Annotated in this window: 59 protein-coding genes (2 of these 59 cut by a window edge); 31 read left to right on the top strand and 28 right to left on the bottom strand. The window is 63.1% G+C overall.

Annotation, left to right across the window (positions count from 1 at the left end; genetic code table 11):
• Positions 1-391, bottom strand: the 5' portion of a protein-coding gene (locus AC0L2X_RS03575; protein ID WP_473554507.1) for a hypothetical protein. The gene continues 23 nt to the left of window position 1, outside the view; 391 of the gene's 414 nt are visible here — the first part of the coding sequence; its start codon is at positions 389-391; the stop codon falls past the left edge of the window.
• A 236-nt stretch (positions 392-627) separates the two neighbouring features.
• On the opposite strand from AC0L2X_RS03575, the gene AC0L2X_RS03570 reads away from it, so the two are divergent.
• From AC0L2X_RS03570 to AC0L2X_RS03540, 7 genes are all read left to right on the top strand, one after another.
• Positions 628-2,235, top strand: coding sequence for a carboxyl transferase domain-containing protein (locus AC0L2X_RS03570; protein ID WP_473554505.1), 1,608 nt, complete (start codon positions 628-630; stop codon positions 2,233-2,235).
• Between the two features lies 1 nt (position 2,236).
• Positions 2,237-2,767 (top strand): O-acetyl-ADP-ribose deacetylase, encoded by a 531-nt coding sequence (locus AC0L2X_RS03565; protein ID WP_473554503.1) that lies wholly within the window; start codon positions 2,237-2,239, stop codon positions 2,765-2,767.
• 80 nt (positions 2,768-2,847) lie between these two features.
• Positions 2,848-3,258: a hypothetical protein gene (locus AC0L2X_RS03560; protein WP_473554500.1), complete on the top strand. Its 411-nt coding sequence runs from the start codon at positions 2,848-2,850 to the stop codon at positions 3,256-3,258.
• Between the two features lie 45 nt (positions 3,259-3,303).
• Entirely contained in the window at positions 3,304-3,678 is a 375-nt protein-coding gene (locus tag AC0L2X_RS03555; protein ID WP_352490877.1) for a hypothetical protein, read from the top strand.
• Positions 3,679-3,708: 30 nt separating this feature from the next.
• On the top strand, positions 3,709-4,089 hold the full coding sequence (locus AC0L2X_RS03550; protein WP_352490876.1) for a hypothetical protein: 381 nt from the start codon (positions 3,709-3,711) through the stop codon (positions 4,087-4,089).
• A gap of 44 nt (positions 4,090-4,133) precedes the next feature.
• Entirely contained in the window at positions 4,134-4,508 is a 375-nt protein-coding gene (locus tag AC0L2X_RS03545; RefSeq protein WP_352709429.1) for a hypothetical protein, read from the top strand.
• 112 nt (positions 4,509-4,620) lie between these two features.
• Complete coding sequence (locus AC0L2X_RS03540; protein WP_473599279.1) at positions 4,621-6,609, top strand: acetyl/propionyl/methylcrotonyl-CoA carboxylase subunit alpha; 1,989 nt, start codon at positions 4,621-4,623, stop codon at positions 6,607-6,609.
• A gap of 98 nt (positions 6,610-6,707) precedes the next feature.
• Here AC0L2X_RS03540 and AC0L2X_RS03535 read toward each other — a convergent pair whose 3' ends face one another.
• Both AC0L2X_RS03535 and AC0L2X_RS03530 read right to left on the bottom strand, forming a co-directional pair.
• Positions 6,708-7,829 (bottom strand): branched-chain amino acid ABC transporter substrate-binding protein, encoded by a 1,122-nt coding sequence (locus AC0L2X_RS03535; RefSeq protein WP_473554496.1) that lies wholly within the window; start codon positions 7,827-7,829, stop codon positions 6,708-6,710.
• A 387-nt stretch (positions 7,830-8,216) separates the two neighbouring features.
• Positions 8,217-8,483 carry an SEL1-like repeat protein gene (locus tag AC0L2X_RS03530; protein ID WP_010915070.1) on the bottom strand — a complete coding sequence of 89 codons (267 nt, stop codon included), beginning with the start codon at positions 8,481-8,483 and terminating at the stop codon, positions 8,217-8,219.
• Between the two features lie 459 nt (positions 8,484-8,942).
• Here AC0L2X_RS03530 and AC0L2X_RS03525 point away from each other — a divergent pair, with 459 nt between their 5' ends.
• The 5 genes from AC0L2X_RS03525 (at position 8,943) to AC0L2X_RS03505 (ending at position 12,685) form a co-directional block, all read left to right on the top strand.
• A complete protein-coding gene (locus tag AC0L2X_RS03525; RefSeq protein WP_473554494.1) occupies positions 8,943-9,287 on the top strand; it encodes a DUF2147 domain-containing protein in 345 nt (114 codons plus the stop codon).
• A 209-nt stretch (positions 9,288-9,496) separates the two neighbouring features.
• Positions 9,497-9,649, top strand: coding sequence for a hypothetical protein (locus AC0L2X_RS03520; RefSeq protein ID WP_353025481.1), 153 nt, complete (start codon positions 9,497-9,499; stop codon positions 9,647-9,649).
• Positions 9,650-9,680: 31 nt separating this feature from the next.
• Entirely contained in the window at positions 9,681-9,875 is a 195-nt protein-coding gene (locus AC0L2X_RS03515; protein WP_352665914.1) for a hypothetical protein, read from the top strand.
• Between the two features lie 190 nt (positions 9,876-10,065).
• Positions 10,066-11,568: an AMP nucleosidase gene (locus AC0L2X_RS03510; protein ID WP_352490870.1), complete on the top strand. Its 1,503-nt coding sequence runs from the start codon at positions 10,066-10,068 to the stop codon at positions 11,566-11,568.
• Positions 11,569-11,647: 79 nt separating this feature from the next.
• Positions 11,648-12,685: an endonuclease/exonuclease/phosphatase family protein gene (locus AC0L2X_RS03505; RefSeq protein WP_473554492.1), complete on the top strand. Its 1,038-nt coding sequence runs from the start codon at positions 11,648-11,650 to the stop codon at positions 12,683-12,685.
• Positions 12,686-12,715: 30 nt separating this feature from the next.
• Here the strand turns inward: AC0L2X_RS03505 and AC0L2X_RS03500 are convergent, their stop codons facing one another.
• The 3 genes from AC0L2X_RS03500 to AC0L2X_RS03490 all read right to left on the bottom strand — a co-directional run bounded on the left by AC0L2X_RS03500 (position 12,716) and on the right by AC0L2X_RS03490 (position 15,392).
• Positions 12,716-13,312, bottom strand: coding sequence for a DUF922 domain-containing protein (locus tag AC0L2X_RS03500; protein ID WP_473554490.1), 597 nt, complete (start codon positions 13,310-13,312; stop codon positions 12,716-12,718).
• Between the two features lie 111 nt (positions 13,313-13,423).
• Entirely contained in the window at positions 13,424-15,103 is a 1,680-nt protein-coding gene (locus tag AC0L2X_RS03495; RefSeq protein WP_352490867.1) for an electron transfer flavoprotein-ubiquinone oxidoreductase, read from the bottom strand.
• Positions 15,104-15,209: 106 nt separating this feature from the next.
• The gene (locus AC0L2X_RS03490; RefSeq protein WP_352490949.1) at positions 15,210-15,392 is read right to left on the bottom strand and encodes a hypothetical protein; all 183 of its coding nucleotides are present in this window, start codon (positions 15,390-15,392) and stop codon (positions 15,210-15,212) included.
• On the opposite strand from AC0L2X_RS03490, the gene AC0L2X_RS03485 reads away from it, so the two are divergent.
• The 3 genes from AC0L2X_RS03485 (at position 15,343) to AC0L2X_RS03475 (ending at position 17,831) form a co-directional block, all read left to right on the top strand.
• Positions 15,343-15,987, top strand: coding sequence for a hypothetical protein (locus tag AC0L2X_RS03485; RefSeq protein ID WP_473554487.1), 645 nt, complete (start codon positions 15,343-15,345; stop codon positions 15,985-15,987). The two genes, AC0L2X_RS03490 and AC0L2X_RS03485, sit on opposite strands and share 50 nt — an antisense overlap.
• 38 nt (positions 15,988-16,025) lie before the next feature.
• Entirely contained in the window at positions 16,026-16,907 is an 882-nt protein-coding gene (locus tag AC0L2X_RS03480) for a uracil-DNA glycosylase (RefSeq protein WP_473554486.1), read from the top strand.
• Positions 16,908-17,012: 105 nt separating this feature from the next.
• Positions 17,013-17,831 (top strand): helix-turn-helix domain-containing protein, encoded by an 819-nt coding sequence (locus tag AC0L2X_RS03475; protein WP_473554484.1) that lies wholly within the window; start codon positions 17,013-17,015, stop codon positions 17,829-17,831.
• Here the strand turns inward: AC0L2X_RS03475 and AC0L2X_RS03470 are convergent, their stop codons facing one another.
• Positions 17,832-18,809: a DMT family transporter gene (locus AC0L2X_RS03470; RefSeq protein WP_473554483.1), complete on the bottom strand. Its 978-nt coding sequence runs from the start codon at positions 18,807-18,809 to the stop codon at positions 17,832-17,834. It abuts the gene before it with no gap.
• Positions 18,806-19,030: a hypothetical protein gene (locus tag AC0L2X_RS03465; RefSeq protein ID WP_473554834.1), complete on the bottom strand. Its 225-nt coding sequence runs from the start codon at positions 19,028-19,030 to the stop codon at positions 18,806-18,808. The genes AC0L2X_RS03470 and AC0L2X_RS03465 overlap by 4 nt, the downstream gene beginning before the upstream one ends.
• A gap of 154 nt (positions 19,031-19,184) precedes the next feature.
• Here AC0L2X_RS03465 and pepN point away from each other — a divergent pair, with 154 nt between their 5' ends.
• Positions 19,185-21,830 carry an aminopeptidase N gene (gene pepN, locus AC0L2X_RS03460; protein WP_473554480.1) on the top strand — a complete coding sequence of 882 codons (2,646 nt, stop codon included), beginning with the start codon at positions 19,185-19,187 and terminating at the stop codon, positions 21,828-21,830.
• A 23-nt stretch (positions 21,831-21,853) separates the two neighbouring features.
• Here pepN and AC0L2X_RS03455 read toward each other — a convergent pair whose 3' ends face one another.
• Complete coding sequence (locus tag AC0L2X_RS03455) at positions 21,854-22,273, bottom strand: MerR family transcriptional regulator (protein ID WP_473554479.1); 420 nt, start codon at positions 22,271-22,273, stop codon at positions 21,854-21,856.
• A gap of 85 nt (positions 22,274-22,358) precedes the next feature.
• Here AC0L2X_RS03455 and AC0L2X_RS03450 point away from each other — a divergent pair, with 85 nt between their 5' ends.
• The 4 genes from AC0L2X_RS03450 to AC0L2X_RS03435 all read left to right on the top strand — a co-directional run bounded on the left by AC0L2X_RS03450 (position 22,359) and on the right by AC0L2X_RS03435 (position 27,991).
• Positions 22,359-22,769 carry a mercuric transporter MerT family protein gene (locus AC0L2X_RS03450; protein ID WP_473554476.1) on the top strand — a complete coding sequence of 137 codons (411 nt, stop codon included), beginning with the start codon at positions 22,359-22,361 and terminating at the stop codon, positions 22,767-22,769.
• 21 nt (positions 22,770-22,790) lie between these two features.
• On the top strand, positions 22,791-23,087 hold the full coding sequence (locus tag AC0L2X_RS03445) for a heavy-metal-associated domain-containing protein (protein WP_352490860.1): 297 nt from the start codon (positions 22,791-22,793) through the stop codon (positions 23,085-23,087).
• A 409-nt stretch (positions 23,088-23,496) separates the two neighbouring features.
• Positions 23,497-25,482: a mercury(II) reductase gene (merA, locus tag AC0L2X_RS03440; protein WP_473554474.1), complete on the top strand. Its 1,986-nt coding sequence runs from the start codon at positions 23,497-23,499 to the stop codon at positions 25,480-25,482.
• Positions 25,483-25,663: 181 nt separating this feature from the next.
• Complete coding sequence (locus AC0L2X_RS03435) at positions 25,664-27,991, top strand: PAS domain-containing sensor histidine kinase (RefSeq protein WP_473599278.1); 2,328 nt, start codon at positions 25,664-25,666, stop codon at positions 27,989-27,991.
• Positions 27,992-28,041: 50 nt separating this feature from the next.
• Here the strand turns inward: AC0L2X_RS03435 and AC0L2X_RS03430 are convergent, their stop codons facing one another.
• The 5 genes from AC0L2X_RS03430 to AC0L2X_RS03410 form a co-directional block, all read right to left on the bottom strand.
• Positions 28,042-28,521, bottom strand: a complete 480-nt coding sequence (locus AC0L2X_RS03430; RefSeq protein ID WP_473554470.1) for an EF-hand domain-containing protein — start codon at positions 28,519-28,521, stop codon at positions 28,042-28,044.
• Positions 28,522-28,666: 145 nt separating this feature from the next.
• Positions 28,667-31,633, bottom strand: coding sequence for a bifunctional [glutamine synthetase] adenylyltransferase/[glutamine synthetase]-adenylyl-L-tyrosine phosphorylase (locus AC0L2X_RS03425; RefSeq protein ID WP_473554467.1), 2,967 nt, complete (start codon positions 31,631-31,633; stop codon positions 28,667-28,669).
• The gene (locus AC0L2X_RS03420; protein WP_473554466.1) at positions 31,633-33,102 is read right to left on the bottom strand and encodes an ATP-binding protein; all 1,470 of its coding nucleotides are present in this window, start codon (positions 33,100-33,102) and stop codon (positions 31,633-31,635) included. Before AC0L2X_RS03420 ends, AC0L2X_RS03425 begins: the two co-directional genes overlap by 1 nt.
• Before the next feature lie 6 nt (positions 33,103-33,108).
• Positions 33,109-33,783, bottom strand: a complete 675-nt coding sequence (locus tag AC0L2X_RS03415) for a response regulator transcription factor (protein ID WP_352469008.1) — start codon at positions 33,781-33,783, stop codon at positions 33,109-33,111.
• Positions 33,784-34,084: 301 nt separating this feature from the next.
• Positions 34,085-35,641, bottom strand: coding sequence for a Do family serine endopeptidase (locus AC0L2X_RS03410; protein WP_352469002.1), 1,557 nt, complete (start codon positions 35,639-35,641; stop codon positions 34,085-34,087).
• Between the two features lie 203 nt (positions 35,642-35,844).
• On the opposite strand from AC0L2X_RS03410, the gene AC0L2X_RS03405 reads away from it, so the two are divergent.
• Positions 35,845-36,096 (top strand): CopG family ribbon-helix-helix protein, encoded by a 252-nt coding sequence (locus AC0L2X_RS03405; protein WP_473554807.1) that lies wholly within the window; start codon positions 35,845-35,847, stop codon positions 36,094-36,096.
• Between the two features lie 129 nt (positions 36,097-36,225).
• On the opposite strand, the gene AC0L2X_RS03400 is transcribed toward AC0L2X_RS03405, so the two are convergent.
• The 9 genes from AC0L2X_RS03400 to AC0L2X_RS03360 form a co-directional block, all read right to left on the bottom strand.
• Positions 36,226-36,687, bottom strand: coding sequence for a cytochrome c-type biogenesis protein (locus AC0L2X_RS03400; RefSeq protein ID WP_473554465.1), 462 nt, complete (start codon positions 36,685-36,687; stop codon positions 36,226-36,228).
• Entirely contained in the window at positions 36,684-38,672 is a 1,989-nt protein-coding gene (locus AC0L2X_RS03395) for a heme lyase CcmF/NrfE family subunit (RefSeq protein WP_473554462.1), read from the bottom strand. The genes AC0L2X_RS03400 and AC0L2X_RS03395 overlap by 4 nt, the downstream gene beginning before the upstream one ends.
• 95 nt (positions 38,673-38,767) lie before the next feature.
• Positions 38,768-39,211 (bottom strand): cytochrome c maturation protein CcmE, encoded by a 444-nt coding sequence (ccmE, locus tag AC0L2X_RS03390; RefSeq protein WP_473554460.1) that lies wholly within the window; start codon positions 39,209-39,211, stop codon positions 38,768-38,770.
• A gap of 3 nt (positions 39,212-39,214) precedes the next feature.
• The gene (gene ccmI, locus AC0L2X_RS03385; RefSeq protein ID WP_473554458.1) at positions 39,215-40,351 is read right to left on the bottom strand and encodes a c-type cytochrome biogenesis protein CcmI; all 1,137 of its coding nucleotides are present in this window, start codon (positions 40,349-40,351) and stop codon (positions 39,215-39,217) included.
• 221 nt (positions 40,352-40,572) lie between these two features.
• Positions 40,573-41,010 (bottom strand): hypothetical protein, encoded by a 438-nt coding sequence (locus tag AC0L2X_RS03380; protein ID WP_473554457.1) that lies wholly within the window; start codon positions 41,008-41,010, stop codon positions 40,573-40,575.
• A 122-nt stretch (positions 41,011-41,132) separates the two neighbouring features.
• Positions 41,133-42,560, bottom strand: a complete 1,428-nt coding sequence (locus AC0L2X_RS03375) for an ATP-binding protein (RefSeq protein WP_352490940.1) — start codon at positions 42,558-42,560, stop codon at positions 41,133-41,135.
• A 10-nt stretch (positions 42,561-42,570) separates the two neighbouring features.
• Positions 42,571-43,236 (bottom strand): response regulator transcription factor, encoded by a 666-nt coding sequence (locus AC0L2X_RS03370; protein ID WP_023718390.1) that lies wholly within the window; start codon positions 43,234-43,236, stop codon positions 42,571-42,573.
• A gap of 64 nt (positions 43,237-43,300) precedes the next feature.
• Complete coding sequence (locus tag AC0L2X_RS03365; RefSeq protein WP_473554454.1) at positions 43,301-43,600, bottom strand: hypothetical protein; 300 nt, start codon at positions 43,598-43,600, stop codon at positions 43,301-43,303.
• Between the two features lie 372 nt (positions 43,601-43,972).
• Complete coding sequence (locus AC0L2X_RS03360) at positions 43,973-44,383, bottom strand: DUF3168 domain-containing protein (protein ID WP_352665893.1); 411 nt, start codon at positions 44,381-44,383, stop codon at positions 43,973-43,975.
• A gap of 48 nt (positions 44,384-44,431) precedes the next feature.
• Here AC0L2X_RS03360 and AC0L2X_RS03355 point away from each other — a divergent pair, with 48 nt between their 5' ends.
• Both AC0L2X_RS03355 and AC0L2X_RS03350 read left to right on the top strand, forming a co-directional pair.
• Positions 44,432-44,854 carry a hypothetical protein gene (locus tag AC0L2X_RS03355; protein ID WP_473554452.1) on the top strand — a complete coding sequence of 141 codons (423 nt, stop codon included), beginning with the start codon at positions 44,432-44,434 and terminating at the stop codon, positions 44,852-44,854.
• Positions 44,855-44,898: 44 nt separating this feature from the next.
• Complete coding sequence (locus tag AC0L2X_RS03350) at positions 44,899-45,123, top strand: hypothetical protein (RefSeq protein WP_473554449.1); 225 nt, start codon at positions 44,899-44,901, stop codon at positions 45,121-45,123.
• Here the strand turns inward: AC0L2X_RS03350 and AC0L2X_RS03345 are convergent.
• Together AC0L2X_RS03345 and AC0L2X_RS03340 are read right to left on the bottom strand one after the other, a co-directional pair.
• Positions 45,120-45,386: a DUF1488 family protein gene (locus AC0L2X_RS03345; RefSeq protein WP_023718394.1), complete on the bottom strand. Its 267-nt coding sequence runs from the start codon at positions 45,384-45,386 to the stop codon at positions 45,120-45,122. The two genes, AC0L2X_RS03350 and AC0L2X_RS03345, sit on opposite strands and share 4 nt — an antisense overlap.
• Complete coding sequence (locus tag AC0L2X_RS03340; RefSeq protein ID WP_292658482.1) at positions 45,383-45,655, bottom strand: hypothetical protein; 273 nt, start codon at positions 45,653-45,655, stop codon at positions 45,383-45,385. The genes AC0L2X_RS03345 and AC0L2X_RS03340 overlap by 4 nt, the downstream gene beginning before the upstream one ends.
• Positions 45,656-45,898: 243 nt before the next feature.
• Between AC0L2X_RS03340 and AC0L2X_RS03335 the strand changes: the two genes are divergently transcribed.
• The 3 genes from AC0L2X_RS03335 to AC0L2X_RS03325 all read left to right on the top strand — a co-directional run bounded on the left by AC0L2X_RS03335 (position 45,899) and on the right by AC0L2X_RS03325 (position 48,227).
• Positions 45,899-46,261, top strand: a complete 363-nt coding sequence (locus AC0L2X_RS03335; protein ID WP_473554445.1) for a co-chaperone GroES — start codon at positions 45,899-45,901, stop codon at positions 46,259-46,261.
• Positions 46,262-46,363: 102 nt separating this feature from the next.
• Entirely contained in the window at positions 46,364-47,983 is a 1,620-nt protein-coding gene (groL, locus tag AC0L2X_RS03330) for a chaperonin GroEL (protein ID WP_473554443.1), read from the top strand.
• A gap of 82 nt (positions 47,984-48,065) precedes the next feature.
• Positions 48,066-48,227 (top strand): hypothetical protein, encoded by a 162-nt coding sequence (locus AC0L2X_RS03325; RefSeq protein ID WP_352490842.1) that lies wholly within the window; start codon positions 48,066-48,068, stop codon positions 48,225-48,227.
• Positions 48,228-48,307: 80 nt separating this feature from the next.
• Here the strand turns inward: AC0L2X_RS03325 and AC0L2X_RS03320 are convergent, their stop codons facing one another.
• Complete coding sequence (locus AC0L2X_RS03320; RefSeq protein ID WP_352490841.1) at positions 48,308-49,012, bottom strand: TetR/AcrR family transcriptional regulator; 705 nt, start codon at positions 49,010-49,012, stop codon at positions 48,308-48,310.
• Positions 49,013-49,031: 19 nt separating this feature from the next.
• Between AC0L2X_RS03320 and AC0L2X_RS03315 the strand changes: the two genes are divergently transcribed.
• The 4 genes from AC0L2X_RS03315 (at position 49,032) to AC0L2X_RS03300 (ending at position 53,121) form a co-directional block, all read left to right on the top strand.
• Positions 49,032-49,640: a cupin domain-containing protein gene (locus tag AC0L2X_RS03315; RefSeq protein ID WP_473554440.1), complete on the top strand. Its 609-nt coding sequence runs from the start codon at positions 49,032-49,034 to the stop codon at positions 49,638-49,640.
• 99 nt (positions 49,641-49,739) lie between these two features.
• Positions 49,740-51,899: a transglycosylase domain-containing protein gene (locus AC0L2X_RS03310; protein WP_473554438.1), complete on the top strand. Its 2,160-nt coding sequence runs from the start codon at positions 49,740-49,742 to the stop codon at positions 51,897-51,899.
• A gap of 96 nt (positions 51,900-51,995) precedes the next feature.
• Positions 51,996-52,580 carry a DUF1214 domain-containing protein gene (locus AC0L2X_RS03305; protein ID WP_473554435.1) on the top strand — a complete coding sequence of 195 codons (585 nt, stop codon included), beginning with the start codon at positions 51,996-51,998 and terminating at the stop codon, positions 52,578-52,580.
• Positions 52,573-53,121, top strand: a complete 549-nt coding sequence (locus tag AC0L2X_RS03300) for a DUF1254 domain-containing protein (RefSeq protein WP_254819944.1) — start codon at positions 52,573-52,575, stop codon at positions 53,119-53,121. Before AC0L2X_RS03305 ends, AC0L2X_RS03300 begins: the two co-directional genes overlap by 8 nt.
• Before the next feature lie 15 nt (positions 53,122-53,136).
• Here AC0L2X_RS03300 and AC0L2X_RS03295 read toward each other — a convergent pair whose 3' ends face one another.
• Positions 53,137-53,322 carry a hypothetical protein gene (locus tag AC0L2X_RS03295; protein WP_292658434.1) on the bottom strand — a complete coding sequence of 62 codons (186 nt, stop codon included), beginning with the start codon at positions 53,320-53,322 and terminating at the stop codon, positions 53,137-53,139.
• A 187-nt stretch (positions 53,323-53,509) separates the two neighbouring features.
• On the opposite strand from AC0L2X_RS03295, the gene AC0L2X_RS03290 reads away from it, so the two are divergent.
• Positions 53,510-54,520: a hypothetical protein gene (locus AC0L2X_RS03290; RefSeq protein WP_473554431.1), complete on the top strand. Its 1,011-nt coding sequence runs from the start codon at positions 53,510-53,512 to the stop codon at positions 54,518-54,520.
• 10 nt (positions 54,521-54,530) lie between these two features.
• On the opposite strand, the gene AC0L2X_RS03285 is transcribed toward AC0L2X_RS03290, so the two are convergent.
• Positions 54,531-54,871 carry the 3' portion of a DUF1491 family protein gene (locus AC0L2X_RS03285; protein WP_473554430.1) on the bottom strand. Its footprint extends 7 nt past the window's final position, so 341 of the gene's 348 nt are visible here — the last part of the coding sequence; its start codon lies beyond the right edge, outside the window; it ends in the stop codon at positions 54,531-54,533.

The following is a 54,871-nucleotide window of genomic DNA, read 5'->3' as shown; positions in this document are numbered from 1 at the left end:
CGGCGGTCGGCTTGGCAACAATCTGGTGCGCGTCGCGCCACAGAACCTCGCGCTGGTGCGAAGACGTAATCGACCGCACCGGCAAGCCGCCTTCTTCGATCAACCAGGCGCAATAGCGCGCCCGGCTGATCGCCTCTCTGGCGTCCGGATTGAACCAGCAGACGCCCCAGATGGAGTTGCGGCGCTTGAAATGCCGGCCAACTCTTCCCGGACTGGGCAGGTGGTGGTTGAACCAGTCGAACTGATCTTCCAGTTCACTTTGAATCCAGTTCGGGCAGCCGTTCCGGTACAGATACCAGGACGCCCGGAAGAAGCCGGTCTCCACACGGCTCGCCGGATGGATCAGCGGCGTGACAAACCGCACATACATGATGACACCCGCGGTGCTCACGCGAACCGCGTTCCTCTTGCTCAAATTCGGGATGTGGAAGGCCGCCCTTCGGCGGCGTCAGGCCATGGCCGAAGGGAGACATCTTGCGAAATGCATGTACATGCCTTTCATCGCTGCCTCCTGAGAGTGTCATTGACGCCGGACCGAACTATGCGGAGCTTGGCACGCGACGGTAGGGGCCGGCTGATATACTGATTGCCTAGCGGCATCAAGGATTTTTAGGAAACGATAGAGCAATGGCCCCGCTGCAAACCCAGATCTCGCCCGCCTCCGACGCCTTCCACGCCAATGCCGAGCGCATGCGGGCGCTGGTCGCCGACATCGCTGAAAAAGCTGCCGCCATCGAGCGCGGTGGCTCGGAGGAAGCGCGTGAACGGCACGTCTCGCGCGGCAAGCTCCTGCCGCGGCAACGCCTCGCCCAATTGCTCGATACCGGCTCGCCCTTCCTCGAGATCGGCCAGTTCACCGCTTGGTCGATGTATGGCGAGGACGTCCCTTCGGCCGGCCTCATCGCCGGCATCGGGCGCGTCGAAGGCACCGAAGTGATGGTCGTCGTAAACGACGCCACGGTGAAGGGCGGCACCTATTATCCGCTGACGGTGAAGAAGCATCTGCGTGCACAGGAGATCGCGCTACAGAACAATCTGCCTTGCGTCTATCTGGTCGACAGCGGCGGCGCCAATCTGCCCAACCAGGACGAGGTGTTTCCCGACCGCGATCATTTCGGCCGTATCTTCTACAACCAGGCCAACATGTCGGCTGCCGGCATTCCGCAGATCGCCTGCGTCATGGGTTCGTGCACGGCCGGCGGCGCCTATGTGCCTGCGATGTCGGACGAGACAATCATGGTGCGCAACCAGGCAACCATCTTTCTCGGCGGGCCGCCGCTGGTGAAGGCGGCCACCGGCGAGGACGTCACCGCCGAGGACCTCGGTGGCGCCGACGTGCACACAAGGCTTTCCGGCGTTGCCGACCATTATGCGCTCGATGACGAGCATGCGCTGGCCATATGCCGGCGTATCGTCAAAAACCTGAATCGGAACAAGAATGTAAGCCTGGCCTTGCAGAAATCGATTCCGCCGCTTCACGATCCACATGAACTCTACGGCATCGTGCCTACGGATCTGCGCCAGCCTTACGACGTGCGCGAGGTGATCGCCCGCATCGTCGACGGCTCCGAGTTCGATGAGTTCAAGCAGAATTACGGCGCCACGCTGGTCACCGGCTTCGCTCACCTCAGCGGCATGCCGGTCGGCATCGTCGCCAACAACGGCGTGCTGTTTTCGGAAAGCGCGCTGAAGGGCGCGCACTTCATCGAGTTGTGCTGCCAGCGCAGGGTGCCGCTGATTTTCCTGCAGAACATCACCGGCTTCATGGTCGGGCGAAAATACGAGGCCGGCGGCATCGCCAAGGACGGCGCCAAGCTGGTGATGGCGGTCGCCACCGCCAAGGTGCCGAAAGTAACGATGATCATCGGCGGCTCCTTCGGCGCCGGCAATTACGGCATGTGCGGACGCGCCTATTCACCACGCTTCCTGTGGATGTGGCCGAATGCCCGCATTTCGGTGATGGGCGGCGAGCAGGCGGCAACGGTGCTGGCCGTCGTCAAGCGCGAAGGCATCGAGCGCAAGGGCGGCGAATGGAGCGCCGAGGAGGAAGCGAAATTCAAGAAGCCGATCCTGATGAAGTACGAGCACGAAGGCCACCCGCTCTATTCGTCGGCAAGGCTCTGGGACGACGGCATCATCGACCCGGCCAAGACCCGCGAGGTGCTGGCGCTCAGCCTTTCGGCCGCGCTCAACGCCGAGATCGAGGAGACACGCTTCGGCGTGTTCAGGATGTGAGATGAGCGAAATCGGCCGAAGGATTCGCATTCAAACCGGCGACATCACGAAGCTGGCGGTCGATGCCATCGTCAACGCCGCCAATACTTCGCTCCTGGGAGGTGGCGGTGTGGATGGCGCCATTCACCGCGCGGCCGGTCCCGAGCTTGAATTCGAATGCCGGATGCTAAATGGCTGCAAGGTCGGAGACGCAAAGATCACCAAGGGCTACAAGCTGCCCGCGCGCTACATCATCCATACGGTCGGGCCGGTCTGGCAAGGCGGCAGCAAAGGAGAAGCCGAACTGCTCGCCTCCTGCTATCGCAGGTCGCTCGAAATCGCCGCCGCAAAGGACTGCCGGACGATGGCGTTTCCAGCGATCTCGACCGGGGCCTACCGTTATCCGAAGGATCAGGCGACGCAAATTGCTGTCGGTACCGTGAGCGCCTTCATCGGCCAGAACATCGTTCCGGAAACCGTCATTTTCTGCTGCTTCGACGAGCCGACGGCCGAATTGTATCAGCGGGTCGTTGCTGCACTCGGCAGGGTGTGACCCTGCGCCGGCGGCACCCGTCCACATCTCCATAACTATTTTTTGCTTCTTGATCTGGCCAGACGAAAGAATCGCGGCTATTGATCATCGCAAATACCAATGGGGATTGGGCGAAGATGAGACGGCGGGTTTCTCAGAGAACAACTGTGCAGATACTTGCGGGGTTGCTTATATTAGCGACGCCTGGCGTCGGTGCAGCGGAGTCGCTCGCTGGGAAAGTCGGCGATAAGCGTTCCTTCGTGTATCTCCCTCAGCAAGGCTCGGAAGGCAATTGCAGGCAGGCCTACAATGCCTATGTGGCTGCGGCCGGACATTCCGCCTACGCATCAACCATCACTGGAGCAAGGGTCCTGTATTTCGTCTGCGGCGTGCACATTAACGCACCGTCCCAGATGGCTGCCGAAGCGCTCGCGCTTAAGTCATGCGAAGTCGGTCGCAAGAAGTTCAAAGTGGACATGGTCGGCGGCTGCGGCGTAGTCGCTTCCAAGTAGCTTTCGGCAGCAATGGGCCGGATAGAAATGGGGAATAGGGCGAAGATGAGACTTCAGCTTTTTCAGAAAACAACTTTATCCATATTTGCAGGATTGCTCGTGTTAACGGCGCCCGGCATCGCAGCAGCGGAGTCGTTGGCGGGAAGCAAGGGCGAGACCCGTTTCTATCCCTATTTGCCGCAGAACCCGAAGGATGAATGTACCAGGGCCTACAAGGCCTATGTAGCGGCCGGCGGCCATTCAGCCTATGCAACCACCCCGTATTCCCGGGTGCGTTCGCTGTACATCATCTGCGGCTCGCGCTTGAATGCACCGTCACAGCAAGCTGCCGAAGAGTTGGCGTTGAAATCCTGTCAGGCCACCCGCAACAGTTACAGGGTTACAACAGGTGGGGGCTGCGAAATCGCTGCCTCTAAATAAGCGAATATCTACAGTATTGGGGTTTCTCAAATGGGCTGGGCAATGAAATCTTTATCCATCAGGCGAACAACCATATCGGTACTTGCACTGCTTATGGCCTCTGCACCGAATGTCGGCGCCGCCGAATCGCTGGCGGGAAGCAAGGGCGACAGCCGTTTTCCGGTCTATTTTGCACCGGGTACAATCGGAGGCTGCGGCAAAAATTACAAGGACTACGTGGCGGCTGGCGGTCACTCGGCTTATGCGATGACGCCATTCAACTGGGCAACCGAATTCACTATTTGCGGTGCTTATCTGAATGCACCATCCCAGAAGGCTGCTGAAGCACTGGCGTTGAAGTCCTGCCAGTCCGCGCGCAGCAAGTACAAGGTCACGACTGCAGGGGCCTGCGCCGTAGCTGCCTCCAAATAGGCCGACACTCGGCCGGCCTTCAACGTTTCCAATGGGTGGGAAAAATGAAATCTATAAGCGTCAAACAAGCAGTCTTCTCGCTAATAGCCGGGTTGCTTTTAGTCTCGAGCCCCAATGTCGGCGCGGCGGAATCGCTGGCTGGAAGCAAGGGCGACGTCCGCTTCTACCCGTATTTTCCGGCAACCGCGGATCGGCCATGCACCAAGGCATATAAGGCCTATGTGGCGGCCAGCGGCCATTCAGCTTATGCGACCACTCCGTATTCCCGGGTGCGTTCGTTGTACATCATGTGCGGCTCGCGCTTGAATGCGCCCTCGCAAAAGGCTGCCGAGGATATGGCGATGAAATCCTGCCAGGCCACCCGCAACCGTTACAAGGTCACGACCGGGGGAGCTTGCGAAATCGCGGCCTCGAAGTAGGCAGGCCTCGCTTGCCTACCCTTTGACCGCCAGACTACAAAGCGGGGCATCGCCGCAGCTCGCGTGACGAGAATTCGCACCGTTGGCGGCAAGCTCTGCCTGTGGAGGCCCGATGTTCGCCAAGATCCTGATCGCCAACCGTGGCGAGATCGCCTGCCGGGTGATCCGCACGGCACGCAGGATGGGTGTGCGCTGCGTCGCCGTCTATTCCGACGCCGATGCTCACGCCTTGCATGTCGAAATGGCCAACGAAGCGGTGCATATCGGCGCCTCTCCGGCCAACGAAAGCTATCTGCGCGGCGACAAGATCATCGCGGCGGCCTTGGCCACAGGTGCCGAGGCCATCCATCCGGGCTACGGCTTTCTTTCGGAAAACCCCGACTTCGTCGACCAGGTCGCGGCCGCTGGGCTGATCTTCATTGGGCCGTCGGCGGCCTCGATCCGTGCCATGGGACTGAAGGACGCGGCCAAGCGGCTGATGGAAAAGGCCGGCGTGCCTGTCGTTCCGGGCTACCATGGTGAAGCGCAGGAGATCGTGTTGCTCGCCTCCAAGGCGCGCGAGATAGGCTACCCCGTATTGATCAAGGCGCGCGCCGGCGGCGGCGGCAAGGGCATGCGGCGCGTCGAGCATCCTGATGATTTTTCTGAAGCACTGTCGGGCGCGCGGCGCGAGGCGAAAGCCGCGTTCGGTGACGACCGCGTCTTGGTTGAAAAATATGTCGACAAGCCGCGCCACATCGAAGTGCAGGTGTTTGGTGACAATTTCGGCAACGCCGTACATCTTCACGAACGTGACTGCTCGGCGCAGCGCCGCCACCAGAAGGTGATCGAGGAGGCGCCTGCCCCGGGCATGACGCAGGCACTGCGCAAGGCGATGACCGAGGCGGCGGTGAAAGCCGCCAAGGCAATCCGCTATTCCGGCGCCGGTACCATCGAGTTCATCGTCGATGCCTCGCAAGGTCTGAAGGCCGACCGTTTCTGGTTCATGGAAATGAACACCCGCCTGCAGGTCGAGCACCCCGTCACCGAAATGGTCACCGGCATCGACCTGGTCGAGTGGCAGTTGCGGGTAGCCTCCGGCGAAAAACTGCCGAAGGCGCAGAGCGAGATCGCGCTCTCCGGCCACGCCTTCGAGGCGCGCATCTATGCCGAGGACGCGGCAAGAGGGTTTTTGCCGGCGACCGGCACCTTGCACCATTTGAAATTTCCGCAGCCGGCACCGGAGGGTGCGACCATGCGCATCGAAAGCGGTGTGCGCGCCGGTGATGCGATTTCGCCGTTTTACGACCCGATGATCGCTAAGCTGATCGTTCATGGCAAGGATAGACGGGCGGCGCTCACGGCACTTGGCGCAGCGCTGTCGCAGACCGAAATCGCCGGCTCGACGGTCAACACTGCCTTTCTTGCCGCGCTGGCCGCTGATGCGGATTTTGCGGCGGGCGATGTCGATACCGGCCTGATCGCCAGGCATCAGCAGGCGTTGACGGCGGTTCCGTCGCCGAGCGGCGAGACGATTGCCGCCGCGGCACTTGCCGCGTCCGGTGCGGGCGACTTGTCATCCTCGGACGATCCTTGGTCGTCGCTGGCCGGCTATGCGCATTTCCACGCTGTAGCGCGGCGCACGCTGCTGAAGTTTGGCGAGCAGGAGATCGTCGCGCGTGTGTCGGTGCGGCCGGACGGACGGTTCGAGGTGGCGCTGGATGCGCCCTATGAGAGCGTCAATTCGCATGATCTTCGCGCGGCGCCTCGCCTCGCCCGCTGGCCGGGCCACGTCACGGTCTTCGATGGCGCCATCGGCTACGGTTTCGCCATGCCGGATCCGCTGGCGCGAGCCGACGAAGCCGCGGTCGCTTCCGGCAGCCTGCGCGCGCCAATGCCCGGCCTGGTCAAATTGGTGCGTGCAGCCAGAGGCGAGTCCGTGATCAAGGGCCAGCCGCTGCTGATCCTGGAGGCGATGAAGATGGAGCACACCATTGCCGCGCCGCATGACGGGGTTATCGCCGAGATCGCTGCCGAAGGCGCGCAGGTCACCGACGGGACCGTGCTGGTTCGCTTTGCCGAGGAACCTCAGCTGGCTGCTGTTTCCCTATCCACGAAGTGATCTCGAACGCGTCACAAAGGCGTCGCCAAAAACAACCTGGCCGGGTTTGACCCCGGCCATGTTCGACTACAGCAGCGCGTCTTGCGGCGCCGCGGCCATCACGGCTGGATCGGCGCGTATTTGCCGTCGTGCCACTGGTTGATGTCGTAGCTGACGTTCTTGAGGTCGCCCTTCTCGTCGAAGGTGACTGAGCCGACAACCGTGCTGATCGGCTGGCCGTTCTTTAACGCTTCGGCGACTTTTGCCGGATCGTCGCTGCCGGCGCGTTTGATGCCTTCGGCGAAGGCCTGGATCACCGCATAGGAAAACAGCGTGAAGCCCTCCGGCACGAAGCCGCCGGCCTTGATCTTGGCGATGGCTTCCTTGGCTTCGGGCTTCGCCTGCGGATCCGACGGGAAGACGAACATGGTGCCTTCGCCGGCCGGGCCGGAAACCTGCCAAAATTCCGGCGTGGCAATCGAGTCCGGCATGATCAGCTGGAATTTCAGGTTCTGTTCCGCCGACTGGCGCAGGATGAGGCCGGCTTCGGGGTGGTAGCCGCCGAAATAGACGACGTCAGCCTTCAGGTCCTTGAGCTTGGTGACAAGCGCCGCGTAGTCCTTTTCACCGGCGTTGATTCCCTCATAGAGGATCTCGTTGAGACCGTTCTGGTTCATCGTTGCCTTGACGACATCGGCGACGCCCTGCCCATAGGCGCTCTTGTCGTGCAGGATGACGACGTTCTTGCCGGCATATTTCTTGGCGATCCATGGACCGATGAAAGCGCCCTGCGCGTCGTCGCGCGTATAGAGACGCATGATTGTCGGCCAGCCGGCTTTCGCCGCTGCGTCGGTCAGCACCGGGTTCGAGGAAGCTGGACTCATCATCAGCGCACCGGCTTCGGCATAGACGGCAGAGGCCGGGATGCTGGAGCCCGAACAGGCATGGCCGTCGATGAACTTGACACCATTGGCGACGATGCGGTTGGCGACCGAAACCGCCTGCTTCGGATCGCACTGGTCGTCCTCGATGTCGAGTTTGACCTGGCGGCCGTCGACGCCGCCGGCCGCGTTGATCGCGTCGGCAGCGGCTTGCGCTCCGTGTTTGAACTGATCGCCGATGGTGGCAAGCTGACCGGTCATCGGTCCGACCACCGAAAAGGTGATGTCATCGGCGAAGGCGACCGGCGCGCTCATCATCAGGCCAAATATGGCTGCGCTGAAAATACTGAATTTCTTCATGGCGACATAACTCCTCCACTCTCGCGCGGCCATCCCGGCCGCGCCTCTTCCAGAGTGGCGGGAGAATTTCATCCTTCACCGGAGCTGTCTAGACGCATCGTCGGCGCTCGATTGGGCCTGCAACACGCGGTCCCAAAGACAAAGCCGCGCCAGCCTTGTTCCGGCCGGTCGCGGCTTTTGTCATCGAGCTTACCGAGGTATCAGCACCGGGATCCGCTCGCCTTCCCTGTTTGTACGGTTTATTGCACGGCTCGTCCGCCTGCCGTGTCCTTGTTGGCCCAGCCGTCTTGCGCGGCCTTGATTTTCGGGTCCAGCCCTCTGCGCGGCCTTGACCCGAAGCGTCCCTGTTGTGAGGTCAGTACCCCTGTGAAGTCGATGCCGGCGAATTCAGTGCATCGTCATCCATTCGCGGGCTTCGCGCAGCGCCTTGGCGATCTCGACCTTCGACATGGCGGCCGACAATTCAGAGCGCAGTTCCGCGGCGCGGGCCGAGCCCTTGATCGCGGCGATGTTGAACCATTTGTGGGCGGCGACGACATCGGTCTCGCAATCGCGGCCGGTCGCATACATCATGCCCAACTCGAAAAGAATATCGGCCTGGGCAGTTGCCCCCATGGCGCCGAAGCCGGCTTCAAGCATTTCAAAACGTGCCATTTCAAATCCCCTGTTCTGGCTCCCGAGAGCTGTCTCCGTCTGTCCCTCGGTGTCCTTGATTACCTTCGGGGGCGGCCGCTCTTTCGATGCTTTCGAGAATGCCGCGGAGGCTTGAATCCGTCGTTAAATGGCGTGCTTAATTTGAAGAAAACAAAGCTAAAACAAGAGGTAAACGCGAAAATTCGTTAAGGATACAAAGCCAGCAATCGCGCCGGTTTGCACAAAATTTGAAGAAAACTTGCGAGGCGCGGATCAAGACTCCGCTAACCACAGAAGACAAAGACGTGTGCGGCCCGTTTCATTTTTCGCCGGCGCGGCCGTTCGGGAGCGGGCAAAAACCCGCGACCCTTCCGTCGCGGCACCGCTTTTGTTTTTCCGGGAGCTGGACTAGCTTACGTTTGCGTAAGGGGCAGACAGCTTGGAGGGAGCCCGATTGGACTTGCCTGAGGGAGGAAAGACATGTTTCGACAAGTGAGCCTGGCCCTCGCGGCCGCAATAATGATGACCGGCGCGGCGTGGGCCGATCCGATCGAAGGCAATTGGAAAACGCAAGCCGGATCGACTGCCGCCATTTCTGGTGGCGGCGGAGCATTTTCGATTACGCTCAAATCCGGCAAATTTGCCGGCAAGCATATCGGTTCACTGAAGGTGGCCGGCGACAACAAATATGCCGGCACCATAACCGACCCGGAAACCGATAAGACCTATTCGGGCAAGGCTTCGCTTTCCGGCAGTTCGCTCAAGATGAGCGGCTGCGTGCTCGGCGGGCTGATCTGCAAGAGCCAGACCTGGCACAAGCTCTGATCGTGCCCTTCCTGCCGGGGTGAGCGGGGCCAGTCGGCCCCGTTTTCATGTTATCGGTCTCGCAGCAATGGCGTCGCCATAGGTAGCTGCACTCAAGGCGGGCCCTCTCAGAGATCATCAACCATTTTGAACCCCAGATGAACGCCGGGATCAGAGCCGGTTCAGCCAGGGCAAGGCATTGTCATGCGTGTTGAAGGAGACACCGCGCAATGCTTGCCCGCCGCTTCACCATTGTCTGCCTGCTGATGAGCCTGTTCGGCATGTTGTTCGCCGTCCTTGTCGCCCAAGCCGGCCGGCCGGCCCGCGCCTGGGACGTCGCCATTTCCTGCCGGCTCGGTTGCCCGAACCAGCTTCGCCACTGAACCCGTCCAGCGAGACATAGAAAACCACGCCATGACCCGCCTCACCGCCAATGTCGTCAAGACCCTTCGGCTTCTGCCGCGGACGGCGCTCATCCTGATGCTCCTGGCGGCCCCGGTCCTGGCCGTGCCGACGATGCGCGCCGATGCAGGTTCGACCATCGAGGCGCCTGCGCTGAGGAAGTCCGGCGTCGGCTTTGTGCTGCTGGTCAGCTTGCGGCGCGGCTGATGCATGTCGCGCAAAAAGTGTGCAGCGGTTTTGCGACGACGGCATGCATGATAGCAGGAACCTGAAGCGTGTCACATGAGGCCGGACGGGCGCGACGCGCTTTAGGCCACTGGGAAGAAAAACGCCCACAGCGCGTCCTGAAACCGCCTTACCCCCTCCCAACGGCGCACCCAACTCTCTATATTGGGTCATGGAAAAGCGAATCTATCCCCGAGCCATTGAATCTGTCGTTACGCCGGAGCCGTTTAGCCGACAGAGCTTCGACGATGCCAAGAAGGCGGTTGCCGCCTTGCAGGTGCTTTACGACCGCAATACCAAGTTCCTGCGCGATTCATTTACCGCGCTCGCCGCGGGCGGTGACAACAACAAGCGCTACCGGGCCTTCTACCCGGAGATCGGCGTCACCACGAGTTCATTCACACAGATCGACTCGCGGCAGGCCTATGGCCACATGCCGACGCCGGGGCATTTCTCAACCACCATCACCCAGCCTGCTCTTTTCGAAAGCTACCTCACCGAACAGCTTCGCCTGATCATGCGCAACCACGGCGTTCCGGTCACGGTCTCGGAATCGACCACTCCCATCCCGCTGCATTTCGCTTTCCTCGAAGGCACCCATGTCGACGGCACTGCTGCCGAACGCATCAAACGGCCGATCCGTGACCTGTTCGACGTGCCGGACCTCGACGGCACTGATGACCAGATCGCCAACGGCACGTTCGAAGTGGGATTGGGCGAGGCACGGCCGCTGGCACCGTTCACCGCGCAACGCATCGATTATTCGCTGCACCGGATGTCGCACTATACGGCGACCAGCCCCCAGCATTTCCAGAACTTCGTGCTGTTCACCAACTACCAATTCTATATCGACGAATTCGTCGCCCGTGCACGCGAATTGATGGCCAATGGCGGTGACGGATATGTCGAGTTCGTCGAGCCGGGCAACATCGTAACCAAAGTGGGAGGCGGCGCGCCCGGTGAGAGTGCTGCGCCATCTCGCCTGCCGCAGATGCCGGCCTATCATCTGAAGAAGCCGAACCATGGCGGCATCACCATGGTCAATATCGGCGTTGGTCCTTCCAACGCCAAGACGATCACCGACCATATTGCGGTGCTCCGGCCGCATGCCTGGGTGATGCTCGGCCATTGCGCCGGCCTGCGCAACACGCAGGCGCTGGGCGATTATGTGCTGGCGCATGCCTATGTACGGGAAGACCATGTCCTCGACGACGATCTTCCGGTCTGGGTGCCGATCCCGCCGCTAGCCGAAATCCAGGTGGCGCTGCAGGAAGCGGTCGCCGAGGTCACCGGGCTTTCCGGATATGATCTCAAGCGCATCATGCGCACCGGCACCGTCGCCACTATCGACAACCGCAATTGGGAGCTGCGCGACCAGCGCGGGCCGGTGCAGAGGCTGTCGCAGTCGCGCGCGATCGCGCTCGATATGGAATCGGCGACGATCGCCGCCAATGGCTTCCGCTTCCGGGTGCCCTATGGCACGCTGCTTTGCGTATCCGACAAGCCGCTGCATGGCGAATTGAAGTTGCCGGGCATGGCGACCGAGTTCTACAAGCGGCAAGTAGCGCAGCACCTGACCATCGGCATCAGGGCGATGGAGAAGCTGGCTGAAATGCCGATGGAGCGACTGCATTCGCGCAAGCTCAGGAGCTTTTCGGAAACTGCCTTCCAGTAATGCCGAATCGCATGTGTCGGTCCAGGTCAGGACATTTCGTCATCTTGATTGAGCCGCACTTCTGCCGATAGACAAAGCGATGGCACGTGTTCTGGACATGACGGTTGCGCTGGCATTCGTCGCAATGCTTGCACTTTCGGCCGCGCTGGTGGCCGGGTTTCTCGGATCGCTGCATCCGGCCCTCGATTCCTTTGCTCATTTCCGCGTCCATTTTTCCGTGCTGATGGCACTTTGCGCGCTGCCGCTGCTCGCCACCTCGTTTCGCCTGCAGGCCGCGGCCGCATTGCTGTTTGCGGTGGCCGCGTTTGCCACCACGTCGAATGCCTTGCCGCTTTCGCGGCTATGGCAGGTGCTGGCCGCCTACGAAGCCAAACCCGGTGACGAGCCAGTCTACCGCCTGCTGCAGATGAACCTCAGGTTCAACAATCCAACGCCTGAGAAGGTGCTGTCGCTGATCGGCCGGACGCAGCCTGATGTGATCACCCTCGATGAGGTGTCTGAGATGTGGAAGGCAAAGCTTGCGCTGCTGTCCGGCGCCTATCCCTACCGGATCCTGTGCCCGTATCCCAATGGCGTATTCGGCGTTGCGCTGCTGTCCAGACGACCGTTTGCCATAGGCACGGAGCCGCACTGCGACAGCCGCGGCGCGATGGCGATCGCCACGGTCGATTTCGGCGGAACCGACGTTGATGTCGCCGCCATCCACCTCACCTGGCCATGGCCCCACAACCAATCACGGCAGATTGGAGGGTTGTCTGACGAAATCGCTTCGCTTGGTGAGACGTCGATCCTCGCAGGCGACTGCAACGCAGCGCCATGGAGCGCCGCCGTCCGGCGCGTCGCATCGCTTGGCAAGCTGACTGTAATGCCGTCGGTCGGGCCGACCTGGCTCTACAGAAGGCTGCCGGATTTCCTGCGCTTCGCCGGACTGCCGATCGACCAGGTTTTCAGCAAGGGCGCCATCGTTATCCGTTCGGCGTCGACCCTTGAGGACACCGGCTCAGACCATCTGCCGGTGCTGGTGGAGTTTTCGCTACGGTCGGATGAACAAAAGCCGCTCGACGAGCACCAGACGGCGACCGCGCTTGCGGCGCTGCCTGGCGGGACGCGAAGCTGAAAATCCGCAGTCCAATCTCGACCTGGCTTATTACTGGCCCACAAAAGCGCGGATGAGGTGCTCGACAGGGCCGCCGTCGCGATGCTCGTGCGCATCAAAGGCGATCTGCTTTGCCTCGTATTCGGCATAGATGGCATTGATCCGGCGCTTTGCCTCGCGACGTGCCGCGAAACAGTGCGGGTCATCACCGACTGTCAGCCCTCGAACCGACTTTTCGGTGGCCCGCATCATCTGTCTGGCGATGCGGCCATGGGTCTCTTCATGGGCGCGGACGCCAGCGAAGAACCGCTTCCACCGCTTCTGCAGCGCCGGCGACGTGGCTGAGGCTAGTTTGGGATAGGTATAGAAGAGATTGAGCGTCCCGTTGGCCTGGCGCAGGCGGCAGACGCCGTTTTCCGTGTAGGCTTCGAAGGTCCAATCATCGACGCTGTAGCCGGTCTGCGCGATGGCGTGGGTCATGAAGCCGTGCTTCGGCCCACCGCGATCCATGGCCTCGATCAGGGCCGCGCCGGTGGTTCCGGCAATGTTATAAGTTCGTGTCTTGACCAATACTTTAGTGTCGGCCAAGGCTGAAGGGGTGCACAACGCCCCGATCGCCACAGCGCTCGTCAGAACTGCCAGACGCATTTTTCCTTCCTCCCTGTCGCCACAGAAAGGAAACACAGGCAGGCGGTCTATTCAACAATCCTACGGTTGCGCTGCTCCTCATCTTGTTTGGTCCGGAGCAAACCTTGTGACTTACATGTTCTGGTAGACCGGGCCCTCGCCGCCCTGTGGCGGCACCCAATTTATGTTCTGGTTCGGGTCCTTGATATCGCAAGTCTTGCAGTGCACGCAGTTCTGCGCGTTGATGACGAAGCGCACATCCTTAGCCGTAGGATCGGCGGCGGCATTGCCGTCCTTGTCGACCCATTCGTAGACGCTGGCCGGGCAGTAACGCGTCGAGGGCCCGGCATAGACGTCATGCTCGGAGCGCTTCTGCAGGTCCATGTCGGCGACAAGCAGATGCACCGGCTCGTTCTCCTCGTGGTTGGTGTTGGACAGGAACACCGACGACAGCCGGTCGAAGGTCAGCACCCCGTCCGGCTTCGGGTAGGCGATCTTCTGGTGCGCGGCGGCCGGTTCCAGCGTGGCGTGGTCGGCCTTGCCGTGCTTCATCGTGCCGAAGGGCGAAAAGCCGAACAGCGTGTTCAGCCACATGTCGAGGCCGCCAAGGCCGACGCCGACAATGGTGCCGAAGCGCGACCATAGCGGCTTGACGTTGCGCACCTTCTTCAGGTCCTTGCCGATATCGGTGGCGCGCCAGGCGGCCTCGTAGGAGGCCAGCTCGTCATTGGTGCGGCCGGCGGCTATCGCATCACAGACATGCTCGGCCGCCAGCATTCCCGAGAGCACGGCATTGTGCGAGCCCTTGATGCGCGGCACGTTGACGAAGCCGGCCGCGCAGCCGATCAGCGCACCGCCGGGGAAGGACAGTTTCGGCACCGACTGCCAGCCGCCTTCGGTGATGGCGCGGGCACCATAGCCCAGACGCTTGGCACCTTCGAAGGTGCCGCGGATCGCCGGATGGGTCTTGAAGCGCTGGAACTCGTCAAACGGCGACAGATAGGGGTTCTTGTAGTTCAGGTGAACGACGAAGCCGACTGCCACCTGATTGTCCTCGAGATGGTAGAGGAAGGAGCCGCCGCCGGTCTTCATATCGAGCGGCCAGCCGAAGGAATGCTGGACAAGGCCCGGCCGGTGGTTTTCCGGTTTGACCTGCCAGAGTTCCTTGAGGCCGATGCCGTATTTTCCGGGCTCACGGCCGTCGGAAAGGTGGTATTTGGCGATCAGCTGCTTGGCCAGCGAGCCGCGCGCGCCCTCGCCGATCAAGACATATTTGCCCATCAGCGCCATGCCCGGCGCAAAGCCCGGACCGTGCGTGCCGTCCTTCTCGACACCCATGTCGCCGGTGACGACGCCGGTGACCGCACCGGCCTCGTTGTAGAGCAGGCCGACCGCGGCAAAGCCCGGATAGATCTCGACGCCCAGCGCCTCGGCCTTTGTCGCCAGCCAGCGGCAGACATTGCCGAGCGAGACGATATAGTTGCCATGATTGTTCATCAGCGGCGGCATCAGGATATTGGGCAGACGGAACGAACCGGCGGGGCCGAGAACCAGGAAATGGTCATCGGTGACCGGTGTCCTGAAGGGATGACCCTCCTCTTCGCGCCAGCCGGGCAGCAGCCGGTCGATGCCGATCGGATCGACGACGGCGCCGGACAGGATGTGCGCGCCGACTTCGCCGCCCTTTTCCAGCACGACGACGGAAAGCTCGGGGTTGACCTGCTTGAGTCGGATCGCGGCGGCAAGGCCGGCCGGGCCGGCGCCGACGATGACCACGTCGAATTCCATGCTTTCGCGTTCGATATCGCTCATCGACCCCTCACTGGCTCGCCATTTCCGGCATTTTGCTGGCTCACGCGCTGCATAGCGCATCAAATAGCGACGGGAAACCGGCGCGGACGTGACAATACCGATTTCGTCAAAAAGTCGCGTCCTGCCGCACAGACTCGCCGTGGCGAGCATCAATCTTCAATCCTATTCCGTTTGCACAGATATGTCGCACCGATGTTTTTAATTGTTCGACGGCTTGCTTATCGGCCATACTTCCCGCCATGCGCATATTCGGGCCGGCTGGCTTTTCATCGACGCGCTTTTTTTTCACGCCCGGCCGGATTTGCCGTGCGGCGCTCTTGGCGCTTCTGCCGCTGACGGCCCTCGATGCCCATGCCGAGCGGCAACTGGTCTGGGCGACCGGCGCCTATTCCTTTTCCGACGAGCGCGGCGGCTTCCGCATCACCGGGGCTTCCGGCATCGGCACGAAAGAGGATCCGCTGGTCATCACCGAAGAGCTGAATTCAGCGACACCGGTAACGCTGGCCATTCGCACGACCAAGCCGATCCAGCCGTTCGGCAAGGCTGGAGACTTCGCCAACGGTCTGATGTATATGCGCATCGACGTGCTCAACAATAGCGGCCAGGCCTGGGTCGAGTTCCAGTTCGAACTCCAGGAGATCCTCGACCAGCCGAGCGTGTTCGGCGACGGGCTGTCGTTTGACCAGCGCAACAAGACGCCTGAAAATATCTGGTCGACCAGCTACGCCGATTTCGACCGCAATTTCGAACCCTATGACCGCCTGCTGTTCAAGAACGGCAAGATCGACCCGCTGAAGACCGCCAGCTTCTATTTCCTGATCACCGACTATACGCCGCGCTGGACGTTCTATCTGGTGCAGGATCCGCGCATACCGTCGAGCTGAACTTGCAAATTCAAGCGCCGCGGTCGAATGTGAAAACCATGACTGCCGCCCCCCACAATAGCCGAGCCGATCTCGCCGAGCTGCTGGCCTTCTACGCCAGCGCCGGCGTCGACGAAGCACTTGAAGAACAGCCGGTAAACAGGTTTGCAGAAGCCAGGCCACCGGCGCGGGTTCCTGCGGCGGCCGCTATGCCGGCCGGTGAAAATGCGACGCCACAACGCTCGACGAGCGTGTCGCGCGCCGAAATGGGCGAGAGACCCAATACGGCACCGGCAGTGCGAACGTCCCCGGCCATGTCAACGGTGCCCGACGAGGCGCAGGCGGCATTGGCGCGGCAACTGGCGAGATCGGCGGCAAGCCTCGACGAGCTTCGCCAGCACATGGCGGCATTCGACGGCTGCAATCTCAAATTCACCGCCAAGAACCTTGTGTTCGCCGACGGCAATCCGACTGCCGAGGTGATGCTGATCGGCGAAGCGCCGGGGCGCGACGAGGACATAGAGGGCTTACCGTTCGTCGGCCGCTCGGGCCGGCTGCTCGACCGCATGCTGGCCGCGATCGGTCTTGACCGGACATCTGCCTACATCGCCAACGTGATTCCCTGGCGGCCGCCGGGCAACCGCACGCCTACCCCGCACGAGACCGAGATCTGCCGGCCGTTCATCGAGCGGCAGATCGAGCTGGTCAATCCGAAGGTGCTGGTTAATCTCGGCGGCCCGTCGGCAAAGACCCTGCTCAACACCTCCGAAGGCATATTGCGGCTGCGCGGCAACTGGCGCGTCCACACGACCCCGTCTGGCGTCGCCATTCCCGCCATGCCGACCCTGCATCCGGCCTATTTGTTGAGAACGCCGGCGCACAAGAAGCTGGCATGGCGGGATTTCCTCGAAGTGAAGGCGAAGTTGCGGGCGCTTGGGTAATGGTGCAGAGCGCGTCTTCCGTTCTCCCCTTGCGTGGAAGGAAGAGCGGCATCATGACCTCGCAGGTAATTGAAATGCGCCCACTGCCGGCCTAGTCATCCCGTCATGACAGCAGCCCAGATTTCCGCCGGCAGTCTCATTCGCGAATGGCGTACACGCCGGCGCATGAGCCAGCTCGACCTTGCTATGGAGGCCGAGATCTCGCAGCGGCATCTGAGTTTCGTGGAAAGCGGCCGCGCCGCACCCTCGCGTGATATGGTGCTGCATCTGTCGGAGCAGCTCTCGATCCCGCTCAGGCAGCGCAACCAGCTGCTGCTGGCCGCCGGCTTTGCCCCGAGCTTCAGCGAACGACCACTTGACGATGCCTCGATGGCACCGGCGATGGCGGCGGTCGAGACCGTGCTCAAGGCGCACGAGCCGTTCCCGGCGCTTGCCGTTGACCGGCATTGGAACCTGGTGTCGGCGAATGCCGCCATCGGCCCGTTCCTCGCCAATGTCGCCGATGCCTCCCTGCTGAAGCCGCCGGTCAACGTGTTGCGCCTCAGCCTGCATCCCGGCGGCGTCGCGCCGCGCATCGTCAACCTTGCGGAGTGGCGGACGCATCTTCTGGAGCGGCTGAAGCGGCAGAACGACGCTACCGCCGATCCGGTTCTGGTCGAGCTCGAGCGCGAGCTTCGGGCCTATCCGTCCGGCCTTAAAGGCAGCCGGCCGGCGCCGGTCGAACCGAACGCGATTGTCCATCCGCTCAAGCTTTCCCATGGCGACGCGGTGCTGTCGTTCATCAGCACCATCACCGTGTTCGGCACGCCGCTCGACGTGACGCTGTCGGAGCTGGCGATCGAATCTTTTTTCCCCGCCGACGAGCAGACGCGGGCGGTACTGATGCGGCTGGCGAAACAGCGGACCGACGCAGCGAAGGGCTGATCACCCTTCCGGCGCGACGGCCTTGCGGGTGCGGGTGCGTTCGAGACCCAGCTGGCGCTCGCGCCAGATGATGAAAATCCCCGCCGCAACCACGATCATGCCGCCGACCAGCATGTTGATCGTGGCGACGTCGCCAAAGACCAGATAGCCGACGACGACGCCGAGGATCATCGAAGTGTATTCGAAGGGTGCCACGACGGAAGCCTCAGCATGGCGATAGGCCGAGGTCATCAGGATCTGGCCAAGCCCGCCGCAAAAACCGGCGGCAATCAGAAGCCCCGCCTGCACTGGCGTCAGCGCCTGCCAGCCGAACGGCAGCGAAAGCAGCGCCATGACACTCGCGGTCACCGAAAACCACAGCACGATGGTCGCCGTCCGCTCGCTCTGGACGAGGTTACGAACCAGGAGCATGGCGATGGCCGAGATCGCCGCGGCTATGAGGGCGGCGATCACGCCGAGCACCTCCTGATCGCCAAGGGCAGCGCCCGAACTGAGCAGCGTCAGTTCCGGCCATGAGATGATCAGCACCCCGACCAGGCCGACGGCAACCGCACTCCAGCGATAGATGCGGATGGCTTCGCCGAGGAAGATCGAACTGAACACCACGACCAGCAGCGGCTGCGCGTAGTTCAGCGTGATCGCCTCCGGCAGCGGCAGCCGCGTCAGCGCGAAGAAGCCGAGCCCCATGGCACAGACACCGACAACGCCGCGCGCAATGTGGTTGAGAGGGCGCTTTGTCGAAAAGGCGGTGCCGAGTTTTCCCTGGAAGGCGAGGAAGGCGATGATCGGAAAGATGGCAAAGAAGGAGCGGAAGAAGACGATCTGGCCCGCCGGCACGGTGCCTGCCGCCTTGATGCAGGACGACATGCCGACGAAGACCGCCACCGATACGACCTTGAGCACGATCCCGGTCAGCGTGCTGTGCTCGCCGGCAAGGTCGCCAGCAGCAAGCACTGGCAAATCCGGTCTGGCTGTCACGCCCCTTTTGCTTCCTTGATCGCTGCCCAGATGCACGCCCGCGTTGCAGGCATGTCGATATGCCTGATGCCGTAGGTGCGGTAGAGCGCGTCGGTCACCGCATCGAGCGCGGCAGGCGTCGACCCGATCGTACCCGCCTCCCGCGCGCCCTTGATGAAGGCCCTATGCTCGCGACGCAACACAGAGGCGCTCATTCCGAATTTCGGCGTGACGACGGTCATGGAAGCCTCGCGATGATGCTTGGGAAATGATCGCCTGAAATAGACGTCGCTGCAGTTTTGTCGAGGGAGTGTTTCGTGTAAAGAGCGCAGACTTCAAATTATTTGGACCAGCGGACCCACCCACCGCTCCCGGATCGACAGGAAAAATCAAGGAATGCGCACAGATACCGGCCAGGTCTTCAAGCTCGAAGACTATCGCCCCAGTGATTATCTCATTCCGGAAACCAGCCTGACTTTCCGCCTTTCGCCTGAAGCAACGCATGTCACCGCCGTGCTGACGGTCGAACGTCGCGACGGGATTGCGGCGTCGGTGCCACTGGTGCTGGATGGCGACGGGCTGACGCTCCGCAGCATCGCCATCGACGGCCAGGAACCGAGCCCTGCGGATTTTCTCGCCACGCCCGATCAACTGACAATCATCAGCCCCCCTGCGACAAGGCGCTTCCAGCTGAGAACTGAAACCGTGTTGGCGCCGGCGCAGAACGAAGCGCTGATGGGCCTCTATCGCTCCAGCGACGTCTATTGCACGCAATGCGAGGCCGAAGGCTTTCGCCGCATCACTTATTTCCTCGACCGTCCCGACATCCTGTCGGTCTATACGGTACGTATCGAAGCTCAGCGCCGTGAGGCGCCGCTGCTTTTGTCCAACGGCAACCCGGCCGGCAGCGGCGAGCTTGCCGGCGGCTGGCACTATGCGGTCTGGCACGACCCCTTCCCCAAGCCGTCCTATTTGTTTGCGCTGGTGGCGGGCGACCTCGGCAAGATCTCGGACAGTTTCGTTACCCTGTCTGGTCGCAAGGTCGAGCTCGGAATCTATGTCGAACCGGGCAAAGAGAGGCTCGCCGGCTACGCCATGGACGCTTTGAAACGGTCGATGAAATGGGACGAGGAGGCATTCGGCCGCGAATACGACCTCGATGTCTTCAACATCGTCGCCGTGTCCGACTTCAATATGGGCGCAATGGAGAACAAGGGTCTCAACATCTTCAACGACAAATACGTTCTGGCCGACCAGGAAACCGCGACCGACGCCGATTTCGCCAATATCGAGGCCATCATCGCGCATGAGTATTTCCACAATTGGACAGGCAATAGAATCACTTGCCGCGACTGGTTCCAGCTTTGCCTGAAGGAAGGGCTGACGGTTTTCCGCGACCACGAATTCTCGGCCGATCAGCGCTCGCGCGCCGTCAAGCGCATCGCCGAGGTGCGTACGCTGCGCGCCCATCAGTTTCCCGAGGACCAGGGGCCGCTGGCGCATCCGGTGCGGCCGCGCCGCTACCGCGAGATCAACAATTTCTACACGGCGACGGTCTACGAAAAGGGCTCGGAAGTCGTGCGCATGATCCATACCATCCTCGGCGCCGAGACGTTCCGCGCCGGCATGGACCTCTACTTCGAACGTCACGACGGCCAGGCGGCGACGATCGAAGACTTCATCAAGGTGTTCGAAGACGTCTCCGGTCGCGACCTGTCGCAGTTTTCGCTCTGGTATCATCAGGCCGGTACGCCGAACCTGACCGTCAGCTCGGCGTATAATCCTGCGGCGCAGGAATTCACGCTCGAAATCGAGCAGTCGGTGCCGCCAACACCGGCGGAAAGCCGCAAACGGCTGATGCACATTCCGCTCGCATTTGGCCTGGTCGGCGCCGGCGGAGAGGCGACAGCCTATAGCGGCGTCGAAGGGGCGAATGTCGAGGACGGTGTCATCCATATCCGCAAACGCCGCCATGTCGTCAGGTTTTCCGGGATTGCCGCGCGGCCGGCCATGTCGCTCAACCGCGGCTTTTCGGCGCCGGTGACGCTTTCGGTCGAGCAGCGGCCCGACGACCAGTTTTTTCTGGCTGGCCACGACAGCGACGCCTTCTCGCGCTGGCAGGCGTTCAACACGCTTTTGACCGATGCGCTGATTGCAGCCTTTCGCCAGATCCTGGACCACAGGCAACCCGAGTTCGGCGCCCGGCTGACCGGGCTTGCCGGCAAGATAGCCGGCGACGAAGCGCTCGAACCCGCCTATCGGGCACTGGCGCTGGCGTTGCCCGGCGAGACCGATATCGCCCGCGACATCGGCAAGAACATCGACCCCGATGCCATTTTCGCGGCGCGCGAGGCGCTCGCGGTGGCGATCGCCGAGGCCAACAGCGAGATATTCTCCAACCTTTACGATCGGCTCGCCGACAATGGTCCGTTCAGCCCTGACGCGGCCAATGCCGGGCGGCGGGCGCTGCGCAATGTCCTGCTGGACTATCTCTCCTTGCTGCCGGGAGGCGCGGAGCTCGCCGCCCGGCACTTCCAATCGGCGATCAACATGACGGATCGTGCCGCGGCGTTGACCGTGCTTGCGCACCGTCACCACGGCTCACCTGAGGCGACTAAGGCGCTGGCCGATTTCGAGGCGAAATATGCAACCGATCCGCTGGTCATGGACAAATGGTTCCAGATCCAGGCCAGCGTGCCCGGCCCGCAAACCGTCGACGCAGTGCGCACCTTGACCAGCCACCCGGCGTTCTCGATGGCCAACCCGAACCGGGTACGCGCGCTCGTCGGAACGTTTTCCAGCGCCAACCAGACCGGCTTCCATCGCGCCGACGGCGAGGGCTACCGGCTTTTCGTCGAAACGGTGCTGCAGGTCGAAAAACGCAACCCGCAGGTGGCCGCCAGGCTGGCGACGGCGCTCAGGTCGTGGCGCTCGCTCGAACCGGTGCGGCAGGCCAAGGCAAGGGAGGCGTTACTTTCAATCGCCAATACCGAGAAGCTGTCGGCCGATTTGCGAGACATCGTCGAGCGCACACTGGCGTAAGGTGCGTTGATAGACGACGGGTGTCAGCCGGCTTCGCTGAACAATGTCTCGATCAGAGGGCATTCTGGCAGCGTGCCCTCGGCACATTGCGCGACCACGTCCTTCAACACCCGCTCCATCCGCTTCAAATCGGCGATCTTCGCTCGCACGTCGTCGAGGTGGGCGGCGGCGACGGTGCGTGCCTCAGCGCACGGCCGGTCGCGTTCGTCGACGAGAAGCAGCTCACGAATTTCATCGAGGGAGAAGCCGAGCGCGCGCGCCCGCAGCACGAAGCGGAGGCGCCGCTCATGCATGGTGTCGTAGCTGCGGTAGCCGCTCGTCGTACGGGGCGGCTCGGGCAGAAGGCCGACCTTCTCATAGTAACGCACGGTCTCCAGGTTGCAGCCCGTCCGCCGGGCAAGCTCGGCCCGCTGCAGACCCTTCACCACGGCTTGATCGCGCATCGTAAAAACCCTCTTGACCCTGTAGCGACTACAGACAGCATGCTACGTCGCGTTAGGGATTTCGGCAAGCAAAGAGAGGCCGGAGATGGTTGCATCGCAAACAGCAGTCACGCGGCCTGCCACGACCGTGCTCGAGCGGAGCGAGACCGTACGACAGCGCCTGGTCGCGATCGGCGGCATTCTCGGCGCGCTCGCCGCCTCGTCCTGCTGCATCATTCCGCTCGTGCTGTTCAGCCTCGGCGTCGGCGGCGCGTGGATCGGCAATCTGACGGTGCTCGCGCCATACAAGCCGCTCTTCGTCGCCGGAACGGCAGGCCTTCTCGGATATGGCTTCTATCTCGTCTACTGGAAGCCACGGCGGGCCTGCGCCAATGATGCTGCCTGCGCACGTCCGATCCCCAGCCGTCTCGTACAACTCGGGCTCTGGATCGCGACCGTGCTCGTGATCGCCGCCTTCGCCTTCGATTACGTCGCCCCGCTGCTGCTCCGCGTCTGACACCAAGAGGAGACCTGTCCCATGAAGAAGAGCTTGGGCGCTTTCGCCCTGTTCGCGTCGATGCTGATAGCGCCGGCTGCCGTTGCCGCCGAACGCGCCATCACCTTCGCTGTCGACAACATGACCTGCGCCTCCTGTCCCTATATCGTGAAGACGTCGATGGCGGCGGTCCCGGGCGTCACGGCGGTGGCCGTCTCCTTCGAAGCCAAGACCGCGACCGTGACCTTCGACGACGCGAAGACGACACCGGATGCCATCGCGGCCGCCAGTATGAATGCCGGCTATCCCGCCCGCCCGATGCCGCAGCGAGGCAGTTGACATGAATGACCTGATACGCACAGGCGCTGCCGGCGCCGTGATTGCCGCGATCTGCTGCGCCGTGAGACGACGATCCACAAGGAAGGCGTAAAAGCCGTGAACGATTGCTGCGTATCCTCCTCGCCCCTGCACAAAGGCGTCTGCTTCCGCATGCGCGACACTGCCGAGCTATGCCGTGCGGCCGGGCGTGACGTTTCCGGACTGGTCGGTGGTCACGTCGCCGGCGGCCCAGGACGCCCTGCTGGCTATGGTCGGGTCCGACCATGTGCTCAATCGCTGAAGCGGCTATGATCCTGCCACGGACGACATTCGCGTTACGCTGCTTAGGCTCTATGCCGAACTCGGGCGAGCGCCGACCCAAGGCGTCATCGCCAGGCACGTGGGTCTGCGTGAGGCGGCCGTCCCGCGGTTGCTCGAGGAACTCCGCCGTCGCGACCTGGTCGTGCTCGACGGTGCGCGGATCGTCGGCGCCTATCCCTTCACCGATCGAGACACGGGCCACCGGGTCACGCCGGACGGACGCGTTCTCAATGCCATGTGCGCGGTCGATGCGCTCGGCATCTGCGCCATGACCAACCACGACGTCGCGGTTGCATCGCGCTGCCGCCACTGTGGCGCATCGATCCGGATCACCACGCAGGACCACGGCCTGGCATTGGCCCAGATCGAGCCGGGGACGGCGGTCATGTGGCAGAATATTCGCTATGAAGGCGCGTGCGCGGCGACTTCGCTATGCGCCACGACCGCCTTCTTCTGTTCGGATGACCATCTTTCCGCCTGGCGCCGTGAACAGGCTGCGGACGATGACGGATTTCGGCTGTCGATCCCAGAAGGTCTGGAGGCCGGTCGGGCTCTCTTCGGGCCGAGCCTGGCCGGCATTGATGCAGCAGAACACAGCGACGGCAGTATCGGGACTGGCAGCACATCACGACCGGCCGGCCCGGCACCGACGATCAGCCCATTGGCAAACCGCTCCTTCCGCGTGAGCGGTCGCAACGGCGGCGCCTACGACCTTGCCGTCGTCGGCGCCGGCTCGGCCGGCTTTTCGGCCGCGATCACGGCCGCCGATCAGGGGGCGCAGGTAGCCCTTATCGGTAGCGGGACCGTCGGCGGCACCTGCGTCAATATTGGCTGCGTCCCGTCGAAGACCCTGATCCGCGCTGCGGAGACGCTCCACAATGCCCGAGCCGCCGTGCGCTTTGCCGGCATCACGGCCGACGCCGAACTGATCGACTGGCGCGGAACTGTTCGTCAGAAGAACGCTCTCGTTTCCGATCTGCGTCAGGCCAAGTACATCGACCTGCTGCCGGCCTACAATCGTATCGCCTACAGCGAGGGCGCGGCACGACTCGCAAACGGCGGCGTAGACGTGAACGGCGCGCGCATTCCCGCTAGCAAGATCATCGTCGCGACCGGGGCTCGGCCGGCGGTCCCCGCCATTCCGGACATCGAGGCTGTGCCGTACCTGACCAGCACGACTGCGCTCGACCTCGAGGAGCTGCCGAAGTCGCTGCTCGTCATCGGTGGCGGCTACATCGGGGCGGAGCTTGCTCAGATGTTCGCGCGAGCCGGCGTCAAGGTGACGCTCGTGTGCCGGTCCCGCCTGCTGCCGGAGGCCGAGCCCGAGATCGGCGCGGCGCTGACGGGGTACTTCGAAGACGAAGGCATCACCGTGGTCTCCGGCATCGCCTACCGCGCGATCCGAAAGACTGACAAGAGAATTGCGCTCAACGTCGCACGCGATGGCCAGGATGTTGCGATCGACGCCGATCAGGTCCTCCTGGCCACAGGCCGCACGCCCAACATCGAAGGCCTTGGGCTGGCCGAGCGCGGCGTCGCCGTCTCGCCGAGGGGCGGCATCGTCGTCGACGACCGCATGCGTACGACGGAAGCCGGCATTTATGCCGCCGGCGACGTTACCGGCCGCGACCAGTTTGTCTACATGGCCGCCTACGGCGCCAAGCTCGCCGCCAGGAACGCCCTCAACGGCGACAGGCTGCGCTACGACAACAGCGCTATGCCAGCCATCGTATTCACCGATCCGCAGGTAGCGAGCGTCGGGTTGACCGAGGCTGCGGCGCGCGCGGCCGGGTACGCCGTTCGCGCCTCGACGATCGGTCTCGACCAGGTGCCGCGTGCGCTTGCCGCACGCGACACCCGCGGCCTGATCAAGCTCGTCGCCGATGCCGGCAGCGGCCGCTTGCTCGGCGCACATGTCCTCGCGCCCGAAGGCGCCGACAGCATCCAGACCGCGACGCTCGCGATAAAGCAAGGACTCACCGTCGACGACCTCGCCGACACGATCTTTCCGTATCTCACCACTGTCGAGGGCCTGAAGCTCGCGGCGCTGTCGTTTCACAAGGACATCGCCAAGCTGTCTTGTTGTGCCGGCTGAACACCGCCAGATTGCGCCGGTAGCGCCAAAAGCGTCGCCGTGCGGCTAATTTTAGTCGATTTTTAATGTTTTTTCGCCGCGCCTCTGGACAAGGCGAATCACCTTTGATTCTTTAGTGACGATTCGGAAGTGCGGCGTTGCCGGATCGTCAAGCGGGACAGAAAATCGGGGAGTGCCATTTATGGCGAAGGCGGACGCGTGGGGCGCGCCCGGTGGGACGGCGTTTGAGCGTCGCGAGGCGCGAAGCGACGGTCTCGCTGGCAATACGCGGCTCATCGCCGAACCTGCCTACCGACGGCTGCTGGCAGCCGAGCCGCTGTTGCGGCGATCGATACCGGCCCTCATCATCATCTTTCTGTTGATCATCGCAGTACTGCGCTTTCTGTCGCTGATGAACGAGCGCGACGAGATCGAGCGCGACGCCAAGGCGATCCTTGCGCTGGCCGCCGGCCAACTGGCCAGTTCGATCGCCGCCGACGCGACCATGGTTTCCGCGCCCGGCGCGATCCAGGACCTGCTGGAGAGCACCGGTCGTCAGGGCGCGATGGGCCGAAGCCACGTACTGGCGATCACCGACAGTGCCTTCAAGATCATTGCCGTATCGCCGCAGTCGATGCACTGGGAGGGGCGATCGCTCGATGGCGTCGTGCAGGGCGGGCAGCCGCTATTCATGTTCGGCGACCGCGCCGGGGTGATGGAGGTCAGCATCGGCGGACAGGACTGGTACGCGGCAGTGAGCCTGGCGAATGGCCGAAGGGGTGCCGCGGCAGCGTTCGTGCCGCAGGAGGCAGTTTTTGACGCCTGGCGCAAGACCGTCTCGCTCAACGTCACGCTGTTCGTGCTGACGGCTGGTGTGCTGATCGTCATCCTCTACGCCTATTTCGGCCAGGCAGCGCGTGCCCAGGCCGCCGACCGCATCTATCTCGAAGCCCACCAGCGCATCGACATGGCGCTGGTGCGCGGCCGCTGCGGCCTGTGGGACTGGGACATGGTGCGCGGCAAGATGTATTGGTCGCGCTCGATGTACGACATGCTGGGCTACGAGCCTTGCGACACGATGCTGTCGTTCGGCGAAGTCGACGAAATCATTCATCCCGAGGACGGCGATTTGTTCGAACTCGCCAATAGGATCGTCACACGCGAGATCGACCATATCGACCAGGTGTTCCGGATGCGCCATGCCGACGGGCAATGGGTTTGGATGCGGGCAAGAGCACAGGTTATCGACCCGGAAGCGCCGGAGATCCAGCTGATCGGCATCGCCGTCGACGTCACCGAGCAGCGGCATCTGGCGCTGCGCTCCGAAGCCGCGGACCTGCGCCTGAGGACGGCCATCGAAAACATCAACGAATCCTTCGTCTTGTGGGATTCGTCCGAGCGCCTGATCATGTGCAATTCCAAATACCAGCAGGACAACGGCCTGTCGGATCGCGACGTGATGCCGGGCGCCCCGCGCGCCGTGCTGGAAGAACGCATGCTGGCCTTCGCCTCGGAGCGGCGGCTTGCCAACACCAACGGGCCGCAGGGGGGCGTGACCTTCGAGCGCCAGCTTGCCGACGGCCGCTGGCTGCAGGTGAACGAGTTGCGGACAAGGGACGGCGGCACCGTCTCGGTCGGCTCAGACATCACCCAGATCAAGCTGCACCAGGAGAAGCTGGTCGACAGCGAGCGCCGGCTGATGGCGACAATCCACGACCTCAGCCTTGCCCGCCGCGCGGAAGAAGAACGGGCTCGTGAGCTCGTCGAGCTCAATCGCAAATACATGAAGGAAACCGAACGGGCCGAAGCGGCAAACCGGGCCAAATCCGAATTCCTGGCCAACATGTCGCATGAGTTGCGCACCCCGCTCAACGCGATCATCGGCTTCTCGGAACTGATGGAACGGCGGCTGTTCGGGCCGCTGGGTTCGCCGCGCTACGAAGAGTATGCCACCGACATCAACGGCAGCGGCAAATATCTTCTCGGTGTGATCAATGACATCCTCGACATGTCGAAGATCGAGGCCGGCCAGTTCGCGCTGGACCAGGAAGAAATCGATCTCTGCCCGCTTATCAGGGAAACGGTTCGCGTCGTTTCCCTGCAGGCGGCGGAAAAATCGATCACCGTCGAAACCCGCATCGCCGATTCGCTGACGCTGTTCGCCGACCGCAGGGCGATCAAGCAGATCCTCATCAACCTTCTGTCCAATGCAGTGAAGTTCACCGGGCAAGGCGGCCACATCTCGGTCAGAGCCCGCAGCATTTCCAGCGCGCTGATCCTGACGATCGAGGACAATGGCTGCGGCATCCCGAAGGCGGCGCTGAGCAAGCTCGGGAGGCCATTCGAACAGGTGCAGAACCAGTTCTCCAAGAGCCATGCCGGCTCCGGCCTCGGCCTCGCCATCTCGCGCTCGCTGGCCGAGCTTCAGGGCGGCGCGTTGAAGATCCGCTCGACCGAAAGCGTCGGCACGATCGTCTCGGTACGCATTCCGATCAAGAAAGCCGCGCAGGCGGTCAGGGCGGCTGCCTGAACGACAAAATAAGTCTCCGGCGGCGCGTGCCGCCGGAGCGTTTCCAATTTTCACTGCACGCCGTCAGCGCCACCATCGCCCTCGCCGTCCCATTGGCGGTGACGGCCGGGACCCTTCGGCAGTTCGTTTTTCTCGATCTTACCGTCATTGTCGCGGTCGAGCATGGCGAAGACCTTCTTCTGGCGGCTGGTGATGTCGTCGGCGGTCAGCGTGCCGTCGCCCTTGGTGTCGTAACGGGCGATGATGCGCCTGGCCATCTGCTCGAAGCGCGCCTTCTCCAGCGCGTCGGCGAGCTGTGCCACGGTCAGCTTGCCGCCATTGTCAGCGACCATCTTCTTCAGCCGCGCGTTCATGGCGTCGGAGAACTGGTCGAAGGTGATGGTGCCGTCATTGTCCTTCATGACCTTGCCGAGGCGCATCATCATGCCGTCGCGCGGCCCGGCGCCGGAGTGCTCGTCTGCATAGGCTGCCGTGCCGACGGCGCCGGCCAGGGCTGCGAAAACGAGTGCAAGTCTGGTTGTCTTTCTCATGGTCTTCTCCTGTTGCATCGTCACCCCCGATGCTAGAGCGGCGGACCTTCAATCCCCTGCTCTATCTCTTTGATTGAACATCGGAACCTCCCAAAAAAGGTCGCAATTTTGGGTCCGATGCTCTCGCCCGTACGGCTGGTTGCCGTCAGGGTTGTTTCGCACGAAGCAGAAGGTCGAAATCCTTTCTGACCTTCTGCGACGTCTCCTTGAGGTGCGCTTCAAGCACACCGAAATCCGGCAGGTCGGTGACCGCAAGAAGCAGATCGGAAAGTCCTGGCGGAACGTCGTCGCGTTCGAACGCGCCGGTGAGGCAAAGCCGTATCATCTGGGTCAGCGCCAGATAGAGCGAATAGGCATCCACCAGTTCCTGCCTGACCTGGGCGCTGGCGAAATCCGGCGCCAGCCGCGACAGGACCTCAGCCGTGCCGGTGGCCCTGCGGCCGGCTTCGATCTTTCCCGTGATCAGCGCAACCTGGGCAATGAATTCAAGATCGATGAGGCCGCCCGGGATCAGCTTGATGTCCCAGGGATCGCGCGGCGGCTTCTCCTTGCCGATCATGGCGCGCATCTCGGATGCCTCGGCCATCACCTTGGCTGGATCGCGCTGCAGAGCGAGCACTGCGGCAACTTCCCCTTCGACCTCGCGGCAGAGCTCGGCATCCCCGCCGATCGCGCGGGCCCGCGCCAGCGCCATGTGCTCCCACGTCCAGGCGTCCTGGCGCTGATACTTCTTGAAGGCATCGACATGCGTGGCCACCGGCCCCTTGTTGCCGGACGGCCGCAGGCGAAGGTCGACCTCGTAGAGCACGCCCTCGGCGGTCGGCGCGGAAACGGCGGCGATCAGCCGCTGCGTCAGCCGGCTGTAGTAATGCGACGGGGCAAGCGGCTTGTCGCCGTCGGACTCCTCGGCATCGGCGTCGTGATCGTAGAGCAGGATGAGGTCGACGTCGGAACCTGCCGTCAGTTCGCGGCTGCCGAGCTTGCCCATGCCGAGCAGCGCCACCCTGCCGCCGGCAATATAGCCGTGACGCAATGCGAATTCCGCCATTACCGCCTGCAACGCCGCCTCGATGGTCAGGTCGGCGAGATCGGAAAAAGCGCGGCCGGCGCGCGGTGGGTCGATCGACCCGGCAAGCAGTCTGACGCCGATCAGGAATTTTTGCTCCGAAGCAAAGATGCGCAGCCGGTCGAGCACGTCTTCATAGGCCCTATCGCCTTCGAGGAAGGCGGCAAGGCGCGCCGACAGATAGGCGCGGTTGGGCAGTTCGCTCAGCAGCGCCGGATCGAGCAGGCCATCGAAGACATGCGGCCGGCGCGTGATGATGGCGGCTAGCCGCGGTGCCGCGCCCATTATCGTCGCCATCAGCTTCAGCAAGGCCGGATTCGACTGCAGCAGCGAAAACAGCTGGATGCCGGCAGGCAGGCCGGCAAGGAATTCGTCGAAGCGGATCACCGCCTCGTCCGCTCGCCGCGTCTGGCCGAAGGCTTGCAGCAGCGCCGGCGTCAGTTCGGTCAGCCGCTCGCGCGCTTCCGCCGACCGGGTGACGCGGTAGCGGCCGAAGTGCCAGCCGCGGATAACCCGGCAGATGTCGCTCGGCCGCTGGAAGCCGAGCCGCTGCAGGGTCTGCAAGGTATCGGGATCGTCGACGTCGCCGGTAAAGACCAGATTTCCGATGCCGGCCGAAAGCTCCGGCGCGGTTTCGAACAGCGCTGCATAGTGGCGCTCGACCTGGTGGAGTGCGGCGCGGAACGTTTCGGCAAAGCCAGCCGCATCGGCAAAGCCCAGCATGCGGGCGACGCGCTCCAGCCCCTCTTCGTCCTCCGGCAGGATATGCGTCTGCTGGTCGGCAACCATCTGGATGGCGTGTTCGACGCGGCGCAGGAACCAGTATTGCCTGGTGAGCGCATCGCGCGCGTCGGCGGTGATCCAGCCGCGCGTGGCGAGCTCGCCGAGCATCGGCACGGTCTCGCGGCCGCGCAGTTCGGGAAAGCGGCCGCCGGCGATGAGCTGCTGGGTCTGGACGAAGAACTCGATCTCACGGATGCCGCCGCGACCGAGCTTGACGTTGTGGCCTTTGACCGCGACCTCGCCATGGCCCTTGTGGGCGTGGATCTGGCGCTTGATCGAATGGACGTCGGCAATCGCCGCATAGTCCATGTATTTGCGCCAGATATAGGGCTGCAGTTCCTTCAGGAACGCGGCGCCGGCGGCAACATCGCCGGCCACTGGGCGCGCCTTGATCATGGCGGCGCGCTCCCAGTTCTGGCCGCGCGCCTCATAATAGCGCAGCGCCGCCTCGACCGGGATCGCCAGCGGCGTCGAGCCGGGGTCGGGACGAAGCCTGAGATCGGTACGGAAGACGTAACCGTGCTCGGTGCGGTCCTGGAGGATACGGACCAGCCGGCGGGTCAGGCGCGAAAACAGCTCTGTGGCATCGAGCGGATCGACGACGGCAGGCGCATCGGGGTCGAAGAAGACGACGAGGTCGATGTCGGAGGAGAAGTTCAGCTCATGCGCGCCGAGCTTGCCCATGCCGAGCAGAATCCAGCCCGAGCGTCGCGCCGGATTTTTGGGATCTGGCAATCGGAGCTTGCCCTGCTCATGCGCGTCGCGGAGCAGGAAATCGACGGCCGCACGCGTGCAGGCGTCGGCAAGCTCGCTTAGTCGCCGCACCGTCAGCGAGGTCTCGGCCTCGCCGGCGAGATCGGCCAAGGCGATCAGGAAATGCGCCTCCGCCTTGCATTGGCGCAGCTCCATCATCAGGCTGCTTTCGGAGACGGCCTCTGCGCGTGCTGCCTTGTCGACCGCGGCGCCGATCGATGACAGCCGCGCCTCGACCGTCCCGTCGAAAAGCGCATCGAGTATCCGCGGCCGGCGGCGCGCCGTATCGCGCAGGAACGGTGATAGGTCGAACACGGCGGCGAGGAAATCCTGGACGACCCCCTCGCCGGCCAGAAATTTCGCCAGTCGCGGCAGTTCTTTTTGCCGCGCGGCGTCGGCGATCTCCGACAATTCCTGCCTGGCGCGGCTTGCATCCAGCGGAACGAGCTTTAGCGCGGGCTTCAACAGCCAGTCCGCTTCCAGGCGTCGCACTGCCATCCTCGCCACCATCAGCGATCCTCCCGCCCGGGAAAACTCATGACAACCGACAATCCGGGATTGCCGGGCAGAAGCTCAAGCCGTCCATTGTGGAACGTCATGATCGCCTTGGCGAGGCTCAAGCCAAGGCCGGAACCCGGCTGCGAGCGGCTCTTTTCCAGCCGCACGAAACGCTCGGTCACCCTGGCGCGGTCGACATCGTCAGGAATACCCTGGCCGTTGTCGGAAACGGCGAGCCTGATCTCGCCACCGACACGCTCCAGCGTCACGCGAACCGTAGGCCTGGACGTCGAGTCGGTCGAATATTTGATCGCGTTGTCGACGATGTTGGACAGCGCCTGGCCGATCAGCTCGCGATTGCCGTTGACGACGAAAGAACCTTGCACCGAAGATTCGAGCGTCACGCCCGCCTCCTCCGCCACCGGCTCGTAGAGTTCGACAACGTCGTGCACGGCAGCGGCCAGGTCGACCCTGGTGGTGCTTTCGGAGGAATAGCCGGCCTCCAGCCGCGAGATCATCAGGATGGCGTTGAAGGTCTTTATCAGCTGATCGGATTCGGCGATCGTTCCTTCCAGCGCCTGCCGGTAGTCGCTGGCGTTGTGCTTGCCGGAAAGCGTCGCCTCGGCGCGATTGCGCAGCCTGGTCAGCGGCGTTTTCAGGTCGTGGGCGATGTTGTCGGAGACCTGCTTCAGCCCCTCGTTCAGCGTGCCGATCCTGGCCAGCATGGAATTGAGGTTTTCCGACAGCCGGTCGAACTCGTCGCCGGCGCCGGTGACCGGCAGCCGGCCGGAAAGATCGCCACCCATGATGCGGCGGCTCGCCTCCGACACGCTGTCGATGCGCTTCAGCGCCGCGCGCCCGACGAAGAACCAGATCAGCAGCCCGCCGACGCCCATCATGCCGAGCGCCAGCATCAGAGCGCGGCGAATGACGGCGCGGAAGCGCTCCGGCTCGCCGAGGTCGCGGCCGACCAGCATGATCATCTGGTTGGGCAGGCGCAGCACCAGGGCAATGGCGTTATGGCCCTTCTCGCCTTCGGCCTGTACTTCGCTCTGGGCGGGTTCGTTCGGGTCGGAGACCGGGTTGCGCTGCCGCTCGAGCTCGCCCTCGCCGAAGCGGCGGTAGGAGAACGGCTCGGTGGTCCAGCCCTCGGTCTCGATCACGCCCGGCTCCAGGCTCTGCACGTTGCCGGTCAGGATCTGGCCGTTGGCATCGGCAATCAGATAGAGATTGGCGCCGGGCTGGCGGGAGCGCTGCTCGACGACGCGGACCAGCACCGGCAGGCCGCCGCGCTGATAGGCGCGGGCAAGGCCGAGCACCTCGTCGTTGATCGTCTCCTGCGTCTGGGCGGTCAGCATGCGCGCCGACAGCGAGGTCATGTACAAGACCAGCAACACCGCGCACAGCGCAAAAAGCAGAAGATAAAGCGCTGAAAGCCGCGCTGCCGTCGTCCTCATGATGGCCGGCACGGAAAGAGCCATGGGATTCTAGCCGCTTTTCAGCATATAGCCGGCGCCGCGAACCGTGTGCAGGATCGGCTTGTCGAAGCCCTTCTCTATCTTGCCTCGCAGCCGCGAGATATGAACGTCGATGACGTTGGTCTGCGGATCGAAATGGTAGTCCCAGACATTCTCGAGCAGCATGGTGCGCGTCACCACCTGGCCGGCGTGGCGCATCAAATATTCGAGCAGGCGGAACTCGCGCGGCTGCACCGTTATCTCGCGCCCGGCGCGCCGCACCGAGTGCGACAGCCGGTCGAGTTCGAGATCGCCGACCCGGTAGACGGTTTCGGCTTCCCTGGCGCTGGCGCGGCGGTTCAGCACCTCGACGCGGGCGAGCAGTTCGGAAAAGGCGTAGGGTTTGGTCAGATAGTCGTCGCCGCCGGCGCGCAGACCGGTGACCCGGTCGTCGACTTCGCCGAGCGCCGACAGGATCAGCACGGGCGTCGTATTGCCTCTGGACCTGAGCCCGGCGATGACGGACAGGCCGTCGCGGCGCGGCATCATGCGGTCGACGACCATGACGTCATAGTCGCCGGAATCGGCGAGCGCGAAGCCGGTTTCGCCGTCGCCCGCGACATGGGCGGTATGGCCGGCCTCGGCGAACGCCTTCTGCAGATAGTCGGCTGCCTCGCGATCGTCTTCTATGACGAGAATCTTCATAGAACCGTTATACGCGATTTCGCTGGAAGATTGAGTGGCCGGCATATGCATCGTGGCCTTCTCCATGGCGTATCGCGAACAAAGTGATTCAGGGATACGCGGTAAGTCTTTGTTTTAGCATGTCGTAGCCTAAAACCGCTTCACGCCTTGAGCGGCATGTTCGAGCGGCAGCGGGCGATGGGAAGCCCGCTGCCGCTGGGGCGGAACACGATGACTGACTAACGCATTCAGGCCCCGTGCTTTCCCGTGCGGCGGCTCGGGGGTGTTGAAAACCGCCGCTCCGGAAAAGTCGAACCGGTCGTCAGCCCTTGGCGACAGGCAGCGCGACGAAGCGGTTGCTGTCGTCGCGGGTGATCTGCATCAGCACCGCCTTGCGGCCGGACTTCACCGCGTCGGCCATCGCCTTGTCGACGTCGCCGGTGCCGGTCACTTCCGTCGAATTGACGGAGGTGATGACGTCGCCGGGCTGGATGCCGCGATCGGCGGCATCGCTGTCGGGGTCGACGTCGGTCACCACAAGGCCCTTGCCATTGTCGGACTTGGTGACGGTCAGGCCGAGATCGGCGAGCGTGTCGGTCTTCGGCGCGGGGGCAGGCTGCTGGTCGGCCGAGGCCTGCTTGTCGCTCGACGGCAGCTTGCCGAGATCGACCTTGACCGCCTCGCTCTTGCCGTTGCGCCACACTGTGACATCGACCGATTTGCCGGGCGGGTAAGCGCCGATCAGACGGGCGAGTTCCTTCGGCGAAGCAACGTCCTTGCCGTCCACCTGGGTGATCACGTCACCGGCGGTGATGCCGGCCTTCTTGCCGGGACCATTGTCCTGCGCGCTGGCAACGAGCGCGCCCTTGCCGGACCCAAGGCCAAGCGACTCGGCGATTTCGGGGGTGACCGGCTGGATCTCGACGCCGAGCCAGCCGCGCTGCACGGTGCCGTTCTTCATCAGATCCTGCACGACCTGCTTGGCGGTCGAAGCGGGAATGTCGAAGGCAATGCCGACGCTGCCGCCCGACGGCGAGAAGATCGCGGTGTTGATGCCGACGACCTGGCCGTTGAGGTTGAAGGTCGGGCCGCCCGAATTGCCGCGGTTTACCGAGGCGTCGATCTGGATGAAGTCGTCATAGGGGCCGGCGCCGATATCGCGGCCGCGGGCCGAAACGATGCCTGCGGTAACCGTGCCGCCGAGGCCGAACGGATTGCCGACAGCCACCACCCAGTCGCCGACGCGAACCTTGGAATCATCGGCGAAGTCGACATAGGTAAACTTGCTGCCGTCATCGACCTTGAGCACGGCAAGATCGGTGCGCGGATCGGTGCCGATCAACTTGGCGTCGAGTTCCTTGCCGTCATTGGTCACCACGGTGAAGGCGGTGCCCTCCTCGACAACATGGTTGTTGGTGACGAGATAGCCGTCATCGGAGATGAAGAAGCCGGACCCTTGCGCCACCGGCCGCGGCTGGTCGTTGTTGCGGTCACGGTGTCCAAAACGGCGCATTCCGTTCGGGCCCTGATCGCCGCCCTGATCGCCAAAGCCGCGGAATTCGCGGAAGAACCGGCGCAGCTGCGGGTTGTCGGGAAGATTGCCTAGGCCGTCCTCGTCGTCCATCTGGCCGGAACCGTCATCGGCCGTCGACTGGATCTTGGCCTTGACGCGCACGCTGACGACCGCCGGAGAAACGCGCTCGACCACATCGGCGAAGCTTGGGACCTGCGGTGCCTCGACACGCACGGCGTCGGCCAGCACCGGGGCTGTCCCGGTGGCAACAGCACCAAAGCCGATCGCGCCGGCAATGGCCAGGGATGCGGCTGCGGCCAGCAGGCGTTTGCGGGTGCGAAGATATGAATTGGGGGCAACATTCATGGTTCTCGTATCCTCTTTTCAAGGGACGCCCCTTGATTGGCATCCTCGACAAAGGAAATAGCGAGCCGCACATTACGGCGCCATTTCCGGTACATGAAACTTTCGTAATGTATCACCGACAAAGGCGCATAAATCTCTGGTCGTGCCCGTCCGGTGCCCTATCAATTCAGCACAAGGCTTTCACTGTGACAGCAAACGCCACCATGACGATTCGGGTTTCGTCCGAAACCAAGCTGAAGCTTGAGCAGATCGCCGCTGTCACTCGGCGCAGTAAATCCGTCCTCGCGGCCGAGGCGGTTTCGGCCTATGTCGATCGCGAGCTTGAGATCATCGAAGGTATCAAAGGCGGCATGGCCGACGCGGCAGCCGGCCGCGTCATGTCCCACGACGAAGCCATGGTGGAAATCGACGCCATCATCGAAGCGGTGGAAGCCAGGCGCGCGGACAAGGCGTGAAGCGGTCGTCGCCCGGTCGCGCGAAGCACTGGACGACGTTAAACAGCAAGTCGCCTTCGTCGCACGAGAGAGCCCGGCCGCCAGACACGTCGCGCGACTGGCCGCCGGAGGAATGGCCGGATTAGCGGACTAGCTATCCAGCATCTTGTCCAGCGCCGCCTGTTCCTCGGCAGTTAACGCAGCCGTCGCCGTCGAGCGGCGCGAGCGGGCGGCCAGCAGGATGAACGTCCCGCCAACGAGCAGCAGAAGAACTGGCGTCCCCCAGAGCAAGACATTGCGCAGATTGAAGCGTGGCTTCAGCAGCACGAACTCGCCGTAGCGCGAAACGACATAGTCCATCACCTGCTGGTCGGTATCGCCAGCGACCAGGCGCTGCCGCACAAGGATGCGCAGGTCGCGGGCGAGGTCGGCATCGGACTCGTCGATCGACTGGTTCTGGCAGACCATGCAGCGCAGGCCTTCCGACAAAGCGCGCGCCCGCGCCTCGAGCGCCGGGTCGGCGAGCACTTCGTCGGGCTTGACCGCCTGCGCGGCGCCGGCGAACAACAGCGCCAGCAGCAGGATCAGCGAGGCCAGTGTGACCCTTCTCATTGTGGGCTCGCCGATGGCACGGCGGCCGCGGCCTTGCGGCGCGACGGTGCGCCGACGCGCAGGCGGCGGTCGAGCAGCGACATCGCCGCCCCCGCCATCATCACCAGTCCGCCGCCCCAGATCAGCGTCACCAGCGGCTTCCACCACAGACGAACGACGACGGAGCCATCGCTGGCCTCGTCGCCAAGCGAGAGATAAAGCTGGCTGAAGCCGATCGTCTTGATGCCGGATTCGGTCGTGGTCATCTGGCGCACCGGATATGAGCGCTTGGCCGAAATGATCTCGCCGGTGACGCTGCCGTCGGCGCCAAGCAGGGCGAAGCGGCCGCGATCCTCACTGTAGTTAGGCCCCTGGGCCGGGTAGAGCCCCTCGAAGCGCAGCTTGTGGCCGGACAGTTCGACGGTCTCGCCGGCATGCATCGCCAAGATTTTTTCGGTGCCGAAGCAAAGCGTGCCGACAATGCCGAGCGTCGTCAGGCCGAGGCCGAGATGCGCAAGCGCTGTGCCGAAGACCGAGCGCGGCAGGCCGGCGAAGCGCCTGAGCATGGCGGCGGGCGCGACGGTGCCGAAGCCGGATTTGACGGCAAGGTCGGTGAGCGCGCCGCAGATCAGCCAGAAGGCAAGGCCGACACCGAGTGCCGCCAACACCGAAGCGCCATCGATGAACAGGGCCGTCACCAGCACGGCGAGCAGCGCCGCCGCGAAAGCCGCCATCAGACGCTGGGCGACCGCGAAAACGTCGCCGCGCTTCCAGGCGAGCAATGGCCCGAACGGCACGACGACTAGCAGCGGCACCATCAGCGGGCCGAATGTCAGGTTGAAGAACGGCGCGCCTACCGAGATCTTGTCGGCAGACAGGGCTTCGACGGCGAGCGGGTAGAGCGTGCCGACCAGCACGGTGGCGGTGGCGGTGGTCAGGAACAGATTGTTCAGCACCAGCGCGCCTTCGCGCGAGATCGGGTGAAACAGGCCGCCGGCCGTCAGCCGGGAGGCGCGCAAGGCAAACAGCGCCAGCGAGCCGCCGATGAACAGCGTCAGGATGCAGAGGATGAACACGCCACGCGTCGGATCGGTGGCGAATGCGTGCACCGAGGTCAGCACGCCGGATCGCACCAGGAAGGTGCCGAGCAGCGACAGCGAGAACGTCAGGATCGCCAGAAGCAGCGTCCAGATCTTCAGCGCCGAGCGCTTTTCCATGACGATCGCCGAATGCAGCAGCGCCGTGCCCGCCAGCCACGGCATGAAGGATGCGTTCTCGACCGGATCCCAGAACCAGAAGCCGCCCCAGCCGAGCTCGTAATAGGCCCAGTAGGAGCCCATGGCGATGCCGCCGGTGAGGAACATCCAGGCAACCAATGTCCACGGCCTTACCCAGCGCGCCCACGAAGCGTCGATGCGGCCCTCGATGAGGGCGGCGACCGAGAAGGAAAAGCAGATCGAGAAACCGACATAGCCGAGATAGAGCAGCGGCGGATGGATGGCGAGGCCGAGGTCCTGCAGGATCGGGTTGAGATCGCGGCCTTCGATAGGCGCCGGATTGAGCCTGACGAACGGGTTCGACGTCGTTAGGATGAACAGGAAGAAAGTGGCGCCGATCGCTCCCTGCACGGCAAGCACATTGGCCCGGAGCGTCGCCGGAAGATTGCCGCCGAAGACGGCGACAAGCGCGCCGAAGAAGGTCAGGATCAGCACCCAAAGCAGCATCGAACCTTCGTGATTGCCCCAGGTTCCGGTGATCTTGTAGATCAGCGGCTGCAGCGAATGCGAGTTCTCCCAGACGCTCTCGACGGAAAAATCGGAGCCTGCATAGGCGGTTGCCAGCGCCACGAAAGACAGCGCCGTCAAGGCAAAGCCGGTCAGCGCGGCCGGTGCCCCGACGGCCATCATCTTGTGGTTGCCGGTGCGCGCACCGAACAGCGGCACCATCGTCTGCACCAGGGCCAGCGCAAACGCCAGGACCAGGGCGAAATGTCCGGTTTCAACCATTGTCGCCGCGCTCGCTAGATCTTGCCGCAGGTTCTTGCCGCAAAACCGTGGACACCCTCGGGCCAAGCTCGAGGGCAGGCTTTTGCGGAACCTTTCTACTCACTCTTGCTCTCCTGCCATACGCCCTTGGCCTTGAGGCCGTCGGCCACTTCCTTGGGCATATAGGTCTCATCATGCTTGGCCAGCACGCTGTCGGCGACAAAGATCCCGTCAGGGCCAAACGAGCCTTCGGTGATCACGCCTTGCCCTTCCCGGAAGAGGTCGGGAAGAATGCCGGTATAGGTAACCTTGACGTCCTTCTGGTTGTCGGTCACCGAAAAGGCGACGGTGGCGCCTTGGCTACGCTCGACGGTGCCTTTTTCGACGAGACCGCCGAGCCTGATACGCTGGCCCGGCTGAAGACTGGCGGTGGCCAGATCGGCCGGCATGTAGAAATAGGAGGCCTTCTGGCCAAGCGCATAGAAGGTCAGCCCGGTTGCAACACCGAGAAACGCCAGCCCCGCGGCGATCACCGACAGTCGTTTCTGCTTGCGCGTCATCGTCTACTCCGTCGCCGTCACGCCGAGCGAGGCAGCAAAGGCGGTGAATTTCCTGGCCTGGTCACTGTCGGCGCCAAAGACGGCGATACCGCGATTGAGCGCGTCACGCGCCTGATCTGTCTTGCCCAGTACGACATAGGAACGAACGAGCTGCATCCACCCTTCCTCGTCGCGCGGATTTTGCCGAAGCTTTTCGTCGAGGCCGGCAACCATGGTGCTGATCATGGCTTGCCGGTCCTGCGGCGACATCGAGGAAGCAGCATCGATATCCTCGGCGCTCGGCCCTTTCGCAGGCGTTTCCGAAGCTACGCTGCGGGCGGCGGATTCGGCCAGCGCCTGCTCGACGGCACCGCGCCACGGCGAGCCCTGCGGCAAGGCGGCAAGCATCCTTTGCCAGGCCGCCGTGGCTTCAGCTATGCGGCCTTCCTGTGCCATGCCCATGGCGAGATAGAACGAGGCCTTGGGGTTGGCCGGATCGAGCTTCAACGCCGCCTCGAACGCCGCCTGCGCATCGGCTGAGACAATGCCGCCGGCCGCATTGGCGATCGCCTCGCCAAGACCCGCTTGGCGGGCGGCGCTGTCGCCGTCGAGGCGGATGGCGTTGCGATAGGCAGTCACCGCATCGGCGTATCGTTGCATGCGCAGATAGACCGGCGCCAGCACGTCCCAGCCGCGGCCGTCGGATGGGTTGGCCGCCAGGTGCGCCTCGGCGCGGGCTATCAGCTCGTCGACCGAGCTGTCGGCGGGGTTCTTGGCCAGGCGTTCGCTGAGCGGCTGCGACGGCAGGTCAGGTGAGCCGAGCTGGCCATAGAGGCCCCAGCTGACCAGTGGAACAACCAGCACGGCAGCCGTCGCCACCAGCCTTGTCGACCGCGACGGCGGCGTCGCCGTCGCGTCGGCCTGGCCGGCATTGCTCAGGCGAAGGATACGACGGGCGATTTCGGCGCGGGCCTCTTCGGCCTCCATTGGCTGGATCAGGCCACGCGCCATATCGCGGTCGAGCTCGGCCAGCTGGTCGCGATAGACTTCAAGGTCGTGATCGCCGGCAGCGGACGCGTTATTCGAACCGCCGGCCAACGGCAGCAGCACCGCCAGGCTTGCGCCCAGCGTCAGGATTGCGGCTATGACCCAGAACAGCATGGCTCTTCCAATAGAACGAGACCCTTGCCCTGCCAACACAAGCGTGCTGCGACGCTTTGGCGGGACCGCTCCGATCGATAATGCATGTCGCGAAAAGTGTGCAGCGGTATTGCGATAACGACCATGCATCAAACAAGAACCTAAAGCGCATCGCACGAGGCCGGTCGAACGCGCCGCGCTTTAGTGCCGGACCGGAATCGGCGGATCGACGGCCGGACCAGCTACGTCAGCGGCGTCCAGCTGCCGTCGGCATTGCGGCAGGCGGTTCCGCGCGCTGTGGCGCCGGCGGTACCGGCAAACACCGTATGGGTGTATTGCCGGCAGTCCTGCGAGCCGACGCGATAGGGCTGGGCGGCAACCACTTCGCCGCGATGGGCCGAACTGTCGCTCTTCCAAGCCACTTTCTGGCCGCTCGCCGTGTATTCAAGCGCCTTGTATTCCGCCTCGAGCGCGCTGCGTTTCTCGGTCTCGCTCAGGCCGGCGCCGATCGAGCCGCCGACGAGGCCGCCGCCCATGGCGGAGATGATCGTCGTCGCCACCTTGGCGCCGCTGGGGGGCGTCGCGGCCGGCGTCACCGTAACGGCCGGGCCGCCCTTGCCGAGCGTCGTGCAGCCGGAGACGGCGAGCAGGGCGGAAACGAGCGCGACGCGAATCTTCATGCCAATACCGGCTTTCTTGAGCTGGACCGCCGCGCTGTCAGCAGGCTGACGCGGCCATAATGTCGATGTTTGTCGGAAATTTGGCCGCAGCCGGCCACCTGGAAAAGCAATCTGGAAAAGCATTACTGAAGGCTCCGCAATCGAACCATCGCCTTCAATCCACCCATGACGGATCGTTCCAGCGCCAGAACGCCTCCATACTCGTTGACAAGGTCGGCGACAATGGCAAGTCCGAGCCCGCTTCCCGGTTTTGTCTCGTCGAGACGCCGTCCGCGCTGCAACACCTCGCGCGCCTTGTCGTCGGGAATGCCGGGGCCGTCATCCTCGATGCTAATCTCGAACAGATTGGCGGCACCTTCCTTGCCGGCGCCACCCTTGCTGGAGATCGGCTTGACCGAAACGGCGACGGCGCTCCTTGCCCATTTCATCGCATTGTCGAGCAGATTGCCGAGCAGTTCCTCCAGGTCCTCGCGCTCGCCGGCGAAGACGATTTCGGTGGCCGGCAGTGAGAGCGACAGCGCCGTCTGCGGGTTGAGCTTCTGCAGCACCCGCACCATGCGCTGGACCAGCGGCGTCACTGGCGTCCGGTAGACGACGCTGTCGCGCTGCGCGGCGACGCGGGCACGTTGCAGATAGTGGTCCACTTGCTTTTGCATGGAGGCAGCCTGCTCAGCGATCAGCTGCCCCTTGGCGCCACCCAGCGCCCGCCCCTCGTTGAGCAGCACGGCAAGCGGCGTCTTCAGCGAGTGCGCCAGGTTGCCGACCTGCGTGCGCGACCGCTCGACGATACGCCTGTTGTTCTCGATCAGTGCATTGGTCTCGTTGGCGAGCGGCTCGATCTCGGCCGGGAAACGGCCGTCGAGGCGTTGCGCGGTTCCTTCGCGCACCATGGCAAGCGCATTCCTGACCCGGCGCAGCGGCTGCAGGCCGAGCAGGATGGCAATCGCGTTGATGGCGATCATGCCGACGCCGAACAGCGACAGATAGGTCAAAAGGCGCCGCTGGAAGGTGGCGATTTCCTGCTCGAGCTCGGTCTGGTTGCCCATGACGCGGAAGCGCGCGGCGCGGTTTTTCGCATCGAGGACGAACTCGCTCTCGAACACCTCCAGTTGTTCGCCTTCGATGCCGTCCGCTGAATAGCTGCGCTGGAAGCTGGCATTGAAGGGCACCTCGGCGACGCTTGGCGACGGGATCGCCTTGGTCATCGACGACGAATGGAGATCGCCGTGCACACCTTCCGAGGCGGGCTCGACCGACCAGTACCAACCGGAATTCGGCTCCGAGAACCTCAAATCGCCAAGGTCGGGGGCGCCCGTCAACTGGCCGCTTTCGGAAACGCCGACCGAGCCGATCAGGTTGAACAGATGCGCCGAAAGCAGGCTGTCGAAACCGCGCTCGCTGGCCTGGCGATAAAGCGTGGTGATCAAGGTGAAGATGACGACCAGAGTGAGGATCGCCCAGACCGTGGAAAAGGCGATGACGCGAAACGCCACCGAACGCGGCCATGACCGCAGCGACGGCGTGTTCGAGACGGCGGGTTTTGTAGGCAGCGGTTCCGCGTTACGCCTCCGGCTTACGCATGCGGTAGCCCATGCCGCGAACAGTTTCGATCATGTCGATGCCCATCTTCTTGCGAAGCCGTCCGACAAAGACCTCGATCGTGTTGGAATCGCGGTCGAAATCCTGGTCGTAGAGATGCTCGACCAGCTCGGTCCGGGACACCACCTCGCCCATGTGGTGCATCAAATAGGCAAGCAGGCGGAATTCGTGCGAGGTCAGCTTCAGCGGCACGCCGTCGACGTCGGCCTTGGAGGCCTTGGTGTCGAGACGCAGCGGCCCGCAGGTCAGCTCGGATGAAGCGTGCCCGGCAGCACGCCGGATCAGGGCGCGCACCCTGGCCAGGATTTCCTCGATGTGGAAAGGTTTGGTGACGTAGTCGTCGGCGCCGGCGTCGATGCCGGCCACCTTGTCGCTCCAGCGGTCGCGTGCCGTCAGGATCAGCACCGGCATCTTGCGGCCGCCGCGCCGCCAGCGCTCGACCACGCTGATGCCGTCCATCTGCGGTAGGCCGATGTCGAGCACCACGGCATCGTAGGGCTCGGTGTCGCCGAGAAAGTGCCCTTCCTCGCCGTCGAAAGCGCGGTCGACGACATAGCCGGCATCGACCAGCGCGTCGCCGATCTGCCGGTTGAGATCCTTGTCATCTTCGACGACGAGTACGCGCATGCGGAAGGCCTGTTGAAGCTGTTCAGATATAGGCCGATTCCGGCGGACTGGGAAACGGCACGGTTCAGTTCAGCGGAACGACGATCTCCGAGCGACGGGGACGCTGCCCGTCCTTGCCCGGAACGAGCACGACGATGACGCAGACCGGCTGGCCGCCGCGTGTCGACTGCGAGGCCTTGGCCAAGGTGCCGCCATTCTGCTCCGCCACCTGCTGGCCGATCGCGTAGCAGTCGGACGCGGCGAGGACGACTGGCTGAGTCCACTCGGGCGCGACAGCGGGGATCGCCATCGCTTGCGACGCAAGCAGGCCGGCGGCTAAGAGCGCCAGTACCGCGGTCAAGAAGTGGAAGCGAAGGGTTTTCATGACCAGCGTTCTAACGCGCCGGTGCTGAACGTGATATGAACGGTGAACGCTCGAATGCATGCCCGCCACACCCCTGAAGCGCGAGATTATCGGATTGCCATTTCGCCGCCCGGCCCCGCGAAATCGCCAATGTGTAACCTAGCCCTGCAATCCTTCGCCGACAACCGGCATCATCAGGCGGGCAGGACCATTTGGGAGGACGAAGCATCCGGCCCAAGACACCGATGGCAGTTCAGGCGAACCGAACCTGAAACAAAAAACCCGCCTCTGCGGCGGGTCATGGCGCCATCAGCACCATAGTTGAATTAGTAGCATAGCTGCCAGCACAAAGCAAGAACAAAATTGCCCGATTTGCGAAAAGGTGCCCGGTGGTCAGCCCTCGTCCTTGATCACGGCGCGGAAGCGCAGCAGCCCGTGATGGGCCGAAAGGTCCTCGTCGTAGCGGGCTTCAGCGAATTCGAGCTTGAGGTGGGCGCGGCGATGTCCGCCAAGCGAGAGTGCCGTATCGCGCAGGCGGGTGCTGACTAGGTCCATGATGTCATTGGTTTCCTTGCTGGCCTCTGATTTCGACCAGACATGCAACGTCAGCAACTGTTCTGTGTCGTTCTCCATCCCCGTTGCCCAATCGTAGACGCTGGTGCGGCCGAAGGTCATGTGGGGGAACGCAACATTTTCCGGCGCATGGTCGAACAGTCTTGCATCGCCCAGTGCCGCCGACAGGTCGGGATCGCCGTTCACTGCCTCGAATATGGCCCTCTGCAATTCGACGGCCGGCGCGGTCATCGTCTTTCCCTTCGCCCGTCGCGTCGACCTCCCGGCTGCGTAGCTGCGTTGCATGAAGGCATCCCGGCAAAGCGCGAATCAGCGCGTCTCGTGCGGATTATGAACCTTCCTGCTCTCGGCAATAAGCCCTGCTCCTGGAATGCGCGACGCCGGGCCCTCCGCGCCAACCTGCGCGAATTCATTTGGCATGCAGGAGATCGAAAAAATGATGCTATGACGATGTCTGGTTTTTCCAAACATTCGAGGTCGTTTTTCGTGCGCGAGCCATCGCTGCTGCCTGTTTTCGGAAAGCTTGGGGCCAAGGCGCCGCCGGTCGCGATTGCGGCGTCGACCATGTCGACGACCGTCAAGAGTCTGGTCAACCGCACGCGGGAGGTGCTCTCGGCGCACGGTAGCCTGGCCCTGAAGCTGTCCGTCGTTTTGTGGACGCTGCTTGTCCTGGCGGCAGTATTCTTCATCGCCCAGGCCTGACCGAGCGACACTCATCGATCGGGCGGAAACTAAAGGACGCCAAGATGGCAAACCGCTACGCGCTGCGTATGGAACGTCCTCACAGTTGGACCGTCTTCGACGTCTTCACCGGCCAGCGGGTCGAGCTCAAGCAGCAACCCATGGTCGGCATTAACACGCGCGATGCGGGCGCGATGGTCGATCGGCTGAACAGTCGTGACATCGCGGCGGGCGAAGGCGGACCGGAAGCCCCGAGAAAGCGTCTTGTGGACGGATCGCGACGGATCTAGCGAAAATCGGCCGCAGTCAGCACATATATGCTCCTGCGGGTGCGGGCATAGGCATTCCTGGCGACATCGTGGATCGAGCTGGAAGCCGTGTCGAAGGCCGCCAGATAGGTAGCTTCCGAGGCCGCCGTTCCCGGCTGCACTTTGGAGATGGCATCGGTTGCGACAGAGAAGGAGATCTGGAACATGCCGTCATGGCCGACGAAGCGGATGCGTTTGCTTGCCTCGTCGTAGCTGCGGCTGGGATTGGGAAATGTCAGGCTCATGATTTGGCCTCCGTCGATGCAGATACGGCATGCTTGACTGTCCGCGCCGCCCGCTTCTTCTTTGGGGCGACCGGATTCAGAGCTGCCGCCGCGCGATCCGCCTCTTCCTTGGCCAGTCGCAATTCCCTCAGCTTCGCCGTCTTGATCATCCTGGCCTTCGCCTCCGAGAGATATTCGGCAGTTGCTTTGTTCCGCTCCGCTGTTTTCTTTTGATTTTCCATGAAGCGAGCCTGAGCTTTTTCCATGATGTTCTGATTGCCTTCGGCCATCGGTAAATCTCCCTTGCAGCGAAAGTCGTGAATGTGAGCTTCACCGTAAAATAGGTGTTCAAGGACAGAAATTCAATTTCATTAATATTCGGCAAGGCCCCGAACACCGGGGGATGGCCAAGCAAAATAATACATTCAATATTTGACATGCCCTATGAATATTTTTTGGCACTCCTATCAATCGAGTGCCAGAGCGCCTATAGAGAGGGGCGGCCGCCTAAGCCGGCCCCAGAAAGAGTCCCCATGAAATTCCGGCCACTCCACGATCGCGTCGTCATTCGGCGCGCCGAAAGCGACACCAAATCCAAGGGCGGCATCATCATCCCCGACAATGCCAAGGAGAAACCGCAGGAAGGCGAAGTGATCGCCGTCGGGCCGGGCGCGCGGGACGAAAGCGGCGTGCTGATGGCGCTCGACGTCAAGGCCGGCGACCTCATCCTGTTCGGCAAATGGTCCGGCACCGAGCTCAAGATAGACGGCGAGGACCTTCTGATCATGAAGGAGGCCGACATCATGGGCATCATCGACAAGAGCGAGATGGGCATCATCGACAAGAGCGAGACGGGCATCATTGCCAAGAGCGTGGCTGCCAAGAAGGCCGCCTGATTGGAATGCCGCGCGCCCAACCGGGCGCGCAAAGGATGCTCCAAGCTTTGATTCAGGCGCGCTGCAAGCGTCTTGCCACGACCAACCGAACTGGAAAAAATCATGTCTGCCAAGGAAATCAAATTCTCCACCGACGCGCGTGACCGCATGCTGCGCGGTGTCGAAATCCTCAACAACGCCGTCAAGGTGACGCTCGGCCCCAAAGGCCGCAACGTCATCATCGACAAGGCCTATGGCGCGCCGCGCATCACCAAGGACGGGGTGACGGTGGCCAAGGAAATCGAACTTTCCGACAAGTTCGAGAACATGGGCGCACAGATGGTGCGCGAAGTGGCCTCGAAGACCAACGACCTCGCCGGCGACGGCACCACCACCGCCACAGTGCTTGCCGCTTCCATCCTGCGCGAGGGCGCCAAATTCGTCGCCGCCGGCATGAACCCGATGGACCTTAAGCGCGGCATCGACCTTGCCGTCAGCGCTGTCGTCAAGGAAATCCAGGCGCGCGCCAAGAAGGTCAAGTCCTCAGGCGAGATCGCGCAGGTCGGCACCATTGCCGCCAATGGCGACACCAGCGTCGGTGCCATGATCGCCAAGGCGATGGACAAGGTCGGCAATGACGGCGTCATCACGGTTGAGGAGGCCAAGACCGCCGAAACCGAACTCGACGTCGTCGAAGGCATGCAGTTCGATCGCGGCTATCTCTCGCCCTATTTCGTCACCAATGCCGAAAAAATGCGGGCCGAGCTGGAAGAGCCCTACGTGCTCATCCACGAAAAGAAGCTCGGCAATCTGCAGGCGCTGCTGCCCATCCTCGAAGCCGTGGTGCAAAGCGGCAGGCCGCTGTTGATCATCTCCGAGGACGTCGAGGGCGAAGCGCTGGCGACGCTGGTCGTCAACAAGCTGCGCGGCGGCCTCAAGGTCGCGGCCGTCAAGGCGCCTGGCTTCGGTGACCGCCGCAAGGCGATGCTGGAAGACATCGCCGTGCTCACCGCCGGACAGATGATTTCCGAGGATCTCGGCATCAAGCTGGAGAACATCACCATAGACATGCTCGGCCGCGCCAAGCGCGTGCTGATCGAGAAGGACACCACCACGATCATCGACGGCGCCGGCGAGAAGACCACCATCCAGGCGCGCGTCCAGCAGATCAAGGGGCAGATCGAGGAAACCACTTCCGACTATGACAAGGAGAAGCTGCAGGAACGTCTCGCCAAGCTGGCGGGCGGCGTTGCCGTCATCCGCGTCGGCGGCGCCACCGAATCCGAGGTCAAGGAAAAGAAGGACCGCATCGACGATGCACTGAACGCCACGCGCGCGGCCGTGGAAGAAGGCATCGTTCCCGGCGGCGGCGTCGCGTTGCTGCGCGCCAAGGCTGTGCTGAACGGGCTGACCGGAGCCAATGCCGATGTGACGGCGGGCATTTCGATCGTGTCGAGAGCGCTCGAAGCGCCAATCCGGCAGATCGCCGAGAATTCCGGCGTCGAAGGTTCGATCGTCGTCGGCAAGCTCGCCGGCAGCAAGGACCACAATCAGGGCTTCGATGCCCAGAACGAGGTCTATGTCGACATGATCAAGGCCGGCATCGTCGACCCCGCTAAGGTGGTGCGGACGGCGCTGCAGGACGCGGGCTCCATTGCCGCGCTCCTGATCACTGCTGAAGCCATGATCACCGACGTTTCAGCCAAGGAAGCCGCTGCTTCGACCGGCGGCATGGGCTATTGACCAGCCGCTGCCGGAAACAAGCCTGAAAGACAGCCGCCGGGGTATCTTCCCCGGCGTGCACCATCGGCAAGGAGATCGATCCATGATCGCATTCGTCCCGAAGCCAAATGCGGCGGCGAAGACCAAAGTGGCCGAGGAAAGCCGCTTCGATCGCATTCGCAGGCTTGCCGACAAGTACAGGAAAGCCGACGCCGGCACGATAGGCCGCGACCCGAAAAAGATCGCGGACAAGCGTCCCATGTGACCCGCGAGATCAGCGTCAGATCATGAGACCGGCGGCCAAAAGTCTACAAGCATCCGTTTCCAGCGCCGACGGTTGTCAAGTCAACGGCTTGTTACCTCGGCGTCCCGCAAACTCGACCTGACGCTGCGGACGAGGACGAGCATGGTTTCCACCGCCTCTTCGTCAGAGAGGCCCTGGTTCTCGACAAGCGACAGCCAGGTCGTGAAGTCCAGCGCATGTCCTATCGTGGCAACGAGCAACCTTGCAGTTCCGCCATCCGGGTCGAGGTAGCCTTGTGAAAGGATCGCGACGCCTTTTGCGAGAACCTCTCGCCTGCGGGCCAGTGCCGCGGCAACCACCGGCATTTCGGCATCGCGATACAGATTTGCGAGGAGTTGCCGCTTGCGCCTGTAATAGCCGTAGAGCTGGAAAAGCGCTGTCCGGAGCCGGACTTCCGGTTCGACGATCGATCGCCAGGCTTCAGGGTTGGGTGGCGGGTCCTGGCCGAACGAATATGCCGAGCAAGCATTGAAGACCGCTTCCTCGTCGGGAAAATGACGGTAGACGGTTAGCCGTTGCACCCCCGCTTTCTCAGCGATGGCGCTCACCGTCGTTCGCGATGGGCCCACCGAACAGTGCAGATCGAATGCTGCGCGGGCGAGCGCAAGATGGGTCTCGGCCTGCTTGATCGCGCGTCGCTGCAACCGGTATGAGCGCCGCTGGCCTTCTTTCAGTGAACTCATATGATCACCGATATTGACTTGGGTTCGAATGGCGCGTAGAAATGGGTGATCGGCAGCGTACACCCATTTTCAGGAGGATGATATGGAACACGCAGTGCCTGATCCAAGCCTCCAACGTACGACGGCTTACTCGCCTCACAGCCATTCATCTGATCCCATCACAATTCTGCCTGGAGCCGGTGACCGCTTTGATCTGGGCGGTTTCGGCATCCACTGGAAGATAGACGGATTCCACACCGGGGAGCGCTTCTCCATCGTGCACCATCCGCTCGCCCCTCGTGCGCTGGCCGCGCCCTTGCACCGGCATCACCGTGAAGACGAATATTCATATGTGCTGAGCGGCAGTTTGGGCGCGTTGCTTGGAGAGAACGTTGTTACCGCTGGGCCGGGCACATGGCTGTTCAAGCCGCGAGGCGAATGGCATACGTTCTGGAACGCGGGCGACACGCAGTGCGAAATCATCGAAGTGATTTCGCCTGCCGGCTTCGAGAATTATTTCCGCGAACTGGCCGTCATCTGGCCAGACAGAACAAAGTCCGGCGAGCTTTTGCGGAAGTACGAACTGGATATGGACTTCGATAGTGTTCCAGGCCTCTGCACCCGATTTGGACTGACATCCGCACGCACCGCCGCTGCAACGGCTGAACCGCTCGCGATATCTTCATCGCCCTCATCTTCATCGCCCTTGTAGGCAGCGCCAAAATGGACGAATAGTCATAGTGGTGCGCCGCCGTGAAATTGCCGGCATGCGGTTTCTCAGTTGGCGGCATCGCCGCAGCCGGATCCTGGAATGGCCAGTCCTTTGGAACCACGCAAGAGAAGAGGTCCGATCGCTGCAAGGCTGTTGGCGGTGGATGCGTGGATCGATTCCTCGGTCTACGAAATCGGCTTCAGGGCGCGCCAGTTCTGGGAAGCGGCGACCATCTTCTCGCGGCGTTTCCGCGTCGGCGGCTGGCGCCGCGGCCTGATCGAACTGTTGAGTGAAGGTTTTACGCTGGGTGCCGGCGGCATCGTCGTGCTTTTGGCGCTGGCCTTGCCGGCCTTCCAGATAACCGCCGGCGACTGGCGCACGCAGGGCGACTTCGCCGTCACCTTCCTCGACCGCTACGGCAACGAGATCGGCCAGCGCGGCATCATCCAGCGCGATTCGGTGCCGGTCGACGAGATGCCCGACCATGTCATCAAGGCGGTGCTGGCCACCGAGGACCGCCGTTTCTTCGACCATTACGGCATCGATGTGCTCGGCCTGTCGCGGGCGATATTCGAGAATGTGCGGGCCAATTCCGTGGTCCAGGGCGGCTCGAGCATCACCCAGCAGCTGGCCAAGAACCTGTTCTTGACCAATGAACGGACGTTCGAGCGCAAGATCAAGGAAGCCTTCCTGTCGCTGTGGCTCGAAGCCAATCTGTCGAAGAAGGAAATCCTGCAGCTTTACCTCGACCGCGCCTATATGGGCGGCGGCACTTTCGGCATCGAGGCCGCAGCCGATTTCTATTTCGGCAAGAGCGTCAAGGACCTGAACCTTGCCGAGGCAGCGATGCTGGCCGGCCTGTTCAAGGCGCCGACCAAATATGCGCCGCACATAAACCTGCCCGCCGCCCGGGCGCGGGCCAATGTGGTGCTGTCCAATCTGGTCGATTCCGGCTTCATGACCGAAGGCCAGGTGCTGCAGGCAAGGCTGCACCCGGCCGAAATCGTCGACCGCGGCGAGCAGAAGAGCCCCGACTATTACCTCGACTGGGCCTTCGACGAGGTCAAGAAGATCGCCGCCAAAGGCGGCCCGCACTCGCTTGTCGCGCACACCACCTTCGACGCCAACATCCAGAAGGCGGCCGAAGAATCGATGGAGTTCCACCTCCGCCAGTTCGGCAAGGAATACAACGTCACCGAGGGCGCCATCGTCGTCATCGAGACAAATGGCGCGGTCAGGGCGATCGTCGGCGGCCGCGACTACGGCGCCAGCCAGTTCAACCGCGCCACCAAGGCACTTCGCCAGACCGGCTCCTCGTTCAAGCCCTATGTCTATGCGACGGCGATGGAGCATGGCTTCACGCCGGATTCGGTGGTTTCCGGCGGGCCGATCTCGTGGGGCAGCTGGTCGCCGCACAATTACAATGGCGGGTCGGCCGGCAACGTCACGCTGATCACAGCGATGGCCAAATCGATCAACACCGTGCCAGTGCGGCTGGCCAAGGACTATCTCGGCATCAAGCCGATCAAGGCGATGGCCGAGGCGATGGGCGTCGAGTCGCCGCTGGAATCGCACAAGACCATGGTGCTCGGCACGTCGGGCATGACCGTGATGGACCAGGCGACGGGCTACAGCGTATTCGCCCAGAACGGCTTTGCCGGAACCCGGCACGGCGTCAGCCAACTCTTCACCCGTACCGGCGAGGTCGTCTACGACTTCGCCAAGGATGCGCCGCCGCCGCATCGGGTGCTGTCGGAACAAGCGCTCAAATACATGAACACCATGCTGGCGGCGGTGCCGGTGATCGGCACTGCCCGGCGCGCGGCCCTTCCAAACATCGTCGTCGCCGGCAAGACCGGCACGACCCAGTCCTACCGCGATGCCTGGTTTGTCGGCTTTACCGGCAACTACACGGCCGCCGTCTGGCTCGGCAATGACGACTTCACCGCGACCAACAAGATGACCGGCGGCACGCTGCCGGCCATGGTGTGGCAGCGCCTGATGCTCTATGCGCACCAGAATATCGACCTCAGACCGATCCCCGGCCTCGATCACCCCTTCGTCGATGCCGAAATCGCCGCCAAGGCCGAGGAAGCGGAAAAGAAGAACGCCGAACAGGCAGCTGCCGACGCCGCCGCCGAGCGTCCGCCGGTGCTGTCCAGCCGGACCACCCAGACACTGAAGGAACTGACCAAGCTGTTCCAGGCGGCACCCGTGCTCGACGCGCCCGCTGCACCGGAGACCCTCTCGGCGCTGTGACGGCCAATTCCACGCGGCCGCTTGCCACAAGGCCCTGCGCCGCGATATCCCCGAGCGGCAATCTTTCAGTCCCGGCCTTCGGTTCCCTGCCTCCTCATGCTCAAGAACGCCTTCCTGACACTGCTTTCGCTTGCCATCGCCGTCGTCGGCGGTGGCGGCAGCGTCTGGTATGCACTGAAGCTGCAGGACGGCGTCGGCGCCATCAGGATCGGCCAATGGACCGCCTTCCCCGATATCGGCACGCCGACGGCTGATCCCTATTCGAAGGCCCGCGTGGCTCGCGAAGGCGTGCTGGCGCTCGGACAGGCGGAAGGACTGTCCTTCATAGCCGAGCGCGATTCCGGCGGCGAACAGCTCAAGCGGCAATGTGCCTACAAGATTGCGGGCGGCTTTCCCACCGCCCGGTTCTGGACGCTTTATGCCGCCGACCAGTCGCTTGGCGTGGTCGAGACCGGCAAGCTGAGGCCGGCTGCGCTACAGTCCTATCAAGTGCTGCGCCAGGCCGACAATTCGGTGGTCATTTCCGTCGGCAGCCGCCCTGCGCCCGGCAATTGGCTGCTGACCAGCGGCGCCGGCAAGATGTACTTGGTGCTTACGTTCTACGACACGCCGATCGCCAGCAGCACCGGTCTCTCGGACGTCACGCTGCCGCAGATCCAGAAGGTCGGCTGCAATGCGTAGCCTGCTGCATGCCGTGCTGCTCGGTCTGCTCGGCGCCGGCATCGTGCACATCGTCGTGCTGCTGCTCGTCCCCGAGTTTTCCGAACGCGACGCCTGGTCGCGATTGGCCATGGCTTCGGATCTCTACAAGATGACCAGGCTCGACGCGGAAGCCGGCGGCGCGCCGGTGGTGAAATCGGTCGATCCGCTGTTTTATGCGGCGGCATGCCGCTTCGACCTTGCCGAGGGGATGGTGCGGGTCAAGGCGCCGGGAAAGGTGCCGTTCTGGTCGATATCGGTCTATGACCGCGGCGGCCACAACATCTACTCGTTCAACGACCACAGCGCGACCGCAGGCGTGCTCGACACCGTTGTGCTGACGCCGGCCCAGATGATCGAGGTCCGCAAGGATCTTCCCGAGGAACTGCAAGGGGCCATCTTCGTCGAGGCGCCGATAGAGGAAGGCGTCTTCGTCATCCGTTCGTTCGTGCCCGACGACAGCTGGAAGCCGATCGTCTCGCGGTTTCTCGAACAGAGTTCCTGCGAACTCCAGGATTTTTAAGCCCGGGTCCGACGCTCAGTGATGCGGTACCGGCAATGTTCCCGAAGGCCCCGGCTTGTCGGGGCCGGCCGGCCGCGTTTCGCCCGTCAGCGGCCGCTGCTCGTAGCGCACCCCGGGAAAGATGATCACTGCCGCCGGCGCGGTTTGTTGTGCTCGATTGGTTGCCGCCGTTCGCGGCACGAAAGACAGTACCATGCCCATGGTTCGCGTATTCCTCTCGGTTGCCCCGGAGCACAACGCAACGCCTCCATAGTCGATTAAGAAGGCAGTAGGTTAACGGAGCGCTAACGGATCGCCGCTAAATTGATCTTTGTTCTTGGGAAACGCGAAACCGGTACAGCCCGGCAGAGCGCCCTCCAGATCGTGTCGAGTGTCAGGCGTATCCTTCGTGTCAGCTTCGGATTTCAGGCAAATCGCAGCAGGAGCTGAATCGGGAAAGGCCGAAAGGCTGTTTCGCGCCGCGGTATCGGCGTTCTGCTCGCTCACCCGCCCTTCGCGCCGGGAGATCGCGCAACTCGAAGACCTGACGCTGCCGCTTTTCGACAATGTCTCGGTCGAATCGCGCCGCTACGTCGCGGCAGCCCTTTCCGAATGCGAATATGCACCCGCCGCGCTGGTGCGGCGACTTTGCCAGGAGCGGGTCGACATCGCCGCTCCGCTGCTCATCCGCTCGCGTGCCCTCAGCGACGTCGACCTCATCGCGCTGATCGGGCGTCACGGCCTGCCGCATGCCCGTGCCATTGCCCGCCGCAAGGATCTCAATCAAACGATCGCGGATCTCATCAAAGTGCTCGAAAGGCCGACGCTGGTGCGGTCGCAGCAGCAGCCGGAAACAACGGCCAAAGCCGCGTCCGAAAACGCCGAAGTGGTTGCGGGCGAGGCCAACAGGCAAGAGGCTTCCGATGCCGCCGAAACTGTACGCCGCCGGTTGCGATCCATGATGCGCGCCGAGAGCGGCACTGCCATCGGTCCGTTCGTCGAGCCACAAACCTACGTCAAGCTGCGCGAGACCGCGCTGACCGGTAATGCGGCATTCTTCCAGACAGCGCTCGCCGATGCGCTCGAAATCGATTTTTCAACGGCGCGGACGCTTACCGCGAGCCACAATTACGCACCGCTGCTGACCGCCTTGCGCGCGCTCGACCTTAGCGAAGACAAGGCGTTCCTGATCACGGCCGCCATCTATCCGACCGCGTTTCCGCACCCGCAGGCGATCCGCATCTTCCTCGACCGCTACCGCCTGCTGCACCGCGAAGCGGCGTTGGACGGGCTCCGCGCCTGGAAGGCCGACACCGTGTCGAAAATCGTTCGCAAGCCCGGGCGCGTCGCCGCAAATGCCGACCTGCGCAAGCAGAACGGCGCCGATATGACCGCCACCCCAAAGGCTCATCGCGTTTGAAGGCTTGCCGTTACGACGCCTTGACCGAGATAAGCTCCTCGACGGGAACGGCGCCCGCCTCGATCTCAATCACCCAGATATCCGGATCGAATTTCTTCTCGCGCTCCAGCCGCGCGTCGAAGATGGCGGCATCGTCGCCTTCGCCGAGCAGGCTGAAAAAGCGGTCGTCCGGCCTGGCCGAATCGTAGCTCGTCTGCGGCGCCGGCCCGAACAGCGCCATCTCCCCCAGCCTGCCCCGCGTCAGCACGAAAACCGCACCGGCTTCCGTCGCGCCGCGCTTGACCACGGCGGCAAAGCCGCCGGCGCTGAAAACCCGGCGCAACAGCGCCGACACCCACAGATCGGTGGTTA

It is taken from the genome of Mesorhizobium sp. WSM4828 (genome assembly GCF_055811175.1).
Note: the sequence above shows the minus strand (reverse complement) of the source record. Positions and strands in the feature narration are given on the sequence as shown.

Coding starts and splice junctions, on each gene's coding strand:
- AC0L2X_RS03435 (WP_473599278.1), top strand. CDS start 25,664: ATGGCGAAGGCGGACGCGTGGGGCGCGCCCGGTGGGACGGCGTTTGAG.
- AC0L2X_RS03395 (WP_473554462.1), bottom strand. CDS start 38,672: ATGGTTGAAACCGGACATTTCGCCCTGGTCCTGGCGTTTGCGCTGGCC.
- AC0L2X_RS03345 (WP_023718394.1), bottom strand. CDS start 45,386: ATGAGCCTGACATTTCCCAATCCCAGCCGCAGCTACGACGAGGCAAGC.
- AC0L2X_RS03370 (WP_023718390.1), bottom strand. CDS start 43,236: ATGCGCGTACTCGTCGTCGAAGATGACAAGGATCTCAACCGGCAGATC.
- AC0L2X_RS03555 (WP_352490877.1), top strand. CDS start 3,304: ATGAGACTTCAGCTTTTTCAGAAAACAACTTTATCCATATTTGCAGGA.
- AC0L2X_RS03545 (WP_352709429.1), top strand. CDS start 4,134: ATGAAATCTATAAGCGTCAAACAAGCAGTCTTCTCGCTAATAGCCGGG.
- AC0L2X_RS03510 (WP_352490870.1), top strand. CDS start 10,066: ATGGAAAAGCGAATCTATCCCCGAGCCATTGAATCTGTCGTTACGCCG.
- AC0L2X_RS03535 (WP_473554496.1), bottom strand. CDS start 7,829: ATGAAGAAATTCAGTATTTTCAGCGCAGCCATATTTGGCCTGATGATG.
- AC0L2X_RS03360 (WP_352665893.1), bottom strand. CDS start 44,383: ATGACCGCGCCGGCCGTCGAATTGCAGAGGGCCATATTCGAGGCAGTG.
- AC0L2X_RS03425 (WP_473554467.1), bottom strand. CDS start 31,633: ATGGTGGCGAGGATGGCAGTGCGACGCCTGGAAGCGGACTGGCTGTTG.
- AC0L2X_RS03300 (WP_254819944.1), top strand. CDS start 52,573: ATGCGTAGCCTGCTGCATGCCGTGCTGCTCGGTCTGCTCGGCGCCGGC.
- AC0L2X_RS03445 (WP_352490860.1), top strand. CDS start 22,791: ATGAAGAAGAGCTTGGGCGCTTTCGCCCTGTTCGCGTCGATGCTGATA.
- AC0L2X_RS03305 (WP_473554435.1), top strand. CDS start 51,996: ATGCTCAAGAACGCCTTCCTGACACTGCTTTCGCTTGCCATCGCCGTC.
- ccmE (WP_473554460.1), bottom strand. CDS start 39,211: ATGACGCGCAAGCAGAAACGACTGTCGGTGATCGCCGCGGGGCTGGCG.
- AC0L2X_RS03530 (WP_010915070.1), bottom strand. CDS start 8,483: ATGGCACGTTTTGAAATGCTTGAAGCCGGCTTCGGCGCCATGGGGGCA.
- AC0L2X_RS03450 (WP_473554476.1), top strand. CDS start 22,359: ATGGTTGCATCGCAAACAGCAGTCACGCGGCCTGCCACGACCGTGCTC.
- AC0L2X_RS03550 (WP_352490876.1), top strand. CDS start 3,709: ATGGGCTGGGCAATGAAATCTTTATCCATCAGGCGAACAACCATATCG.
- AC0L2X_RS03430 (WP_473554470.1), bottom strand. CDS start 28,521: ATGAGAAAGACAACCAGACTTGCACTCGTTTTCGCAGCCCTGGCCGGC.
- AC0L2X_RS03335 (WP_473554445.1), top strand. CDS start 45,899: ATGAAATTCCGGCCACTCCACGATCGCGTCGTCATTCGGCGCGCCGAA.
- AC0L2X_RS03480 (WP_473554486.1), top strand. CDS start 16,026: ATGACTGCCGCCCCCCACAATAGCCGAGCCGATCTCGCCGAGCTGCTG.
- AC0L2X_RS03505 (WP_473554492.1), top strand. CDS start 11,648: ATGGCACGTGTTCTGGACATGACGGTTGCGCTGGCATTCGTCGCAATG.
- AC0L2X_RS03565 (WP_473554503.1), top strand. CDS start 2,237: ATGAGCGAAATCGGCCGAAGGATTCGCATTCAAACCGGCGACATCACG.
- AC0L2X_RS03405 (WP_473554807.1), top strand. CDS start 35,845: ATGACGATTCGGGTTTCGTCCGAAACCAAGCTGAAGCTTGAGCAGATC.
- AC0L2X_RS03410 (WP_352469002.1), bottom strand. CDS start 35,641: ATGAATGTTGCCCCCAATTCATATCTTCGCACCCGCAAACGCCTGCTG.
- AC0L2X_RS03520 (WP_353025481.1), top strand. CDS start 9,497: ATGCTTGCCCGCCGCTTCACCATTGTCTGCCTGCTGATGAGCCTGTTC.
- AC0L2X_RS03540 (WP_473599279.1), top strand. CDS start 4,621: ATGTTCGCCAAGATCCTGATCGCCAACCGTGGCGAGATCGCCTGCCGG.
- AC0L2X_RS03380 (WP_473554457.1), bottom strand. CDS start 41,010: ATGAAGATTCGCGTCGCGCTCGTTTCCGCCCTGCTCGCCGTCTCCGGC.
- AC0L2X_RS03315 (WP_473554440.1), top strand. CDS start 49,032: ATGGAACACGCAGTGCCTGATCCAAGCCTCCAACGTACGACGGCTTAC.
- AC0L2X_RS03465 (WP_473554834.1), bottom strand. CDS start 19,030: ATGACCGTCGTCACGCCGAAATTCGGAATGAGCGCCTCTGTGTTGCGT.
- AC0L2X_RS03340 (WP_292658482.1), bottom strand. CDS start 45,655: ATGGCCGAAGGCAATCAGAACATCATGGAAAAAGCTCAGGCTCGCTTC.
- AC0L2X_RS03350 (WP_473554449.1), top strand. CDS start 44,899: ATGGCAAACCGCTACGCGCTGCGTATGGAACGTCCTCACAGTTGGACC.
- AC0L2X_RS03415 (WP_352469008.1), bottom strand. CDS start 33,783: ATGAAGATTCTCGTCATAGAAGACGATCGCGAGGCAGCCGACTATCTG.
- AC0L2X_RS03365 (WP_473554454.1), bottom strand. CDS start 43,600: ATGAAAACCCTTCGCTTCCACTTCTTGACCGCGGTACTGGCGCTCTTA.
- AC0L2X_RS03475 (WP_473554484.1), top strand. CDS start 17,013: ATGACAGCAGCCCAGATTTCCGCCGGCAGTCTCATTCGCGAATGGCGT.
- AC0L2X_RS03485 (WP_473554487.1), top strand. CDS start 15,343: ATGCGCATATTCGGGCCGGCTGGCTTTTCATCGACGCGCTTTTTTTTC.
- AC0L2X_RS03500 (WP_473554490.1), bottom strand. CDS start 13,312: ATGCGTCTGGCAGTTCTGACGAGCGCTGTGGCGATCGGGGCGTTGTGC.
- AC0L2X_RS03295 (WP_292658434.1), bottom strand. CDS start 53,322: ATGGGCATGGTACTGTCTTTCGTGCCGCGAACGGCGGCAACCAATCGA.
- AC0L2X_RS03515 (WP_352665914.1), top strand. CDS start 9,681: ATGACCCGCCTCACCGCCAATGTCGTCAAGACCCTTCGGCTTCTGCCG.
- AC0L2X_RS03420 (WP_473554466.1), bottom strand. CDS start 33,102: ATGGCTCTTTCCGTGCCGGCCATCATGAGGACGACGGCAGCGCGGCTT.
- pepN (WP_473554480.1), top strand. CDS start 19,185: ATGCGCACAGATACCGGCCAGGTCTTCAAGCTCGAAGACTATCGCCCC.
- ccmI (WP_473554458.1), bottom strand. CDS start 40,351: ATGCTGTTCTGGGTCATAGCCGCAATCCTGACGCTGGGCGCAAGCCTG.
- AC0L2X_RS03525 (WP_473554494.1), top strand. CDS start 8,943: ATGTTTCGACAAGTGAGCCTGGCCCTCGCGGCCGCAATAATGATGACC.
- AC0L2X_RS03310 (WP_473554438.1), top strand. CDS start 49,740: ATGGCCAGTCCTTTGGAACCACGCAAGAGAAGAGGTCCGATCGCTGCA.
- AC0L2X_RS03570 (WP_473554505.1), top strand. CDS start 628: ATGGCCCCGCTGCAAACCCAGATCTCGCCCGCCTCCGACGCCTTCCAC.
- AC0L2X_RS03325 (WP_352490842.1), top strand. CDS start 48,066: ATGATCGCATTCGTCCCGAAGCCAAATGCGGCGGCGAAGACCAAAGTG.
- AC0L2X_RS03495 (WP_352490867.1), bottom strand. CDS start 15,103: ATGAGCGATATCGAACGCGAAAGCATGGAATTCGACGTGGTCATCGTC.
- AC0L2X_RS03400 (WP_473554465.1), bottom strand. CDS start 36,687: ATGAGAAGGGTCACACTGGCCTCGCTGATCCTGCTGCTGGCGCTGTTG.
- AC0L2X_RS03455 (WP_473554479.1), bottom strand. CDS start 22,273: ATGCGCGATCAAGCCGTGGTGAAGGGTCTGCAGCGGGCCGAGCTTGCC.
- groL (WP_473554443.1), top strand. CDS start 46,364: ATGTCTGCCAAGGAAATCAAATTCTCCACCGACGCGCGTGACCGCATG.